Raw genomic sequence first — 55049 nt, 5'->3', positions numbered from 1 at the left:
CATCAAGGACATGTCCGGCGTGTGCCGGCCGCGCGCGGCGCGCGAGCTCGTCGCCGCGCTGAAGGCCGAAACCGGCCTGCCGGTGCACTTCCACACGCATGACACCAGCGGCGCCTCGGTGGCTTCGGTGCTGGCTGCGATCGAGGCCGGGGCCGACGCGGTCGACGGCGCGATGGATGCCATGAGCGGGCTCACCTCGCAGCCCAACCTGGGCGCGATCGTGGCGGCGCTCGAGGGCGGCGACCGCGATCCGGGCGTGGACCGCGAGTCGATGCAGGCGATCTCGCACTACTGGGAAGGCGTGCGCAGGCTCTACGCACCCTTCGAGTCGGACATCCGCGCCGGCACCTCGGACGTCTACCGGCACGAGATGCCCGGAGGCCAGTACACCAACCTGCGCGAGCAGGCTCGCGCGCTGGGCCTGGAGCACCGCTGGCCCGAGGTCGCGAAGGCCTATGCCGAAGTGAACCGGCTGTTCGGCGACATCGTCAAGGTCACGCCGACCTCGAAGGTGGTGGGCGACATGGCGCTCTTCATGGTGGCCAACGACCTGGCGCCGGCCGACGTGGCCGACCCTTCGCGCGAGATCGCCTTCCCCGAGAGCGTGGTGTCGCTGTTCAAGGGCGATCTGGGCTTTCCGCCCGACGGCTTCCCGGCGGCGCTGTCGCGCAAGGTGCTCAAGTGCGACAGCCCGAACCCGATCCTGGCCGAGCCGCCGCGCCCGTATCGCCCCGGCGACCGGCTGCCGGCGGCGAACCTGGAGGCCATTCGCGAGGAGGCCGCCAGGGCGGTGGGCCGCCAGGTCGGCGACGACGATCTCGCCTCGTGGCTGATGTACCCGAAGGTGTTCCGCGAGTATGCCGAGCACCGGCGGCACTACGGCGACGTGAGCGTGCTGCCGACGCAGACCTTCTTCTACGGCATGCGCGAGCGCGAGGAGGTGTCGATCGACATCGATCCGGGCAAGACGCTGGTGGTGCGGATGCAGGGCACCGGCCCCGCCGAGGAAGAGGGCGTGGTGCGCGTGTTCTTCGAACTCAACGGCCAGCCGCGCACGCTGCGGGTCGAGAAAGCCGGCGCGGTGCGCGCCGCCAGGCGCCGCCAGGCCGACCCGGCCGATCCCGCGCAGGTGCCGGCGCCGATGCCCGGCATGATCGTGACCGTGGCGGTCAAGGCCGGCCAGAAGGTGCGCGCCGGCGACCCGCTGGTTTCCATCGAGGCAATGAAGATGGAGACGCAGATCCGCGCCGAGCGCGACGGCACGGTCAAGGCGGTGCACGTGAAGCCTGGCGAGACGGTGGAGGCGCACGACCTGCTGGTGGAGGTCTGACCGGCGGGAGGGGAACAGGGAAAAGCGAGAAAGTGAAAAAGGGAGACGGGAATGACGAACGAGAGTCGGGTGGTGCGGCCGCTTCGCGAGGATGAGAAGGCCGCCTGGGAGCCGTTGTGGCGGGGGTACCAGGCGTTCTACGGGGTCGAGATCCCGCGCGAGGTCACTGACCTGACCTGGGCGCGGTTTCACGATCCGGCCGAGCCGATGTTCGTGCTGGGGGCCTTCGCTGCCGGCCCGGAGGCGGGCGCCGCCGATTCGCGCCTGCTCGGCATCGTCCACTACGTCCTGCACCGGTCCTGCTGGACGGCCGGCCCCTATTGCTATCTGCAGGACCTGTTCACCGTGCCCGAGTCGCGCGGGCAGGGCGTGGGGCGGGCGCTGATCGAGGCGGTTTACGCGAAGTCGGCCGAGGCGGGCGCGAGCCGGGTCTGGTGGCTCACGCAGGAGACCAATTACGCCGGCCGGATGCTCTACGACCGGGTCGCCGACCGGCCGGGCTTCATCCAGTACCGCAAGCTGCTGTGAAGCCGGCGGCCCCAGGTTCCTCCTCCTTTCGCCGCGTCGACTCGCCGCTCGGTCGGGTGCTGCTGGTCGCGGCGCGTGGCCGCCTGAGCGGGCTCTACTTCGAGGGTCAGTGGGACGAGCCCGACCTCGGCCAGGCGTCTGACGAGGACGAGCGCGTGCGCGCCGGGGACGCGGCGGTGCTCGACCGGGCGAGCGAGCAACTGCAGGCGTACTTCGGGGGGCGCCGCCGGCGCTTCGACCTGCCGCTGGAACTCGTCGGGACGGCGTTCCAGCGAGAGGTCTGGCAGGCCCTGCTCGCCATTCCCTACGGCGCCACGAGCACCTACGGCGAGGTCGCCGCGCGAATCGGGCGGCCGCGGGCGGTCCGGGCGGTCGGTGGCGCCATCGGGCGCAACCCGGTGTCCATCGTCGTGCCCTGCCATCGGGTCGTGGGCAGCGACGGTTCGCTCACGGGCTTCGGCGGCGGCTTGCCGCGCAAGCGCGCGCTTCTGGGCATCGAAGGCGCGTTGCCGCCGTCGCTGCTCTGATCGGGTCGCAAGATCCGGGGTTCCGGCAGGTCGGTCCGGCTGTAGAGTGCGCTGCTTCGGGCCCTCGTTGGCCGGAGCGCCGGAAGGAATGATGAGCACTCAGGAAGAATCGCCTGCCACCGCGGACGGATCCCCGCATGGCGCTTCGGCGATGCGAGGCAGGGATCTCGCCGACCTGTTCCTGCTCGCTGCCCTGTGGGGCGGCTCCTTCCTGTTCATACGGGTGGCCGGACCGCAGTTCGGCGCGGTGCCGATGATGGCCATGCGCGCGACCATCGGCGCGCTTTCCCTGCTGCCCGTGCTGTGGCTGGCCGGGCAGTGGGGGGCGCTGCGAGCGCACGCGCCGCACATTGCGGTCATGGGCCTGGTCAACTCCGCGGTGCCTTTCGTGCTGTTCGGGTACGCGCTGGTCCACCTGAGCGCCGGAATGGGTGCAGTCCTGAACGCGACTGCACCGTTCTGGGCTGCGCTCGTGGCCTTCTTCTGGTTCGGCGAGCGACTCGGCGCCTCGCGGCTGCTCGGGCTCGGCGTGGGATTCGCCGGCGTCTTCATGCTGGTCGGCGACCGCTTCTCGTTCGGGTCGGGCGGCGCCGCGCTGCCAGTGCTCGCCACGCTGGCGGCGACGCTGTCTTACGGCTACTCGGCCAACTATGCGCGCCGATTCATGCAGGGGGTCGGGCCGATCGCCAGCGCGGCGGGAAGCCAGGTGTCGGCCGCGCTGATGCTCGCCCCCTTCGCCTTCTTCAGTTGGCCGGCGCGCGCGCCCGACGCGCTCGCGTGGGGCAGCGTCGCGCTGCTCGGCCTGCTGAGCACCGGGCTGGGCTACGTGCTGTTCTTCAGGTTGCTCGCCCGGGTCGGGCCCGCGCGGGCGATCACGGTCACCTTCCTCGTGCCGGTCTTCGGAATGCTGTGGGGCGCCCTGTTCCTCGACGAGGCCATCACGGCGAACATGGTCGCAGGCGCCGTCACGATCCTGGCGGGCACCGCACTGACGACCGGGCTCGTCGCCCCGCTGCGCCGGTTCGAGCGTCCGCGAGCGTCCTGAGCATCCGCGCGAAGTCCTCGTGGTACCGGCACACGAGCGCGGTCGGTAAATCAGGGCAGGGGTCGGTAATCCTTTCCGTCGGATCGGGGCCGTCGTCGCGCGCGGCGCGCGGGGTCGCGTCCGGTCCCGCCGGTCGTCGAACCTCCGCCCCGGGCACGCGGATTGCGCGGAGTACGGTGCGAGCGCATCGCCGCCTCCCGGCCGCGCCGCGCATCGCACGTCCAGCCATTCCTCAATCGAACAAGGAGCTCGTCATGAACTGGAACATCATCGAAGGAAACTGGCAGCAGCTGAAAGGAAAGATCAAGGAGCAGTGGGGCGACCTGACCGACGACCAGCTCGATGTCATCGCCGGCAAGCGCGATCAGCTGCTCGGACGCATCCAGGAGGCCTACGGCGTCAGCCAGGAAGAGGCCGAGCGCCAGGTCCGCGAATTCGAGACGGGCTTCGACAAGGCGCGGAGACATTGACCCGGCCTCAATCGACTTCGATGGGCGCGCGGATGCCCCGATGCTCTGTCGTCTTCTTCGTCCTGGCGATCGTCGCACTGACCGCGGGTTTCGGCGGCATCCTCGCCGGCGCGGCCAGCGTCGCAAGGCCGATGTTCTTCCTGTTCCTCTTCTTCGCTGTCGTCAGCCTGATCCTGGCTCGTCCGGTGGGGCGGACGACCGGCGTGGAACGCTACGGGAAGGCACGAAACGACTGATTGCCGGCTCGGGCGCGCGGCGCTCGTCGCCCCGCCCGGCCGGTGGCCGAAATGGAGGACAAGACCATGAGAATTCGACATACCTTGGCAGCGATGGCCTTGCCGCTGGCGCTCGCTGCCTGCGACCGTCAGCCGGAGGCTACGCCGCCCGAACCGCAAGGCACTGCGTCTTCGAACGATTCGGGCGCCGCCCCCATCGCGAAATCGGGTGACCAGCCGGTGCCTGGCCCGACCGGCACCGTCTATCCGGTGCCGCCCGCGAGTGCAGCCGGCCAGGCTCCGGCGCCTGCGGACGCGGGCGAGGATTCCCCTGCGACGCAGCCGGCGTCGACGCTCTCGGAGGCCGAGGAGGAGAGCAAGATGCCGCTGGCCGGGCACGGCAACAACCACTCGAGCGACTCCCTGAAGGCCGGCGCGACGAGATGACCGCGATGCCGTTGAACCGCGACGCCCTTGAAAGTCCCCCTCGCTTCGGGTGACCATCCATCGTTCGGGTGATCTTTCGCGGGGGTACCGTAACGGAGGACGGCGATGAACGCACCGCAAGCGCTGACGCAGCTCGAGATCGACCTGCGCGTCTTCGATCTCTACGACGAGTACTGCCACGGCGGCATTGACCGACGCACCTTCCTGGCGAGGTCGGCTGCGGTCACGGTGGGCGGGCTCGCCATGGCGCAGGCTCTGCTGCCAGACTACGCGGCGGCGCAGACGATCTCGTTCACCGACGCGCGGATCAAGGCACGGTACGTGAGCTACCCGTCGCCCGGCGGCAACGGGGAGAACATGCGTGGCTACCTGGTCCAGCCGGCGGGGCAGGGGTCGTTTCCGGCCGTGCTGGTGATCCACGAGAACCGCGGGCTCAATCCCTACATCGAGGACGTCGCCCGCCGCCTGGCGGTCGAGGGCTTCCTCGCGCTCGCGCCCGACGGCCTGTCTTCGCTCGGCGGCTACCCGGGCAACGACGACGACGGCCGTGCGATGCAGGCGAAGCTCGACCAGCAGAAGCTGCGCACCGACATGCTGAACGGCGCCCGCTTCGTGAAGGCGCACGCGCTTTCGAGCGGCAGGCTGGCCGTGACCGGATTCTGCTGGGGCGGCGGCACGACGAACTGGCTGGCCACGGTCATGGGCGCCGACATGCAGGCCGGCGCGCCCTACTACGGGGCGGCCGCCGAAACCGCGAGCGTGCCGAAGATCAAGGCGCCGCTCCTGATCCACTACGCCGATAAGGACGAGCGGATCAACGCGATGCGGCCGGCCTTCGAGGCCGCCCTGCAGGACGCCGGCGTGCCCTTCGAGGCGCATGTGTACGCCGGCACCCAGCACGGCTTCCACAACGACTCCACGCCGCGCCACGACGAGGCGGCGGCGAAGCTGTCCTGGGAGCGGACCCTGGGCTTCTTCCGCCAGCGCCTGACGTAGGAACGCGCGTTCCCCGGGGCCTGCGCCGGGGAACGCGTGGTCGGCCCTGGCTCAATGGATCTCGGGTTCGGGGTTGCGCCCCGGCTTGGCCAGGAAGTCGAAGTCGCAGCCCAGGTCGGCCTGCTGCACGTGCTGCGAGAACAGCTCGCCGTAGCCGCGCTCGAAGCGGCGCTCCGGGCGTTTCCAGGCCGAGCGCCGGCGCTCGAGTTCAGCCTCGTCGACCTCGAGGCGCAGCACCCGGTTCGGCACGTCGAGCGTGATCATGTCGCCCTCGCGCACCAGCGCCAGCGGGCCGCCGACGTACGACTCCGGCGCCACGTGCAGCACCACGGTGCCGTAGCTGGTGCCGCTCATCCGCGCGTCGGAGAGGCGGATCATGTCGCGCACGCCCTTCTGCAGCAGTTTCCTGGGCAGCGGCATCATGCCCCACTCCGGCATGCCCGGGCCGCCCTGCGGGCCCGAATTGCGCAGCACCAGGATGCAGGTCTCGTCGACGTCGAGCGCCGGATCGTCGAGGCGGCGTTCGAGCGCGTTGTAGTCGTCGAACACGATCGCCCGGCCGGTGTGCTGGAGCAGCGCCGGCGTGGCCGCAGAGGTCTTGATCACCGCGCCGTCGGGCGCCAGGTTGCCGCGCAGGATGGCCACGCCGCCTTCGGGTTCGAGCGGGGCGTCGCGGGTCAGGATCACGTCGGGGAGGTGGATCGGCGCGCCGGCGATCTCTTCGCCCAGCGTGCGGCCGGTGCAGGCGGGCGTGTCGCGGTGGAGCAGGTCGCCGAGCGCCTCGAAAAAGGCGCGCGAGCCGCCCGCGTAGAACATGTCCTCCATCAGGTACTTGCCCGAGGGCCGCAGGTTCAGCGTGACCGGCGTGGTCCTGGACAGGCGGTCGAAGTCGTCGAGGCCGATGTCGATGCCGGCGCGCCGTGCCATGGCCACGATGTGCACCACCGCGTTGGTCGAGCCGCCGCCGGCCATCATCACCGTGATCGCGTTCTCGAAGCTCTTGCGGCTCAGGATGTCCGAGGGCTTGAGGTCTTCCCAGACCATCTCCACGATGCGCCGGCCCGAGTTCGAGGCCAGCCGCGGGTGGTTGGAGTCGGCCGACGGGATCGTGGCGCCGCCGGGCAGGATGAAGCCCAGCACCTCGGCGATCGTGGCCATCGTGGAGGCGGTGCCGAAGGTCATGCAGGTGCCGAAGGAGCGCGCGATGCCTTCCTCGATCTCGTGCCAGTCATCCTGCGTGATGTTGCCGGCGCGCAGCTCGGAGTGGTACTTCCAGACGTCGCTGCCCGAGCCCAGCTGCTGGCCGCGCCAGTTGCCGCGCAGCATCGGGCCCGCCGGCATGAAGATCGTGGGCAGATCCATGCTGATCGCGCCCATCAGCAGCGCGGGCACCGTCTTGTCGCAGCCGCCCAGCAGCACGCAGCCGTCGGCCGGGTAGGAGCGCAGGATCTCCTCGGTCTCCATGGCCAGCAGGTTGCGATACATCATCGTGGTCGGCTTCTGGAAGTTCTCCGACAACGTGAGGGCCGGGATCTCCACGGGAAAGCCGCCCGCCTGCCAGATCCCCCGCTTGACCTCCTCGGCGCGGGTGCGGAAGTGCGCGTGGCAGGGATTGATGTCGCTCCAGGTGTTCACGATCGCGATCACCGGCTTGCCGGCGAACTCGCGCCGGTCGTAGCCGATCTGCAGCGTGCGCGAACGATGGCCGAAGGCGCGCAGCGTGTCGACGCCGTACCAGCGGTGGCTGCGGAGGTCTTCGGGTTTTCGGCGGGGGCGGTCGGCCATCGGGGAATCCTTTCTCGTCGGTTCTCTTGGGAGTCGCCGCGCCGCCGTGTCACTCCTTGACTGCGCCGGTCATGCCGGAGACGTAATACTCGACGAAGAAGGAGTAGATCACCGCCACCGGCAGCGACCCGAGCAGTGCGCCGGCCATCAGCGAGCCCCAATGGTAAACGTCACCCTCGACCAGTTCCGTGATCACGCCCACCGGCACCGTCTTGACCTCCGACGAGGACACGAAGGTCAGCGCATAGATGAACTCGTTCCAGGACAGGGTGAAGGCGAAGATGCCGGCCGAGATCAGGCCCGGCACCGCCAGCGGCAGGATGATCTTGACGAGGATCTCCCAGCGGGTCGCGCCGTCGATCAGCGCGCATTCCTCGAGCTCGTAGGGGATGGAGCGGAAGTAGCCCATCAGCAGCCAGGTGCAGAACGGGATCAGGAAGGTCGGGTAGGTGAGGATCAGCGCCCAGCGCGTGTCGAACAGGCCCAGGTTGAACACGATGGCCGCCAGCGGGATGAACAGGATGCTGGGCGGCACGAGGTAGGCGAAGAAGATCGCCAGGCCCGCAGGCCGGGCGCCCTGGAAGCGCAGGCGCTCGATCGCGTAGGCCGCGAGCACCGAGGCGAACAGCGAGAAGAAGGTGGACACCACCGACACGATCATCGTGTTGAGCAGCCACTCGGGGTAGGGCGTCTCGAACAGCAGCTTGCGGAAGTGATCCAGCGTGGGGCTGGACAGCCAGAACGGGTTGCCGTCGCGATCAAGCAATTCGGCGTTCGGCTTGAACGAGGTCATCCCCATCCAGTAGAAGGGGAAGAGCAGCACGAAGACGAAGATGCCGAGCGGCATGTAGACGGTGACCCAGCGACGGGGCATCGACTGCAGGAAATCCATTCCGACGCTTTCCTTCTGTTCCGCCATGTGAGCTCTCTGCGCGTTTCGTTGGTTCTGGTGGTCGACGGTGTCGGCTCAGCGGTCGGTGCCGCCCTGCTGCCAGGCGCGGCGCTGCAGGCCGAAGTAGCTGAACAGGATCGCCGCGAGGAGGAAGGGCACCATCGAGATCGCCAGCGCCGCGCCCTCGCCCAGCGCGCCGCCCGGGATGGCGCGCTGGAAGGACAGCGTGGCCATCAGGTGCGTGGCGTTGAGCGGGCCGCCGCGGGTGAGCACGTAGATCAGCTGGAAGTCGGTGAAGGTGAACAGTACCGAGAAGGTCATCACGACCGCGATGATCGGCGTGAGCATCGGGAGCGTGATGCTGCGGAACTGCTGCCAGGGTGTGGCGCCATCGATGGCGGCGGCCTCGTACAGGCTCGGCGAGATCGTCTGCAGGCCGGCCAGCAGCGAGATCGCCACGAAGGGAATGCCGCGCCAGACGTTTGCCGCGATCGTGGAGAAGCGCGCCGCCCACGGGTCGCCGAGGAAGTTGACGTACTCGTCGATCAGCCCGAGGCGCGTCAGCACCCAGCTGATCACCGAGAACTGCGAGTCGTAGATCCACCAGAAGGCGATGGCCGACAGTGCGGTGGGCACGATCCAGGGCAGCAGGATCACCGCCCGGAAGAAACTCTTGAAGGGCAGGTGCTTGTTCAGCAGCAGGGCCAGCCACAGGCCCAGCACGAACTTCAGGATGCTGGCGACGATCGTGTAGAAGAGCGTGTTGAACAGCGAGAGCCGCGCCACGCTGTCGCCGAACAGGAACGCGTAGTTCTCGAGCCCGATGAATTCTCCGCCCCGGCCGATCTTCGTGTCGGTGAAGCCCAGCCAGACGCCGAGCCCCAGCGGATAGGTGAGAAAGACGAGCAGCAGCAGGGCAGCCGGCACCATGAACAGGATGCCCAGCGCGTTGCGATTGTTCTGGATCCTGGCAAGCACGACGATCCGCCCGGTAGGTTTGAAGAGAATTGACGGTCGCGGCACCCCCCTCGAAGGGGCGGCGCCGCGACCGGGGTCAGCTCGGCCCGATCAGACCTTGTAGTAGCGCTCGGCGCGCTTCTGGGCGCGCTCGGCGGCTTCCTTGGGCGAACGCTGGCCCGACGCGGCCTCGGCCATCATGTTGACCACGATGAAGTCGGCCATCGCGCCTGCCGACGCGTAGCCGAGCTTGCCCGGCCAGCCGCCCGGCCGCATGATCTTGACCGCGTCGCGGTAGGGCGTGTGCTTGGCGTCGACCGTCCAGATCGGGTTCTTCGAGTACGCGTCGAGCGGGTGCGACACGTAGCCGATCGCCGCCTGCATCCACGGGCCGTACTGCTCTTCTTCCATCATGAACCGGATGAACTCCTTCGCGGCGTTCGGGAACTTCGTGTGCTTGAAGATCATCTGGTTGAAGAAGAGGTTGAACTCGGTGGGCTGGCCCGCCGGTCCGATCGGCATGTTGGCGTGGTTGATGTCGGCCGCCATCTCCTTGAGCTTCGGATCGTTCGAGGTCTTGGCCGCGTAGTAGACCGAGATGCCGTTGCAGGTCAGGCTGATCTGGCCGTCGAGGAAGGCCTTGTTGTTGTTCGGGTCGAGCCAGGCCAGGGTTCCCGGGGCGAAGGTGGGGTACAGCTCGCGGATGTATTCCAGCGCCTTGATCGTCTCGGGGCTGTTGATGACGACCTTGTTGTCCTTGTCGACCAGGCTGCCGCCGAAGGCCCACAGGAGCCAATGGCACCAGGTGTTGCCGTCGCCGGTGGCGTTGCCCAGCGCGAAGCCGGCAGGCGTGCCCTTGTCCTTGAGCGCCTTGCACAGCTTCAGGAAGCCGTCCGTGTCCTTCGGGAAGCTGTCGAAGCCGGCCGCCTTCATGTGGCTGGTGCGATAGACCATGCAGTTGCCTGCCGCGCCCAGCGGGATGCCGATCCAGTTCCTGCCGTCGGGGCGCAGGTACTGCTCGCAGACCGGGTACCAGCCGCCGTACTTCTTGCCGAGGTAATCGGCCAGGTCGGTCACGTCGACCAGCTTCTCGGGGTAGAGGTTGGCGTCGTCGTTGGTCGACAGGATGATGTCGGGGCCGGCGCCGGTGTTCGCGGCCACCGCCGCCTTGGGGCGGACGTCTTCCCAGCCCTCGTTGTCCACGCGGACTTCGACGCCGGTCTGCTCGGTGAATTTCTTGACGTTCGCCATGTACTGGTCGATGTCGCCCTGCACGAAGCGGCTCCAGCGCAGCACGCGCAGTTTGGCGCCCGGCTCGGGCTTGCCGGCCCATTGCGCATGGGCGCTGGGGATCCAGAGCGCGGGCGCGGCAACCGCCGTGCCTGCGGCAACCCCGGCGGTGGTTTTCAGGAAGTCGCGGCGTTGTGTCATGGTGTCTCCTCCGTCTGTTGCGGGTGGGTGTCGGCTGCGATCCGCGGACCAGTCCGCTAGAGCCGCTTGCCGCTTGCTGCGTCGAACACGTGAATCGCCTCGGGCGAGGGCTCGAGGAAGATCTTCGAACCCGGGTGGAAATCGTGACGCTCGCGGAACACCGCGGTGAGCTCGCCCGACGCGCACTTGGTGAACACCTGCGTATCGGCGCCGGTGGGCTCGATCACGACCACCTCGGTGGGGATGCCGGCGCCGCCGAGCGTCAGGTGCTCGGGGCGGATGCCGAACACGACCTTGCGGCCCGGGTCGGCCTTCAGCCCGGGCGTGGGCACGCGGGTGCCGCCGGCCAGCTCGACGCTCGCGCCGTCGGCGCCGATCGTGCCGCCGAGCATGTTCATGGCCGGCGAGCCGATGAAGGTGGCCACGAAGGTATTGGCCGGATGGTCGTAGAGCTCGAGCGGGGCGCCGAACTGCTCGACGATGCCGTCGTGCATGACGACGATCTTGTCGGCCATGGTCATGGCCTCGATCTGGTCGTGCGTGACGTAGATGGACGTGGTCTTGAGCCGCTGATGCAGCTCCTTGATCTCGGTGCGCATCTGCACCCGCAGCTTGGCGTCGAGGTTCGACAGCGGCTCGTCGAACAGGAACACCTGGGGCTTGCGGACGATGGCCCGGCCCATGGCCACCCGTTGGCGCTGGCCGCCGGAGAGCTGGCGCGGGTAGCGGTCGAGGTACGGGGTGAGGCCCAGGATGCCCGCGGCCTCGTTGACCCGCTGGTCGATCTCGGCCTGCGGGCGCTTGGCCAGCTTGAGCGAGAAGGCCATGTTGTCGCGGACCTTCATGTGCGGGTAGAGCGCGTAGTTCTGGAACACCATCGCGATGTCGCGCTCTTTGGGCTGGACGTTGTTGACCACCCGGTCGCCGATCCGGATCTGGCCGGCGGAGATTTCCTCGAGTCCCGCGATCATGCGCAGCAGCGTGGACTTGCCGCAGCCGGAGGGCCCCACCAGCACGCAGAACTCACTGTCGGAGATGGAGATGTCGACGCCGTGGATGACCTTGGTGGCGCCGAATGATTTCTGCACGCCTTCGATGCTGACGGATGCCAAGCAGAGTCTCCTGATGAACCGTTCTCGTTATGCCCCGAGCGGATCGATGCCGGCCGGAGTCTTGCGGATTGTTTTCGGACTTTACAGCATCGTAGCCGCGACGTGCAGATGTGGAAACCGCTTGACGCGGGTCAACGGGTCGCCGCGCACTGGCGTGCACAGTCGGAATGCCCAGGCTTTTCCTCGTTCGTTCCTCGATGAAACCCGTTCCCAGCGCATCGAACGCCCTCGCGAGCGCGCTCGAGCAGCGCCAGCGTGCCGCGGCGCGCTGGCGGGCGCTCGCGCTCGACTCGGGGCGGATCGACAGCAGCCTCGCGGCCACGCTCGCGCGGGTCAACGCCAGCGAACAGCAGCACGCCGAGCAGCTCGCCCGCGAGTTGCCGATGATCGAGGGCGAGGAGCTGCTCCGGATCGTCGATGCCGGCGCGGAGTCCGACGAGCCGGGATCCGACGCAGCCGGGCCTGCCGGCGCCGCCGCGCGTCAGGCGGGCAGGGTCGCGCGCGCGCTCGAGGACGCGCTCAGGCAGGAGCGCCGGTTGCGGGCGGCCTTCGAGCAGCTGGCCGCGCGAGCGCCCGACGACGCGGTGAAGGTCCGCGCGCTGGCGCTCGCGCTGGCGGAAACCCGGCACCTGAGGGTGCTGGAGGAGGCCGTCGCCTCGCTGCGATGTAAGCTCTAGGGATGGCGGGCCGGCCGCAGTCCGCGCGATCGAACGCCAGACTTCACCAAGGAAGAAGCCCGACGATGAAAATTCCGCTTCAGATCAGCTTTCACGACATGCCCGTTTCCCCCGCGCTCGAGACCCTGATCCGGGAGAAGGCCGCCAAGCTCGAGCAGTTCCATCCGAACATGACCGGATGCCGGGTCGTGGTCGACAAGCCGCACAACCACAGCCAGCAGGGCGAGCAGTTCGCGGTGACGGTGGACGTCTCGGTCCCCGGCGCGAACCTGGTCGTGAATCACGTCCGCAACGAGGACGCCAACGTCGCGGTTCGCGACGCCTTCCTGGCGGCGCGTCGCCAGGTCGAGGATCACGTGAGGCGCAAGCAGGCCGAGGTCCGCCACCCGGGCCAGGCCCCGATGGCCGAAGCCCCCGAAGCGCCGGAAGTCTGAGGCAGGCTCAGGCCAGTCCTGCCGCGCGCGCCGTGCTGGCGCGCGCCACCCCCACTTTCTCGCCGGCCACCAGGATCTCCTCCCAGGTGGTGCCGTCGACCGGAATGCCCTCGGCCAGGCGCTTCGCGCGGGTCTCGCGCTCGGGCTCGCCGGCGATCCGGACCTTGTCCACGCCGGGCGAGGGCGGCGATTGCCGCAGGGATTCCACGAAGGCCAGGCTCTCGCTGGTGAACGACTCGCCGCCGCCGCCGGCCCGGGACGGGTCGATCAGGATGGTCAGCATGCCGTTGTAAACGCGGCGGCTGCCGTCGTGCGGCGTGTGCCAGGTGCCGCCGCCGGTCAGCGCGCCGCCCAGCAGTTCGCAGACCACCGCGAGCCCGGAGCCCTTGTGCTCGCCGAAGGGCAGCAGCGCGCCCCAGGGCGGGATCACGACGTAGCGCGGGTCGTCGGTCGGCTGGCCCTTGTCGTCGATCAGCCGGCCGGGCGGGACCTTCTCGCCCTTGTTGTGCGCCACGCGCATCTTGCCCTGCGCGACCGCACTGGTGGCGAAATCGAGGATCATCGGCGGCTGGCCGTCGAGCGGCACGCCGATGCAGCAGGGGTTCGTGCCGAAACGCGCATCGGAGCCGCCGAAGGGCGCCACGCTCGGGCGGGTCATCACGTTGACGAAATGCAGGGACACCAGCCCCTCGGCGGTGGCCTGCTCGGCCCACTGACCGATCCGGCCCAGGTGATGGGCGTTGGCCAGGGTCATGATGCAGGCGCCGTGCTGGCGCGCGCGCGCGATGCCCATGGCCATCGCGGCCTTTCCGATCGTCTGGCCATAGCCGCGCTCGCCGTCGAGCGCGAGCAGCACGCCCGAGTCCATCTTCACGCTGGGCTGGCGGTCGACCAGCAGGCCGCCCTCGAGGAGCGACTCGACGTAGCGCGGGATCATGCCCACGCCGTGCGAGTCGTGGCCGGTCAGGTTGGCGCCGACCAGGCTCTCGGCGACCTGTTGCGCCTCCCCACCCGAGCTGCCGCCGGCCGACACGATGGCGGCGATGGCGCGCGTGAGGGCCTGCGATTCGATCGTGATGTATTCCGCCATGCCTGTCGTCTCCTTCCGGCCACCGTGGCCAATGGGTCTGCAGTTTACTGCGCGGTGGCCGGGCCCCGAGGGCGGCTCGGTACAATCGAGCGCGATCCCGGAACGAACCGGTACGGATCGGCGCCGGAACCAGAACCAGAACCAGAACCAGAACGAAAGGAGCCCCGATTGGAACTGCCCGTGAACGCCTTCAAGCACGCGATCGCCGCCGGCCGGCCGCAGATCGGCCTGTGGTCCAGCATCCCGTCGAACTACACGGTGGAGGTGATCGCGGGGGCAGGTTTCGACTGGATCCTGCTCGACACCGAGCACTCGCCCAACGACCTCGAGTCGGTGTTCTCGCAGCTGCAGGCGGCAGCGGGCTATCCGCAGACCTCGGCGATCGTGCGCGTGCCCTGGAGCGACCAGGTCATCCTGAAGCGCTACCTCGACGCCGGCGTGCAGACGGTGCTGATCCCCTTCGTGTCCACCGCCGAGGAGGCGCGCGCGGCGGTCTCCTACACCCGTTATCCGCCCAAGGGGGTTCGCGGCGTGGGCGGCACCACCCGGGCCACGCGCTTCGGCCGGGTGCGCGACTACACGAAGCACGTCGAGCGCGAGCTCTGCGTGCTGGTGCAGGTGGAAACGAAGCGGGGCCTCGACGAGATCGAGGCGATCTGCGCGGTCGACGGCGTGGACGGCGTGTTCATCGGGCCGGCCGACCTGCACGCCTCGCTGGGCTACACCGGCGAGACCGGCAATCCGGATGTCCTGCCCCTCATCGACGACGCGATCCGCCGGATTCGCGCCGCCGGCAAGGCGCCTGGCGTGCTCACGCCGGTCGAGTCGCTGGCCCGGCGCTGGCTCGACTGCGGCGCGCTGTTCGTGGCGGTGGGCGCCGACGTGGGCGTGCTGGCGCGCGGCGCCGAGGCGCTGGCCCAGCGCTTCAAGGCCTGACGGCGAGCGGATCCGGGCCATGCAACTCGAGCTCGACAAGCGCGTCGTCGTCGTGACCGGCGCCAGCAAGGGGATCGGCTTCGCCTGCGCGAAGGCCTTCGCCCGCGAGGGCGCCACCGTCGTGGGCGTGTCCCGCTCGGCCGAAGCGCTCGAGCGGGCGCGCGAGCGGCTGGCCGCCGAGGGGCTGGCCATGGCGGTGGTGGCGGCCGACCTGCGCGACGCCGATGCCGCGCTCGCGGCGGTGGGCGAGATCGAGGCCACGATCGGCCCGATCGAAGTGCTGGTCAACTCGGCCGGCGCGGCGCGGCGCTACGGCCCCGACGAGCTCGATGCCGCCGCCTTCAGGCAGGCGATGGACGCCAAGTACTTCACCACGGTCCACATGATGGAGCCGGTCGCGAAGCGGATGGCCGCGCGCGGCCGCGGCGCGATCGTGAACATCGTCGGCCAGGGCGGCCGGCAGGCCAGCACGATGCACATCGCCGGCGGATCGGCCAACGCGGCGCTGATGCTGGCCACGGTCGGCATGGCCCAGGCCTGGGCGGCCAAGGGCGTGCGGGTCAACGCGATCAACCCCGGCCTCACCCGGACTTCGCGGGTCGAGGAGGGTCTGGAGGCCGAGTCGCGCGCCACCGGTGCGAGCCGCGATGCGCTGCTGGCGAAGTCGATCGCGAAGATCCCGCTCGGCCGCATGGCCGAGCCCGAGGAGATCGCGGACGTGGCGCTGTTCCTGGCCTCGCCGCGCGCCTCGTACGTATCGGGTGCGATCGTGCCGATGGACGGCTGCGCGGCCTCGGTGATCTGAGCGCGGCGCACCGCGATGCACGAGTCGGGCATTCCCCACCTGCGCGAGGCGCTGCTGTTCCTCGCGCTGGCCGGGATCCTGATCCCGCTGCTGCAGCGCTTCCGGATCAGCAACGTTCTCGGCTTCCTGGTCGTGGGCCTGGTCGTCGGGCCCTTCGGGCTGGGCCGCTTCGCGGCCGACCTGCCCTGGCTCTCCTGGCTCTCGTTCTCGGGCGGGCCGGGCGTGGCGGCGCTGGCCGAGATCGGCGTGATGTTCCTGATGTTCTCGATCGGCCTGGAACTCTCCACCGAGCGCCTGTGGGCGATGCGTCGCTGGGTCTTCGGCGCGGGCACGCTGCAGATCGTGGTGACCGCGGTCGTGGTCGGTCTGATCGCGGCCCGCTTCGGCCACGCGGCCGACACCGCGCTGCTGATCGGGCTCATCCTGGCCTTTTCCTCCACCGCGGTGGTGATGCAGTTGCTCAGCAGCCGGCACGAGCTCGGCACGCCGACCGGGCGCTCGGTGTTCTCGATCCTGCTGATGCAGGACCTGGCCGTGGTGCCGGTGCTGATCCTGGTCGGGACCCTGGGCAGTCCGGGCGGGGGCGGCGTGACGCTGTCGGTGGCCATCGCGCTGCTGAAGGCAGCCGCGGCGATCGCGTTCATCTACCTGCTCGGCCGGCGGGTGATCCGGCCGCTGTTCCGCTGGTTCGCCGCCTCCCGGCAGGCCGACACCTTCATGGCGCTGACGCTGCTCAGCTCGCTGGGCATCGCGTCGCTGACCTTCGCCGCCGGACTGTCGATGGCGCTGGGCGCCTTTCTCGCCGGGCTCTTGCTGGCGGAGACCGAGTTCCGGCACGAGGTCGAGGTCACGATCGAGCCTTTCCGCGGGCTGCTGATGGGGCTCTTCTTCATGTCGGTGGGCATGGGCATCGACCCGGCCGCCATCCTGCGCAGCCCGGGCTGGCTGCTGGCGGCGCTGGTTGGCCTGTTCGCACTGAAGTCGCTGGTGGTCGCGGCGCTGGCCCGCGCGTTCGGGCTGGCCACCGGCCGCAGCGTCGAGGCCGGGCTGCTGCTGGGACAGGGCGGCGAGTTCGCCTTCATCGTGATCGGCGCGGCGCTGGCCTCGAAGCTGCTCGATGCGCAGCTCGCGGCCTCGCTGATGCTGCTGATCGGCCTGTCGCTGTTCGTCACGCCGCTGTTCGCGGCGCTGGGCCGGGCGCTGGGCGAGCAGATCGAGCGGGCCCGGACGACGCCTGCGGCCGGCGAGATCGAGTTGCCGCGCGGGCTGGAAGGTCACGTCGTGATCGCCGGCTATGGCCGGGTCGGACAGCTGATGTCGGGGCTGCTCGACGCGCAGGGCATCGCCTGGGTGGCGATCGACGACCGGCCAGCCACGGCGGCGCGCTTCCACTCGAAAGGCCTGCCGGTTTTCGTGGGCGATGCCGGCCGTGCGGAACTGCTGCGCAGGCTCGGCATGGAATCCGCGCGCGTGGTGGTCCTCACGATGGACCAGCCGGCCGCGGCGCTGCACGCGCTGGCCGCGCTGCGGCAGGAGTGGCCGGCCCTGCCGGTGCTGGCGCGGGCCCGCGACGAGGTGCACGCTGCCGAGCTGCGCCGGGCGGGCGCGTCCGTCGTGGTGCCCGAGACGCTGGAGTCGGCGTTGCAGCTCGGGGCCCGGGTCCTCGACACGGCCGGCCTGCCCGAGGAGGCGGTCGCGCGGCTGGTCGAGCTGGAGCGCGGGCGTCGCCAAGCCTCGTGGAGCGCCGGCGGCGCGCGCCGCGAGGCGGACTGAACCGGGGCTTGGTCGCGGGCGCTCGTGGGGCGGCCTCAGCGCGGCGGTTTCGCCGGCCTGCTCCGACGCGCCGCTTCGCGCGCGCCGACGTCGGCGATCCAGGCCTGCGCGGTGACCAGGTCGCCGTAGCAGGCCACCTGATCGGTGACGGTGCGCGCGGCGCGCTCGAGCAGCTGGATGTCGGCCTCGTGCTGGCGCGCCACGTGCGGATCTTCCAGGAACAGCACCCGCTGGCAGGCGCCGTCGAGCAGCAGCTCGGCGATCTGCGCGTCGCCGCCCAGCGGCCCGCTCTTCAGCGCGCGGACCCAGTCGCCCTGTCGTTCCGGGCGCAGTTCCCGGGCCAGGGCATTCAGCAGCCCTCCGGTGGTCCCGGTGGCCACCCGCATCGCGAATCGGTCGAAGAAGTCGAAGTGCGCGCGGACCAGCTCGATCATCTCGGCCTTGCGCGCGTCGTGGGCCACCAGCGCGATCGCCTGCGAGCCGAAGTCGAAGACCGGGTCGAGCGCCGGGTTGGGCGCGGCGCCGGCGGCCACCGCGCGCAGTTCGAACCACTCGCGCGCACCGAGCAGCGTCGACAGGAAGGGCCGGGCGTGGATGATGCACTGGCGCTTGAGCGCGACCGCCTCGGGGAAGGTCGACGACGGATCGACCGGGTCGATCAGGTAGATCGCCGCGTGGATCGCGCCGGCGGGATCGGGATCGACGACCCGCGACACCAGCCGCATCAGTCCGCCCGCGCGGCCGTAGGGGTAGCGGACCAGACCCTGGTAGCCCTCGAGCAGGCCTTCGCGGCGGATCGCGTCATGGGTGCGGCCGACTGCGAGCAGGGTGGGCCGAAGCGGGCCGCGGACTGCCGGTTCGATCTCGCGGATCAGCCGGAAAAGCGCGGCGTCGGGCGCGTCGTGGTGCAGGCGGTTGGCGGCGAGGCCGATGCGCAGGCAAGGGGCATCGGAACGGGAAGGGAGACGGGAGCAGGGCGAGGGAGTGGGCGGAGGGGATGACATGGGGCGGATCGCTTAAGCTTGTGGCGGTCGATATCGAATGATGCCTGCGTGACGATGACGAAGCACAGCCTGCCCCAACCCCGTTTCGACGAGTTTCCGCGCCACGAAGAGCTGGGGCGGCTGCTGCGCGGTTATGCGCAGGCGCGTCCGGACCTGTTCGAGCTGCGCGAGCTGGGGCGCAGCTGGGAAGGGCGCGAGATCTGGCTGCTGGTGGCGACCCATCGCGCCACCGGGCCGGACACCGACAAGCCGGCCTTCTGGGTGGACGGCAACATCCATGCGGCCGAGCTGACCGCCTGCACCGCGGTGCTGTACTGGCTTCACCAGCTGGCCACCGGCTACGGCAGCGACCCGAAGATCACCGCGCTGCTCGATACCCGCTGCGTCTATCTGTGCCCGCGGCTCAACCCGGACGGCGCCGAGCTGGCGCTGGCCGATCGGCCGCGGCACATCCGGTCCTCGACACGGCCGTATCCCTTCGACGAGGCGCCGGTCGAAGGCCTCGCCGTCGAGGACGTCGACGGCGACGGCCGCGTCCTCACGATGCGGATCGAGGATCCGCACGGCGGCTGGAAACGGCACCCCGAGGAGCCGCGCCTGCTCGTGCCGCGCGAGCCCGGCGATCTGCAGGGGCCCTTCTACCGGGTGATTCCGGAGGGCCTGCTGACGAACTGGGACGGCGTGTCGGTCAACGTCAACCGCGACCGCGAAGGCCTGGACCTGAACCGCAACTTCCCGCCCAACTGGCGGCAGGAGTTCGAGCAGGTCGGGGCGGGGCCCTTCCCGACCAGCGAGCCCGAGGTCCGGGCCATGGTGCAGTTCGTGGTCGATCACCCGAACATCGGCGCGGCGGTCAGCTTCCACACGCACAGCGGCGTGATCCTTCGGCCGATGGGCGGCGAGTCCGACGAGCAGATGATTCCCGAGGACCTGTGGACGATCAAGCGGCTGTCGAAGCTCGGCGAGACGCTGACCGGCTACCCGTCCGTGAGCATCTTCCACGATTTCAAGTACCACCCGAACGAGGTGATCAGCGGCACGCAGGACTGGTTCTACGAGCACCTGGGCGCGCTGTTCTGGACCGTGGAGCTGTGGGCGCCGAACCGCGAGGCCGGCATCACCGGCTACGACTGGATCGGCTGGTACCGCGAGCATCCGCCCGAGGACGACCTGAAGCTGCTGGCCTGGAGCGACGCGCAGTGCGGCGGCAAGGCGCATGTCGACTGGTACCCGTTCGAGCATCCGCAGCTGGGCCGGGTCGAGCTGGGCGGCTGGGACCGGATGAACTACTGGCGCAATCCGCCGCCCGAGCTGCGCGAGCGTGAAGTGGCCCGCTTCCCGGACTGGCTGGCCGCGCTGGCGCTGTCGCTGCCCCGGCTCGAGCTGATCTCCGCCGAGGCCGTGCCGCTCGGGCACGACGCCGGGGCCGATGGCGAGCAGCCCTGGCGCGTGCGGCTGGTCGTCGGCAACGCCGGCTACCTGCCGCAGTACGTGACGAAGCGCGCACAGGCGCGCAAGACGGTGCGCGGCGTGGTGATGTCGATCGACCTGCCCGAGGGCGCCGAACTGGTATCCGGCAAGCATCGGGAAGAAGCGGCGCAGCTGGAAGGCCATGCGCCTGCGACGTCCTTGCAGGCCTTCCTGCCCGCGCGCAGCGTGACCGGCGACCGAACGCACCGCGACTGGATCGTGCGGGCGCCGGCCGGCGCGACGCTCGTGCTCGCGGCCGACGGCGGGCGTGCCGGCAAGCTTCGCGTGGCGCTGACACTTGGGCCTTGATGCCCGGGTTCGCTGCGCTCGGCTCGCGCCGCGCCGCGGACCGGGGCGGCGGCCACGCCGGGGCGGTGGCGGCGACCGTACCGGCGCCGGGGCCTGACACTGCCGCCGGCGGGCGGCCCGGCCGGACCGGGACGGCCGCGCCCGGCGGGTATAGGCTGTGAGCATCGACGGCCCGCGCTCGCCTGGCAGGCGAGGCCGGGCAATCCGCGACGAGGCGCCACGATGAACGACCGAACCGACCTTCCCGAAGACCTGCTCGCGCGCCGCGTGGCCACGATGCGCAGCTCCGCGGTGCGCGACCTGCTGCACGACGCGCGTCGGCCCGGCATGTTGTCGCTCGCGGGCGGGCTGCCGGCGCCGGACCTCTTCGACGTCGAAGGTCTTCGCGCCGCGGCGGACGCAGCGCTCGCCCAGGCCCCTCGCGAAGCGCTCCAGTACGGCACGACCGAGGGCGACACGGCGCTGCGCGCGCTGCTCGCGGCGGGCCTTCGCGCGCGCGGCGCCGCGGTGCCCGACGACGCGCCGCTGGTCACCACCGGCTCGCAGCAGGCGCTGGACCTGGTCGCTCGCGCGCTGCTCGAACCGGGCGACGGCGTGGTCGTGGAGCGGCCGGGTTACCTCGCGGCGCTGCAGGTCTTCGCGCTGACCGAGGCCCGCTGCGTGGGCGTGGGCGGCGACGCGCAGGGCCTGTGCGTCGACGACCTGCCCGAGCGCCTTGCCCAGGGTCGGCAAGCGCCGGCCGGCCGGCAAGACCGTGCGAGCGCATCGCGCGCCGACGGCCGCCTGAAGCTGGCTTACGTGGTGACGAACTTCGCCAACCCCACCGGCGCCACGCTGAGCCTGGCTCGGCGCATCGCCCTGCTCGAGTGGGCGGTGCGCAATCGGGTGTTCGTGCTCGAGGACGATCCCTACGGTGGCCTGCGCGTCGAGGGCGAGCACCTGCCGCCGCTCCTCGCGCTGGCCGAGCGCGTGCCCGGCGCGGCCGACTGGTGCGGCTACGTGTCGTCGCTGTCCAAGATCCTGGCGCCCGGCCTGCGGATCGGCTACGCGGTGCTGCCCGAGTGGCTGCGCGGACCGGTGGTGCGCACCAAGCAGGCGTTGGACCTGCACACTTCGACACTGACCCAGGCGATCGCCGCCCGCTACCTGGCCGGCGGCCGTCTCGACGCACGGATGCCCGCGATGCGCGAGGCCTACCGCGAGCGCCGCGATGCGCTGTGCGAAGCGCTGGCTGCCGCCTTCGGCGACACGCTGCGAGTATCCAGGCCCGACGGCGGCATGTTCGTCTGGGCGCGCTTCACCGACGGCACGGACACCACCCGCCTGCTGCCGGTGGCGCGCGATGCCGGGATGATCTTCGTGCCGGGCGAGGCCTTCTACGACGCGGCGCCGGACCGCGCCACGCTGCGGCTCAGCTTCGCGACCGCCACGCCGGCCCAGCTCGCCGAGGCGGTGTCTCGGCTGGTTTCGGCGCATCGCGCGCTGCGCGAGCGCGCGCCGGCGCCCGACGGGGCTTCTGCGGCGAGCGAGCAGGGCGATGCTTCGCCGCCCGACAATCCGACGGCCCGCGTCCCGGAGGCCAACGCTTCGGCGGCCCGTCAAGCGGGCGCATCCGCGCCGGCCAGCGCCGCCGCGATTCGTGACGCCTGCGTCGAAACCGCGCTCGAGGCCTGGGAAGACGCCGGCATGCGCGGCCTGTGCGCCGAAGGCCGCTGGGAAGTCGCGATCGGCGCGATCCGCTCGCTGGACCTCCACGCGATCGCGCCGCGGGACTGACGGCGCGCGGGCCGGCAGGGTACGGCCACGGGCCGCAGGCGTCCGGCCCGCATGGCACGCCATCCAGGGTCGGCGCGCTGCCCGCTGTCGCCGGGCATTGTGCAAGCCGAGCGCCACCGAAAGAAATCTCGCGGGACCCGATCGTAGGGGCGAAGCCCCTTACGAGGCGGGTGCGAGATTTCGAGGTGGGCGAGGGCAGCCCCGCGCAGCGGGGCCGCAGCACTTGCCCGGCGACAGCGGGCAGCGCGCCGACCCGGGCGAATGCCAGCGAGCCGGATCCCGGCGCCCCGGCGACCTGCTCAGCTGGCGAGCCGCCCGAGCAGCAGGTACTCCATCAGCGCCTTCTGCGCGTGCAGCCGGTTCTCCGCCTCGTCCCACACCACCGACTGCGGCCCGTCGATCACCTCGGCGGTGACCTCCTCGCCGCGGTGCGCCGGCAGGCAGTGCATGAACACGGCGTCGGGCGCGGCCACCGACATCATTTCGGCGTCGACGCGCCAGTCGGCGAAGGCCTTGCGGCGCTCGTCGTTCTCGGCCTCGAAGCCCATGCTGGTCCACACGTCGGTGGTGACCAGGTGCGCGCCGCGGCAGGCCTGCATCGGGTCGGAGAACTGCTCGAAGTGGTCGGTGCCGAACAGGCCTGCGCGCTCGGGTTCGACCTCGTAGCCCGGCGGCGTGGACACGTGCACGTTGAAGTCGAGCAGCTCGGCCGCCTGCAGCCAGGTGTTGCAGACGTTGTTCGAGTCGCCGATCCACGCGACGGTCTTGCCGGTGATCGGGCCGCGATGCTCGATGAAGGTGAAGATGTCGGCCAGGATCTGGCAGGGGTGGTACTCGTTGGTGAGCCCGTTGATGACCGGCACCCGCGAGTTCGCCGCGAAGCGCTCGACGATCTCCTGTTCGAAGGTGCGGATCATGACCAGGTCGCACATCCTCGAGATGACCTGGCCGGCGTCTTCCACCGGCTCGCCGCGGCCGAGCTGCGAGTCGCGGGTGTTCAGGTAGATGGCCGCGCCGCCCAGCTGGTGCATGCCGGCCTCGAAGGAGAGCCGGGTGCGGGTGCTGGCCTTCTCGAAGATCATGACCAGCGTGCGGTCGGCCAGCGGGTGGTAGGTCTCGTAGCGCTTGAAGCGCTCCTTGATGATCCGCGCGCGCAGGAACAGGTACTCGATCTCCTCGCGGGTCAGGTCCTTGAACTGCAGGAAGTGCTTGATGGTCATGATGGGCATCCGGACGTCAGGCCGCCTGGGCCTGGGGCCGTTCCAGGAAAGCGCGAACCAGCGGCGCCAGCCTGTCGACCAGTCGCTGGGCATGCTCGCGCGTGAAGATCAGCGGCGGCAGCAGCCGGATCACGCGATCGGCGGTCACGTTCAGCACCAGTCCGGCGTCGAGCGCCGACTTGACCAGCTCGCCGCAGGGTCGGTCGAGCTCGATGCCGATCATCAGGCCCTGGCCGCGCACTTCGGCCACGCCGGGAAGCCCGCCGAGCTCGCGCCGGAAAGTCTCGATCAGCCAGCCGCCCACGTCGGCCGCGTTCTGCAGCAGGCCGTCTTCCTCCATCGTGGAGATGGTCACCAGGCCGGCGCGCATGGCGAGGGGGTTGCCGCCGAAGGTGGTGCCGTGGTTGCCCGGCTGGAAGACTTCGGCGGCGGCGCCGCGCGCGACCACCGCACCGATCGGCACGCCCGAGCCCAGGCCCTTGGCCAACGGCATCACGTCGGCCTCGATGCCCGCCCACTGGTGGGCGAACCACTTGCCGGTGCGGCCGGTGCCGCACTGGACCTCGTCGATCATCAGCAGCCAGCCCTTCTGGTCGCAGATCCGGCGGGCCTCGCGCAGGAACTCGATGCCGGCGGGCTGGATGCCTCCTTCGCCCTGGATGGCCTCGAGGAAGACCGCGACCACGTTGGACCGCTCGTCGGCCACCTTTTGCAGGGCCGCCGCGTCGTTGAGCGGAATCCGCACGAAGCCCTCGACCAGCGGCTCGAAGCCCTTCTGCACCTTGGCATTGCCGGTGGCCGACAGGGTGGCCAGCGAGCGGCCGTGGAAGGCCTTGTCGAAGACGACGATCTCGGGCATGGCCACGCCCTTTTCGTGGCCGTACTTCCGGGCGATCTTGATCGCCGCCTCGTTGGCCTCGAGCCCGCTGTTGCAGAAGAACACGTTGGTCATGCCCGAAAGCTCGACGAGCTTCGCGCCGAGCTGGGTCTGCAGCGGCACCTCGAACAGGTTCGAGCTGTGGATGATGCGGGCCACCTGCTCGCGCAGCGCCGCGACCAGTTTCGGGTGGTTGTGGCCCAGCGTGTTGACCGCGATGCCCGACAGGCAGTCGAGGTAGCGCTTGCCATCGGTGTCGAAGAGCCAGGCGCCGTCGCCGTGGCTGAAGGCCACCGGAAGCCGGCCATAGGTGTTCATCAGCGGAGAGGTCGCTGCCATCGCGGAATCCTTGTTCTGTTTGCGCGGCGCCGGGGGAGTCCGGGGCCGCAGCGGACCGGGGGGCCGCGCCGGAGCGCGAGCCGCATTCCCGATTGTAGGGGAAGCCCCCCGCCTGGCCAACGACGGTGGAGCCGGCCGCTATAATCGCGTGCTTGCGCTCGTGCGCTGCCCATGATGCCCGACACCCCCGCCGTCCAATCCTTCGTCATCCTCGGCGTGACCGGGAGCGGGCGACCTTTCCGGCCCAGCGACTGGGCCGACCGGCTGTGCGGCGTGATGTCCGGCTTCAGGCCGACCGGCAGCGTGGCCGACGCCCGCCTCAGCTACTCCCCCTACGTCATGCCCGGCTTTCACGACGGCATCCGCTGCGTGACGGTCGACGCCCGGCTTCACGGCATCGAGCCGATGGCCTACGATTTCCTGCGCCGCTTCGCGGCCGACAACGACCTGAAGGTCGTCGTGTGACCCGATCCCGGGTCGGCGGGGCCTTGCGCCGGCGCAGCGTTACAATCGCCCGACCGGGTCGGGTCTCCGATCCGCAACAATTCCCAACGTGGAGGATTCCGGAGATGGATCGTCGTTCCCTGCTCAAGGCCGGCGCAGCCGGCTCGGCCGCGCTCGCCGCGCCTTTCGTCGTGACCCGCGCCGCGCACGCGCAGAACTACAAGGCCGAATACCGGCTGTCCACCGTCGTGGGCACCGCATTTCCCTGGGGCAAGGGCGCCGACATCTGGATCAACCTGGTGCGCGAGCGCACCCAGGGCCGGATCAACATGAAGCTCTACCCCGGCGTGTCGCTGATCAACGGCGACCAGACCCGCGAGTTCTCGGCCATCCGCCAGGGCGTGATCGACATGGCCGTCGGTTCCACGATCAACTGGTCGCCGCAGGTCAAGGAGTTGAACCTGTTCTCGATGCCCTTCCTGGCACAGGACCACGCGGGCCTCGACGCCATCGTGCGCGGCGAGGTCGGCGACCGGGTGATGAAGATCGTCGAGAAGGCCGGCGTGGTGCCGCTGGCCTGGGGCGAGAACGGCTTCCGCGAGCTCACCAACTCCAAGCGCGAGATCCGCACGCCGGCCGACATGAAGGGCCTGAAGTTCCGGATCGTGGGTTCGCCGATCTTCACCGAGACCTTCACCGCGCTGGGCGCCAACCCCACGCAGATGAGCTGGGCCGACGCGCAACCCGCGCTGGCCTCGGGTGCGGTCGAGGGCCAGGAAAACCCGATGCACATCTTCACTGCCGCCAAGCTGCACACGCTGGCGCAGAAGTTCGTGACGATGTGGGACTACGTCGCCGATCCGCTGATCTTCGTCGTGAACCGCGACATCTGGAATTCGTGGTCGCCGGCCGATCGCGACATCGTCCGCCAGGCCGCCGTCGAGGCCGGCAACCAGGAAATCGCGATCGCGCGCAAGGGCCTGACCAAGGGCGACATGTCGATGGTCAAGGAGGTCGAGGCGCTGGGCGTCAAGGTGACCCAGCTCACCGCCGACGAGAAGGCCCAGTTCCAGAAGGTGCTCGAGCCGGTCTACAAGAAGTGGGCCAAGCAGATCGGTCCGGACCTGGTCAAGAAAGCCGAGGCCGCCGTGGCCGCCAGTCGCAAGGCCTGACGCCCTTCTCGGGGCCCGAGGGCTGGCCCGGGCGCGGCATGCCGCGCGCCGGACCGAAGGCCGGGGTGGAAACGCCTCGGCCTTTTTCCATCGGTTCCCGTGCTGTCGCTTCCCGCACACCTTCCACTCGATGACCGGCCCGCCGCGTGCGCGACACGTCGGCGGTCCCCCAAGCCAAGATGCCCGATCCGGACAAGTTCGCAGCACCCGCCCCTGACCTGCCTGCCGACCCGGCTGCCGCGACCCGGGCCGGGCGGCCGCGCCGTCTTCCCGAGGACTGGGTGGGCGCGCTGGCCATGGCGCTGCTCACGCTGATCACCTTCGCGAACGTGCTGGTGCGCTACCTCACCAACGAGTCCTTCGCCTGGACGGAGGAGATCTCGGTCTGGCTGATGGTGGTGGTGACGATGGTGGCCTCGGGTGCCGCGGTCGTCCGCGACCGGCACATCCGGATCGAGATCTTCTTCCTGGGCGGCTCGGCGGCCCGGCGGCAACGCCTGGCCACGCTGTCCTCGCTCGCCACGGTCGTGGCCTTCCTGCTGCTCTTCGGCCTGGGGCTGCGCCTCTTCTGGGACGACTACCGTTACGAGGTCACCTCGCCGGGCATTGGCGTGCCGCAGTGGTGGTACACGATCTGGCTGCCGCTGCTGGCGCTGGCGATCTCCGCCCGCGCGCTTCACAGGCTCCTGAAGGGGGCGCGCGCATGATCGGGTTCGCGATCTTTGCCGCCTTCATCGTGCTGATGCTGGCGGGGGTGCCGATCGGCGTGGCGCTGACGCTCGCCGGTTCGGTCGGTATCGGGCTGGCCGACCTGGGCTGGCTGTCGATTCCCAACAATTTCTATGCGGGCATCGCCAAGTACCCGCTTCTGGCGTTGCCGATGTTCGTGCTGGTGGGCGCGGTGTTCGAGCGCTCCGGCGTCGCCAAGCGCCTGGTCGATTTCGCGGTGGCGCTGGTCGGGCGCGGGCCCGGCATGCTGCCGCTGGTGGCGATCGGCGTGGCGATGTTCATGGGCGGCATCTCCGGGTCCGGCCCGGCCACCGCGGCGGCGGTCGGCGGCGTGATGCTGGGGGCGATGGCGCGCGCCGGTTATCCGCGCGACTACTCGGCCACGGTGATCGGTTCGGCCGCGGCGGTCGACATCCTGATCCCGCCCTCGGTGGCCTTCATCGTCTATTCGGTGATGGTGCCGGGCGCTTCGGTGCCGGCGTTGTTCGCGGCGGGCGTCGTGCCCGGGATCCTGGCCGGGCTCTCGCTGATGGTTCCCGCGGTATGGCTGGCGCGCCGGCATGGCTTCGGCGCGAACGAGGCCGCCGAGCCGCGCCCGCCGTTCTGGCGCGCGCTGCGCGAGGCTAGCTGGGGTCTGTTCGCACCGGTGCTGATCCTGGGCGGGATGCGGATGGGCTGGTTCACGCCGACCGAGGCCGCGGTCGTGGCGGCAGTCTATGGCGTGTTCGTGGGCATGGTGGTCTACCGGACGATCGGGTTGCGGGAACTCTTCGACACCCTGGTCGAGGCGGCCGAGACTTCCGGAATCATCATGATCGTGGTGGCGCTGGCCAGCATCTTCGCCTACACGGTCAGCACCCTGGGCATCGTGGACCCGATCGCCAGGATCGCCCAGGACGGCATCCTGAACTCCTGGGCGGCGCTGGCCGTGGTGGTGGTGGTGCTGCTGCTGGTGGGCATGGTGCTCGACGGCATCTCGATCTTCCTGATCTTCGTGCCGCTGCTGGTGCCGCTGATGCGGGCCTACGACTGGGACCCGGTCTGGTTCGGCGTGCTGCTCACCTACATGGTGGCGATCGGGCAGTTCACCCCGCCGATGGCGGTCAACCTGATGGTGGCGGCACGGATGGCGGGCGTGGCGATCGAGCAGACCGCCCGCTGGGCGGTGTGGTTCGTGTTCGCGATGATGACGGCGCTGATCGCGCTGATCGCGGTGCCGGATCTGGTGTTGTGGCTGCCGAACGCGCTGGGCTATTGAGTGTGTTCAGGTCGTTTCTCGGAAGCCGCCCGCAAGTCCCTGTGCGGAATGTGTATTTTTTTCCGCATCGGCAGTTGCGCCGGGCGGGGGAGGCAGGGTTAGAATTCGCTCGGTTCCCACCGCACGCCGGGGTTCTCCGAACATGAACGAACAGCAGCCCACGCGCGACGAACGGCCGGAGTTCAAGATCGCGGTCTTCGGACTCGCGACCCGCTTCCGGAAGCTGCTCGATATCGTCCTGCGCCATGCGCACCACAACCGCTATCGCTACTCGATCGCCACTTCGCGCGGTCCGGGCCAGTTCGATGTCGCGCTGGTCGACATGACCGCAACTGGCGCGCCCAACCTGTTCGAGAAGCTGACCAAGGTCGTCGACCGCGATACGGTGGTGCGGGTCGGACGGCGCTGCGACCCGTCGCGCCAGCAGGACGACCTGCTGGTGCAGAGCTTCGTGGCGCAGGTGCTGTTCACGCTGAACCGGGTGGTGGATCGGCAGCTGTCGCGCAAGCGCGAGCTCGAGGCGTCGGCGGGGTCCCGTCCGGGCCTGGTGGTGTCGGACTTCGGCGTGCTGCGCCGGCCGCGGGTGCTCGTGGTCGACGACAGCCCCACCGTGAGGCGCCAGCTGGGCACCGCGCTGCACCAGATGGGCATCGACTGCGAGGCGGTGGCCAGCGCCGGCGAGGCGCTCGAGCAACTGGGCATGCGCCGCTACGAGCTGGTGCTCGCCGACGTGGTGATGCCCGACATGGACGGCTACCGGATGACCCGGCTGATCAAGAAGAACCGGTCGCTGCGCGGGATGCCGGTGGTGATCCTGACCAGCCGGTCCTCGCCCTTCGACCTGGCGCGCGGTGCGCTGGCCGGCTGCAACAGCTACCTGGTGAAGCCGGTCACGCTGCAATCGCTGCGCGAGACGCTGAACCGGCACCTGCGCCGCGCGGTGCGGCGCGAGGGCGGCGGCGAGCCGCTGCTCGCCTGATTCAGGCTTACTTGACGCGCGAGCGGTACTCGGCGGTCCGGGTGTCGATCTCGATCCTGTCGCCGATCTCCACGAAGGCCGGCACCGGCAGCTCGAAACCGGTGGGCTTGATGCGGGCCGGCTTCATGACCTTGCCCGAAGTGTCGCCCTTGACGGCCGGCTCGGTGTACTCGACCTCGCGGACCAGCGTGGTGGGCAGCTCGACCGAGATGGCGCGGCCTTCGTAGAAGGTGACCTCGCACTGCATGCCTTCCTCGACGTAGTTCAGCGCGTCGCCCATGCTGTCGGCCTCGACCTCGTACTGGTTGTACTCGGCGTCCATGAACACGTACATCGGGTCGGCGAAGTACGAGTAGGTGACTTCCTTCTTGTCGAGGATGACGACGTCGAACTTCTCGTCGGCCTTGCAGACCGTCTCGGTGCCCGAGTTGTTGAGAAGGTTCTTCAGCTTCATCTTCACGACGGCCGCGTTGCGGCCCGACTTGTTGTACTCGGCCCTGATGACCACCATCGGGTCCTTGCCGATCATGACGACGTTGCCGGTGCGGAGTTCCTGAGCGATTTTCATCGGATGCGGTCCCGGGCCTTTCTTGGCCGATGCTGGTAAACCCGAAATTATAGCCTGTCGCGAACGAAGCCGGCCAGTTGCGCGGCCAGGTCCGGCTGCCGGGCCAGGGTCTCGGCCCAGTGCCGGAAGACGCCCTCGATCGCCTCGTCCTGGCCGGCGAGCGCCTGCCAGGCCAGGTCCGCATCGCCGAGCCCCGACCAGGCGCGCATCGTCGCTTCGACTGCGCCGATCGCGGCGGGGGGATCCCCGGCCGCGGCCGCCGCGGCCCGCAGCCGGCCCAGGAAGGCCTCGAGCTTGTCGTGGTGGGTGTCTTCGTCCTGTCGGTAGGGCTGCCAGACGAAGGGCCGGCGCGCCCAGTGGGCGCGGATCCAGGAGTCCTCGCCGCGCACGAAGTTCAGGTCGGCCAGGCGCAGCAGCGCGTCGTAGTCGTCCTGGGGCAGGAAGCGGATCCGCGCGATCCTGAGCCTGCCCCGGCGCGCGGCCGGCCCGCCGGGCGGCAGGCCGCAGCCCGCGAACGCCTCGGGCTCGTCGGGTGCGACGCCTTCGGGCACCAGCAGCAGGGTGGGGCGCACGCCGCGGGCCAGCGCCGGCAGCAGCGCATCGAGCGGCGAATCCGGATAGCAGAACAGGGTGATCACCCGTTCGCCGGGCTCGGGCGACTGGCCGCACAGCCGCTCGAGCGCCGCGGCGCGCGCGGCCTCGGCAGGCCGTTCGGCGGGCGCGAGCGCGTCGCGCTCGCGCAGCAGCCCGCCGCTGGCGGGCGTGAAGCCCGGGTAATAGAAGTGCTCGACCGCGCCGTCGGGCTTGACCGAGGACAGGCCGTGGCAGCCGTCGACCCAGGGCTCGGCGCTCAGGTACTCGAGGTGGATCCAGAGCGGGCGCCGCGGTCCGCCTGCGAGCATCGACCGGATCCAGCCGGGCGGCTCGCAGCCGAAGGCGCAGAGCACGACCTCGGGTTGCGCATCGACGGGCGATGCAGGCCACGGCTCCACCCGGACGCCGGCCAGCCGGGCTTGCGGCCCGCCGGCCAGCCGTGGGGGCGCCGTGCCCGCGAGCCGTGCGATCAGCTCGGGCCGGTCGATGAACAGCGTGACCTCGGCGTCGTGCTCGCGGACCAGCTGCCGCGCAAGGCGCCAGCACACGCCGGCATCGCCGAAGTTGTCGACGACGCGGCACAGGATCCACCAGCGGGTGCCGGCGGGCAGGGGACTGGCTGCTTGCATGGTGGCCGAAAAGGGAACGTTCGCCGGGCCCTGGACTGGGGCGGGAGTCCGGGAAACGGGTATCCTGATGATCGCATTTCCGGCGCCGGCCACCACCCGGCGCTCTCGCCGGCCGCGTCCGGCGTCGAGGCCGGCCCGCCCTGCTGTCGCGGGCCGCCCTTCGAGACCCTCGATCGTCCGGAACCCAGATGAATCCTTCCTCTCACGCGCAGGCCGGCGCGTGGTCGCGCGTCGTGCTGATCGGCGCCCTGATCCTGCTGCTGTCGATGGGCGTGCGCGCCACCGCCGGCATCTTCATGCCGCCGATGCTGGTCACTCACGGCTGGAGCCGAGAGTTCTTCTCGAACACCTTCGCGATCCAGAACCTCGCCTGGGGCGCCGGCGCGGTGCTGATGGGCATGCTGGCCGACCGCATCGGCGCGGCGCGCGCGATCGCGCTGGCCGGTCTGGTCTACGCGGTCGGCCTGGCCGGCACGCTGTGGGTCGACTCGCAATTCGGCCTGGTGATCTTCTTCGGGCTGATGGTCGGGATCGGGCAGGGCGGCACCACTTCCGCGCTGGTCATGCCGGCGATCGGCCGGGCCACCTCGCCGCTGGCGCGCAGCGCCGCGCTGGGCGTGGCCAACGCGGGCGGTTCGCTCGGCCAGTTCCTGGTCGTGCCCGCCGGCCATCTGCTGATCGAACTGTTCGACTGGCACGCGGCCCTGCTGATCATGTCGATGGCGGCGGCGCTGATCGCGCCGCTGGCCTTCGTCATGCACGGACGGGGCGCGTTGCCCGAGTCCGGGCAGGGCGGGCCGGCGGCCGGCCAGGGCGCGGCGGCAGCCGCCGAAGGCGCAGCGGCGCACCCTGGCGACACCGGGCATTCGCTGTGGGTGGCGGTGCGCGACGCCTTCCGCCGCAAGCCCTTCGCCTTGCTGGCCGGCAGCTATTTCGTCTGCGGCTTCCAGCTCGCCTTCATCACGCTGCACCTGCCGGCCTACGTCGTCGACAACGGTCTGGCGGCGAAGCACGGCGCGATGGCGATCGCCACGATCGGGCTCTTCAACGTGATCGGCTCCTTCGCGGTGGGCTGGCTGGGCGGGCGGCACAGCAAGACGATGTTGCTGGGCTGGGTCTACGCGCTGCGCGCGGTCTTCGTGGGCCTGCTGCTGGTGCTGCCGATCTCGGTCGGCTCGCTGTACCTGTTCGCCGCGGGCATGGGCCTGCTGTGGCTGAGCACGGTGCCGCTCACGATGGGGCTGGTCGGGCAGATCTTCGGCCTGCGCTACGCGGCCACGCTGGGCGGCTTCGTGTTCCTGAGCCACCAGATCGGCAGCGCGACCGGGGTCTGGATCGCCGGGCGCAGCTACGCCGCCAGCGGTTCCTACGACGTGATGTGGTTCGCCTCGATCGCGCTGGCGCTGGCCGCCGCGGCGCTGGCCTGGATGATCGACGAGCGGCCCGGCGCCGGCGCGACCCCGGCCGGTCGCGGCGATCAGTCGCTGGCCGGGCCCGGCCCGAAGAGCGAGTCGAGCTTCGCGCGGGCGGCGCTGTCGCCCGCCGTTCGACCGGCGTCGAAGGCGTACTCCTCCTCGATCCGGTCGGCGTAGAAGCTCGCCGGGTTCGGCGAGGCCACGAAGCGGCGCCAGACCTCGGCCGGCACCGCCTTGAAGGCCTTCAGCGAACCGTCGACGAACTCGATCTCGAGCCGCTGCTCGCCCGCGTCGTAGCCGGCCGACTCGAGCCGGCCGCCGCCGATCCTGCGCGTTTCCATCATCGCCCTCCCGTGCCGGCGGCGGCCACCGCGCCCTCGCGTCGCGGGTCGACCGCCCCGGTGAGCCTGCAGGCGCGATCCTGCCCTAGACGGGGTCGGCAGTCCAGCGCGATCGCGTGCAGGCCGCTGGTCATGTCCACGAACTCGACCCGATGGCCGCGCCTGCGCAGCGCTTCGGCGAGCGAGGCCGGAACGCGGCCGCGCTCGAGCTCGGTGACGCCGTTGCGGTTGCCGAGGTTGGGCAGCGACACCGCCCGCTGCGGGTCCACGCCCTCGTCGAGGATCGCGATCAGGCTGCGTGCCACGTACTGGATGATCTGCGGACCGCCGGGCGAGCCGATGACCAGCGCGGGCGCACCGGTGGCGCGGTCGAAGACGATGGCGGGCGCCATCGAGCTGCGCGGCCGCTTGCCCGGCTCGACGCGGTTGGCGATCGGCTCGCCGTCGCGGCTCGGCGCGAACGAGAAGTCGGTCAGCTGGTTGTTGAGCAGGAAGCCGCGAACCATGATCCGGGCGCCGAAGGCGCTCTCGATCGACGAGGTCATCGACACGAGGTTGCCCTGCCGGTCGACGATCGACAGGTGGGTGGTCGAGGGCAGTTCGGGCGATGGCGCCGCGGCCAGCGGCCGGCCCGACAGCGCGGCCGGATGCCCCGCGGCGACCGGCGTGGGCAATGCCAGTTCGCCGATCGCGGCGGCGCGGCGCGCGAGGTAGCGGTCGTCGAGCAGCGCCGATACGAGCATCGCGTCGCCGGACGAGCCTTGCCCGGGGGCCGTGAAATCGGGGTCCGCCAGGTAGCGGTCGCGGTCGGCGAAGGCGAGCTTGCCGACCTCGGCGAAGCGATGCGCGCCGTCCGGGTCGAGGCCGTCGCCCCCCCGCGTGGTGAGCTGGGCGGGCGCTGCGCGCCAGAGCTTCAGCATCTGCGCCACCGTCACCCCGCCGGACGAAGGCGGCGGCATCCCGCAGACGCGGTGCGCGCGGTGGTCGAAGCAGACGGCTTCGCGCACCGCCGGCCGGTAGAAGGCGAGGTCGTGCTCGCCGAGCAGCCCCGGATTGCTCGGGTGGCTGCGCACCTTGTCGACGATCGCGCGCGCGATGGGCCCTGCGTGCAGCGCCAGGCTGCCGCGCCGCGCGACCTGGGCCAGCGTGTCGGCCAGCGCCGGGTTGCGCAGCAGGTACCCCACCGGCCGCGCCTTGCCGGCCTCGTCGTAGTACAGGGCGGCGGCCTCGGGGTCGTCGCGCAGGGCGGGATCGCGCGCCAGCAGCGCATGCAGCCGCGGGCTCACCGGAAAGCCGTCGCGGGCCAGCGCGATCGCCGGCTCGAACAGCCGGCCCCAGGGCAAACGGCCGTGACGGGCGTGGGCCCGCTCGAGCATCCGCACCAGGCCGGGCACGCCCACCGCGCGACCGCCGACCACCGCCTCGAAGAAAGGGCGCGGCTGGCCCCGAGCGTCGAGCCAGAGCCTCTCGTCGGCCGCCGCCGGCGCCGTCTCGCGCCCGTCCCAGGCTTCGAGGCGCCGGTCGCGCGCGCGGTAGTGCAGCAGGAAGGCGCCGCCGCCGATGCCGGAGGACTGCGGCTCGACCAGTCCCAGCACCATCTGTGCGGCGATCGCCGCGTCGAGCGCGCTGCCGCCCGCGGCGAGGATCGCGCCGGCGGCGTCGCTGGCGTGGCGGTTGGCGGTGACCGCCATCCAGCCGCGGCCGTGGACCGCGTCGCGCGGGGCGAAGCCGGTCGCGGCCTCGGGTCGGGCGGCCGCGGCTGCGGCGGCCGGGATCGGGCCGCCCGCCGATGGCGTCGCGTCGCGGGCGAGCGCGGACGGCGAGAGCGCGAGGCTGGCTGCGGCGAACGCCGAGGCGAGCGTCGTGCGCGCAACGAAACGTCGGAGTCGTGGCAGGCCGGTCACCGGCCCATAATAGCGGCTGGAAAAACCGGAGCCCGCCCTCGATGAGCCAGATCGCCGAAACCGTTGCCGCCATTGCCGCGCAATCCCTCACTGCCCAGTCGCTGATCGAGCAGGCCCGCGAGCGGGCGCGGCGCGCGTCCGACCTGAACCCGATCGCCCACGCGGACTGGGACGCCGCCCTGGCGGAGGCGCGCGCGCGCGACGCGCAGGCGAAGGCCGGCGCGCGGCTCGGTCCGCTGCACGGCGTGCCAGTCTCGATCAAGGACCTGTTCAACGTGCGCGGGATGCCGACCCAGGGCGGCACCCGCGCCCCGCTGCACGAGCTTTCCGACGCCGAGGCCGGCCTGGTCACGCGGCTGCGCGAGGCCGGCGCGGTGATCTTCGCCAAGACCAACATGCACGAGATCGCGCTCGGCGCCACCGGCGAGAACCGCTGGACCGGCGACGTGAAGAACCCCTTCGATCCTGCCCGCCAGGCGGGAGGGTCGTCGAGCGGCGCCGGCGTCAGCGTGGCCACCGGGATCGGCCTGGCGGGCATCGGCAGCGACACCGGCGGCTCGGTCCGCATTCCCGCGGCCTTCTGCGGCGTGGCCGGCTTCAAGCCGACCTTCGGCGCGATCCCGCTCGACGGCGCGCTCTACCTGTCCTGGACCTGCGATCACGCCGGCCCGCTCGCCCGCTCGGTCGACGACTGCGCGCGGCTCTTCGAGGTCATGGCCCGGCGCAGCGTGGCGCACGGCGCGGTGGCGCGCAAGCCGCGCTTCGCGGTGCCGGCCGACTGGCTGCGCGGGCGATTGCAGCCGGCGGTGCGCGAGCACTTCGAGCGCGCCTGCGCGAGCCTGCGCGCGGCCGGCGCCGAGATCGTCGACGTGGCCACGCCGCTGTTGCCCACCGCAACCGACTGCTACACGCCGATCGTGCGGGCCGAGGCCGCCTGGGTGCACCGCCGCGCGCTCGAGGCGGGCGGCGAGGGTTTCTCCGAGCTGGTGCTGCCGCCGCTCGAGGCCGGCCGCAAGCTCTCCGCGCTCGACTACATCGACGCCATGAAGCGGCGCGACCGGATCCGCGCCGAGCTCGACGCGATCGCGACCGGCTGCGACGCCATGCTGATGCCCAGCTCCGGCGCGCTGCCGCCGCTGCGCGGACAGGCCGATGTCGAGGTCGAGGGCGGGCGGATCTCGGTGCGCGAGGCGGTGCTGGGCCAGACGCTGCCTTTCTCGATGTGCGGGCTGCCGGCGCTGAGCATCCCGGCGGGGTTGGTGGCCGACGGCTATGGCGCCGGCACGCCGCCGCTGCCGGCGGGCCTGCAACTGGTCGGCCGCTTCGACGGCGATGCCTCCCTGCTGGCCCTGGGTCGCTGGGTCGAGGGGCTGGTGGGATCGGCGCCGATGCCCGCGGGCTTCTGATTGCGCCGGGACCCGGCGGCGGCGCGCCGCCAGGGTGCCCGTCGCCGTCACCGCCAGGCGAAAGCCGGCTGGTCGAAGTGGGCCACCCGCGTGGCGCGGCCGGCGATGCACACTTCGCGGAACTGGTAGAGCACCGCGGCGGTGGGGGCGGCAATCCAGTTGTCGCCGACCGGCATCCGCAAGACCGGGTGCTCGCCGCCCGCGACACGATCCAGCAGCGGGGCGTCCTTCCGCATGAACTCGGCGACCGGTATCCGGTGAACGCTGGCGACCTCGTCCGGATTGGGCGCCAGCCGGCGCGCTTCGCCGGCCCACACCACCACCGGGCTGATCGCGTAGCCCGAGCGCGTCACGTAGTCGTCGAGCCGGCCCAGGATCGCGCCTGCGTCGAGCGCGAGACCCACCTCCTCGTGAAGCTCGCGCAGCGCCGCCTGCTCGGCGCTCTCGCCTTCGTCGAGCCGCCCGCCGGGCAGCGCCCACTGGCCGGCATGGCTGCGCAGCCGCAAGGAGCGCCGCGTGAGCAGCAGCGCGGCGCGATTGCTCCAGCGCGGGTGCGACGGCATGCCGGGCAGGTCGGCGCCGTGCCCTTCCTCGACGATCGCGACCGCGACCGCGGCGCGGCGAAGCGGATGTGGATGCGGATGCGGCTGCGGCTGCGGCTGCGGCTGCGGCTGCCCTGCCGGAGCGGCCGGCCCGAGCAGCGGGAAGGACGCGAGCTGCGCGGCGATCCGGCGGCGCAGCGAAGCCTCGCAGGCGATGTCGGCGGTCATGATGTCGACGGGGCCGGGCATGGCCTCAGCGCGCTGCCGCGCCCGCCTGTGAGCGCGAGGCGACGGCCGCCGCCTCGCGCGACCGGTCACGGGCGAGCAGCGTGTAGGCGGCCGGCACGACGAACAGCGTCAGCACCGTGCCCAGGCTCATGCCACCGACGATGACCCAGCCGATTTCCTGGCGGCTGGCCGCGCCGGCGCCTTGCGCGAGCGCCAGCGGGATCGCGCCGGCCACCATCGCGCCGGTGGTCATCAGGATCGGCCGCAGCCGCAACACCGCGGCGTCGATGACCGCCTCGAGCTTGCCGCGCCCGGAGTCCTGCAGCGCGTTGGCGAACTGCACGATCAGGATCCCGTGCTTGCTGATCAGGCCGATCAGCGTGATCAGGCCGATCTGGCTGTAGATGTTCAGCGTGCCGCCGGTCAGGTGCAGCGCGGCCAGCGCGCCGGCCATCGACAGCGGCACGGTCAGCAGGATGATCAGCGGGTCGACGAAGCTCTCGAACTGTGCCGCCAGCACCAGGTAGATGAAGACCAGCGCGAGCACGAACACGAACAGCAGGCTGGAGCCCGCCTCGCGGAACTCGCGCGACTGGCCGGCGTAGTCGTAGCGCACCGTGGGAGGCAGGATCCGCTCGACCGTCTGCTCGAGGAAGGCGAGGCCCTCGCCGAGCGAGTAGCCGGGGGCCAGGTTCGCGGTGATGGTCGCCGAGCGGAACTGGTTGAAGCGGTTGAGCTCCTTCGGCGCGACGCCCTCTTCGAGGCGGACCAGGTTCGACAGCTGGATCATCGACCCGTTCCGGCTGCGCACGTAGATGTCCTCGATCGCGCCGGGCGTGCGGCGCTCGTCGGGTGCCACCTGCACGATCACGTCGTATTGCTCGCCGTTCTGGTTGAATCGGGTGACCTGGCGTCCGCCGAGCAGCGTTTCCAGCGTGCGGCCGACGGCCAGCACGCTCGCGCCGGTGTCGGCGACCCGCTCGCGGTCGACTTCGACCTGGACCTGGGGCTTGTTGAGCCTCAGGTCGCTGTCGACGTTGACCAGGCCCGGCCAGGCCGCGGCTTCGGCCAGCACCTGCGACACGTATTGGTCGAGCTTCTCGTAGCTGTCGGAAGTCTGGATCACGAACTCGATCGGCCGGTTGCGCGCGCTCTGCCCGAAGGAGCCGGGGTTGTTCGCCGACGTCCGCACGCCCGCGATGCGCGACAGGCCGCCACGGATCGACTCGACGATGTCCATCTGCGTGCGTTCGCGCTCTTCCCATGGAACGAGCCGCGAGAACGAGATCAGCTCGGTGACCGCGCGCGAGCCCACGATCACGAAGGAGTTCGCCACTTCCGGAACGCGGTCCAGCAGGTCTTCGAGCTGGCCGATGTAGCGGCTGGTGAAATCGATCGTGGAGCCTTCCGGCGCATTGCCCGAGGTGAAGATCACGCCGCGGTCCTCGAGCGGCGCGAGCTCGGACTTCAGCGTGGAGAACAGCAGCCCGCTCGCGCCGGCGGCGAGCAGCGCCACGAGCGCGACCGCCGGGCGCATCCGCAGGCTGGTCGCCAGCACCCTGCGGTACGCGGCGGTGATGCCGACCAGCAGCCGCTCCAGCGCGTTGTAGAGGCGCCCGTGCGTCTCGTGCTCCTTCAGCAGCCGCGAGCACATCATCGGCGACAGGGTCAGCGCGACGAAGCCCGACACCACGACCGCCCCGGCCAGCGTGAGCGCGAACTCGGCGAACAGCCCGCCGGTGCGGCCCGGCGCGAAGGCGACCGGCGCGTAGACCGCGGCGAGCGTCAGCGTCATCGCGACGACCGCGCCGGAGATCTCCCGGATGCCGGTGATCGCCGCCTTCATCGGCTTCATGCCTTCCTCGATGTGCCGATGAATGTTCTCGAGCACCACGATCGCGTCGTCGACCACCAGGCCGATGGCCAGCACCATCGAAAGCAGCGTGAGCGTGTTGATCGAGAAACCGAGCATCTGCATCAGCGCGAAGGCGCCGATCAGCGAGACCGGGATCGTGACCAGCGGGATGATCGTCGCGCGAACCGTGCGCAGGAACAGGAAGATCACCAGCACCACCAGCACGACCGCCTCGGCGATCGTGGTGTACACCGCCGCGATCGAGCGGTCGATGAACACCGAGCTGTCGTAGGCGATCGCCACGTTCATGCCCGGTGGCAGGTCGCGCTCGAGCTGCGGCAGGACCGCGCGCATCTCGTTCGAGATGTCCAGCGGGTTGGCGGTCGCCTGCTTGACGATGCCCAGGATCACCGACTGCTGGCCGTTGTAGCGGGTGATCCGGCGCTCGTCCTGCGGCCCGAGCTCCACCGAGGCGACGTCGCCCAGGCGCACCGCGAAGCCCTTCGCGTCCTTCACCACGATCTCGCGGAACTGCGCGGGCGTCGCCAGGCCGGTGCGCGAGAGCACGGTGAACTCGGTGTCGGGGCCTTCGATCCGGCCCGAGGGCACCTCGGCGTTCTGCTGGCGCAGCGCGTCCTCGATGTCCTGCACCGTCAGCTCGTAGGCGGCCAGCCGGGCGCGATCGAGCCAGATCCGCATCGCGTAGCGTCGCTCGCCGAAGATGCGGACCTCGGCCACTCCGGGCAGGGTCTGGAGCCGGTCGCGCACGTAGCGATCGGCATAGTCGGAGATCTCGACCGTGGGCGCGCGGTCGCTGGTCAGCGCGATGTAGATGATCGCCTGCGCGTCGGCTTCCACCTTCGCGATGACCGGCTCCTCGATCTCGTCGGGCAGGCGGCCGCGCACCCGAGACACGCGGTCGCGCACGTCGCTCGCCGCGACGTCGGGGTCGGTGCCCAGCCGGAAGCGCACCGTGATCCGGCTCAGCTCGGCCTCGCTGCTCGAGGTCAGCGCCTCGATCCCCTCGATGCCGGCGATCGAGCCCTCGAGCACCTGGGAGACCTGGGTCTCGATGATCTCGGCGCTGGCGCCGAGGTAGTTGGTGCGCACCGAGACGATCGGCTGGTCGATGTTCGGATACTCGCGCACGGTGAGCCGCGTGTAGGACACCAGCCCGACCAGCACGATCACCAGGCTGAGCACCGTCGAGAAGACCCGCCGCTTGATGAAGAACTCGAACAGGTTCACTTCAGGCCCCGGCGCGGGGCGCGGCCACGTCGACCGGCGCCTGATCGCGCAGTTGCTGATGGCCGGCCGTCACCACCGTGTCGCCTTCCGACAGGCCAGCCAGCACCTCGACGCGCCCCGGGCGTCGCACGCCCAGTCCGATCTCGGTCAGCCGCGCCTTGCCGTCGACGACCCGGTACACGTAGCGCTTGTCGCCTCGGGCGAACACCGCCGAGTCGGGGATCAGGACCGCCCGCTCGCGCCGGTCCACGACGATCTCCACGCGCGCGAACAGCCCGGGCGCGAGCTCGCCCTTCGGGTTCGGAATCCGCGCCCGCAGCCGGATCGCGCGGCCGCCGACTTCCACGATGGGGTCGATGGCGTAGACCGTGCCCTCGAAGCGCCGGCCGGGCAGGGCGTCGATCGTCACGTTGACCTGCTGGCCGTTGCGCAGCGCCGGCAGCGCGAGTTCCGGCACCCGGAAATCGAGCTTCATCGGGTCGGTGTCGGCGAGCTCGACGATCGCCTCGCCGGGCTCCACGTAGGCGCCGGCGCTGACCGATCGAAGGCCCACGACACCGGACAGCGGCGCGCGGATCGTGGTCTTCGCCAGCCGGGCTTCGGCGAGCGCGATGCCTGCCTCGGCGGCCTGCAATGCGGCCAGGGCCTCGTCGCGCGAGCGGGGCGAGGCCATGCCCTCGCGGGCCAGCTTGGCGAAGCGCTCGTTGTTGGCGCGCGAGAGCGTGAGCTCGGAGCGGCTGCGGGCCAGCTCGGCCTTCAGGACCGACGCGTCGAGCTGCACCAGCAGATCGCCCGCGGCGACGCGCTGCCCCTCGCGGAATGCGATCCGCTCGATGCGGCCCGCGATCTCGGTGGTGACGGTGACGGCCTCGTCGGGCAGCAGGCTGCCGACCGCGCGGATCGACTCGACCAGCGGCTGGACCTGCACGCGGGCGGTTTCGACGGTGACCGGCGCGAGCGGGGCCGGCGGCTTGCCGTCGGCGCGCTCGCCGGCGGGCGCACCGGCGGGTGCCGCCTGGCCGCGCAGCCCGAGCAGCTTGCGGATCTCGCGAAGGTCGACGTCCGGGTACATCAGCGACGCCGCCACGGCGGCGGCCGACAGCGTGGCGAGGACCAGCCAGAAGCGCCACTTCGTGCGCGGGCGGCGGTCGGTCGGGGAAGCTGTCATCGGGCTCAACGCGCGAGCTTGAGGTCGACCGTTCGGCCGCCGCCGGTGGTGACCCGCTGCATCAGCGAGCCGCCGGCGCGGCGCTCGCCCTCCTGCCAGCGGACCACCGCGGTCAGGAAGAAGGTGCCGCTGGCGACACGATCGAAGCGGAACCTGCCGTTGGCATCGCACTGGGCCTGCCTGACCAGCTTCGCGTACTCGGGCGGGTCCGGATCGAAGCGGTAGCTGCGGCCGTCCAGGCTCGCGCCGCGCTCGTCGCTGCCGTACAGCGCGCGTACGCGGATCCGGGCGTAGTCGGTGGCGGGCACCAGGAATACCGGCTGGCCGGCGCAGGTGACCACCGTGCCGTTGCGCTGGCGGACCGACGCGCTGCCGGTGACGGTGTTCGGGCCGTTGGCGAGCAGGCGGGCCGCCAGCGTGTCGTCGTAGGGCGTGTCGATCCGGTAGACCGTGCCGCCCGGCGCGGGTTCGGACGGTCCGAACGGCCCGAGGGGCGGCAGGGCGCAGCCGGCGAGCGCGGCGGCCAGCGCGAGGGCCGACAGGGTGCGGGCCTTCCCGAACGATCGGACGTTCCGGCGCGGACGAGCGTGCCGGACCGGGCGAGTCTCCGGGAGCGTGCGTGCTTTCATGGCGTAGGGGCCTCCTTTCGTGCTGGCGGGCGGCGGGTCGAACGCGGTCTAGTCGGCGTAGCCGGGCAGCTCGCGGTCGAGCACCCGCATCATCGCCTCGAAGAACAGGCGCTCGCGTTCCGCCAGCGAGTGCGTATTGTCGGGATTCGGCGCCTGCACGCGGGCGACGACCTCGGGCGGCAGCACCTGCAATCGCTGGCCCGAGCCCATCGCGAGCAGCTGTGCGCGGCAGACGCGTTCGAGCCGGTACAGACGACGGTAGGCCTGAGCGACCGTGTCGCCGACGACCAGCACGCCGTGGTTCTTCATGAACACGGTGTGCTTGTCGGCGCCGAGCAGCCCGGCCAGGCGCTCGCCCTCCGCGAGCGTGTCGGCGAGCCCGTTGTAGCCGTCGTCGTAGACGATGCGGCCGTCGAAGAAGGCCGCCGTCTGGCTGGTCGGCAGCAGCCTGTTGTCCTGCAGCATGTTCAGCGCCAGCGCCCAGGTCTGGTGGGTGTGCAGCACGACGTTCGCGCCGCAGAGGCGGTGGATCGGCGCGTGGATGCAGCGTGCCGAAAGTTCCACCACGCCCTGGCCTTCGATCGTGCGGCCCGCTTCGTCGAACACGGCCAGGTCGCTGGCGCGCGCCTCGGACCAGTGCAGGCCGAAGGGCAGGATCAGGTAGCGGTCCTCCTGGCCCGGCACGGCGACGGTGAAGTGATTGTCGATGCCCTCGTCGAGCTCGTGCAGGACGGCGAGACGCAGCGCCGCCGCCAGATGGAGCCTGGCCAGTTGCACGGGATCCGCGATGCGCGCGGCGGCGAGGGAATGGACGGACATCGGTGTTGCTCCTCGAAAGGGGATGGCGAGCCCCGAGTATAGGGGCGTGGTCCGTCGCTGCCGCCCTGGGTTAGTCTCTCGATCGGAACGAGGTTCGAACGATGGAGGAGACGGTGCCCGCAGGCTACGAGAACCTGAAGCTGGAAGTGGCCGATCGCTGCGCCGTGGTCACGCTCGACCGGCCGGCCGCGCGCAATGCGCTCTCCAGCCGGCTGATGCGCGAGTTGATCGCAGTTGCGCGCGAGCTCGCCGAACGCGACGACGTGGACGCGGTGATCCTGACCGGCGCCGCGCGTTTCTTTTCGGCGGGCGCCGACCTGGATGACGCGCGGACCTGGGCCGACGCCTCGCTGTCGATCTCGGAGCGGCGCCGCATCACCGCGACCGGCTACCGGCTGTGCCGGGCCTGGGAGGAGATCCCGCAGATCACGATCGCCGCGATCGAGGGCTATGCGGTCGGCGGCGGGCTGGCGCTCGCGCTGGCCTGCGACTGGCGCGTTGCGGGGGAAGACGCCTTCGTGTCGTTGCCCGAGATCTCGCTCGGCATTCCGCTGACCTGGGGCACCATCCCGCGGCTGGTCAACCTGCTCGGCCCGGCGAAGGCCAAGCGGCTGACCATCCTCTGCGAGCGCTTCGCGGCGCCGCAGGCGCTGGCGCTCGGCCTGCTCGACTACACGGCGCCCAGCGGCGGCGCGCTCGCGCTGGCGCGCGAGGTGGCGGCGCGCGCGCTGTCGATGCCGCCGGCCGTCGTGCGGATGAGCAAGGAGTCGGTCAACGCGGCGGCCACGGTCCTTAACCACGCGGCCGGCTACATGGCGCACGACCAGATCGCGCTGGCCGCGGCCAGCGAGGAGTCGCGGGCGGCGCGCCAGGCCGCCTTGCGGCGCAGCCGGCCCGGAGCGCGCGCCGAGGGCCGGAGCGTGTGACGAATCCTCAGGCCGCCGCCTGCGCTGCCTGGGCCAGCGCCCGTTCCAGGTGCGCGACCGTGCGATCGATGTTGCCGAGCTTGTCCAGCCCGAACAATCCGATCCGGAAGGTGCGAAAATCGGCCGGCTCGTCGCACTGCAGCGGCACGCCGGCGGCGGTCTGCAGGCCCAGGCCCAGGAAGCGCTTGCCCGAGTGGATTTCCGGATCGTCGGTGTAGCCGACGACCACGCCGGGCGCTTCGAAGCCCGCCGCGGCCACGCTCGGGAAGCCGCGGTCGGCGAGCAGTGCCCGCACCCGGCTGCCCAGTTCGAGCTGGTCGGCGCGCGCCTTGTCGAAGCCGTAGCGCCGGGTCTCGAGCATCGCGTCGCGCACGCTGGCCAGGGCGTCGGTGGGCATCGTGGCGTGGTAGGCGTGGCCGCCCTTCTCGTAGGCCTCCATGATCTGCAGCCACTTGCGCAGGTCGCAGGCGTAGCTGGTGCTGGCGGTGGCCTCGATGCGCTCTCGCGCGGTTTCGCCGAGCATCACGAAGGCGCAGCAGGGCGAGCCGCTCCAGCCCTTCTGCGGGGCGCTGATCAGCACGTCGACGCCGGTGGCCTTCATGTCCACCCACACCGCGCCGGAGGCGATGCAGTCGAGCACGAACATGCCGCCCACCGCGTGCACCGCGTCGGCCACGCGCTTCAGGTAGTCGTCGGGCAGCATCATGCCGGCCGAGGTCTCCACGTGCGGCGCGAACACCAGGTCGGGCTTCTCGCGGGCGATGGTGGCGACGACCTCGTCGATCGGCGGCGGCGCGAAGGCGGCCTTGCGGCCGGGGGCGACCGGGCGCGCCTTGAGCACGATGGCCTCGGACGGGATCCCGCCCATCTCGAAGATCTGCGACCAGCGGTAGCTGAACCAGCCGGTGCGGATCACCAGGCATTTCTTGCCGGTGGCGAACTGCCTGGCGACCGCCTCCATGCCGAAGGTGCCGCTGCCCGGCACCACCACCGCCGAATGCGCGCGGTAGACCGCCTTCAGCACCCCCGAGATGTCGCGCATGACGCCCTGGAAGCGTTGCGACATGTGGTTGAGCGCGCGGTCGGTGAACACGACCGAGTATTCGAGCAGGCCGTCGGGATCGACGTCGGGACGCAGGCCGGGCATGGCGACTCCTCGATGGGTTGTCCGTCGTTGTTGGCCGGAGCATACCCCCAAAGAAAAAGCCGGGCCATCGGCCCGGCTATGGACGAGGGCGCGCGGCGCGCCGCCCCGCGGCGGGCTCAGCGCGGCGCCATGCGGATCGCGCCGTCGAGCCGGATGGTCTCGCCGTTCAGCATCACGTTGGCGAAGATGTGCTCGACCATCGCCGCATACTCGCTCGGCCGTCCGAGCCGCGAGGGGAAGGGCACCTGCTTGCCGAGCGACTCCTGGGCTTCCTTCGGCAGGCTCTGCAGCAGCGGCGTGAGGAAGAGCCCCGGCGCGATCGTGACCACGCGCACGCCGTCGCGGGCCAGGTCGCGGGCGACGGGCAGCGTCATGCCCACGATTCCGCCCTTCGAGGCCGCGTAGGCGGCCTGGCCGATCTGGCCGTCGTAGGCCGCCACCGACGCGGTGTTCACGATCACGCCGCGCTCGCCTTCGGCGTTCGGCGTGTTCTTCACCATGGCCGCGGCGGCGAGCCGCAGCATGTTGAAGCTGCCGATCAGGTTGATCTGGACGACCTTCGCGAACAGGTCGAGCGGGTGCGGGCCGTCCTTGCCGACCGTCTTGCACGGCGGCCCGATGCCGGCGCAGTTGACCAGCCCGATCAGCTCGCCCATCTCGAGGGCGGCAGCCACCGCCGCCTGCGCGTCGGCCTCGGCGGTGACGTCGCAGCGCTCGAAGCGCGCGGCCGCGCCGAGCTGCCCCGCGAACTCCGCGCCCAGCTTGTCGTTGACGTCGGCGATCAGCACCTTGCCGCCCAGCTCGACGATCCGCTGGGCGGTTGCGCCGCCGAGCCCCGATGCGCCGCCGGTGACGATGACGACCTTGCCCTTCACATGCATTGCCTCAGCCTCCGTGCAGCACGCCCATCAGCGGCACCAGCAGCAGCGCCACGATGTTGATGATCTTGATCAGCGGGTTCACGGCCGGGCCTGCAGTGTCCTTGTAGGGGTCGCCGACCGTGTCGCCGGTGACCGCGGCCTTGTGCGCCTCGGAGCCCTTGCCCCCATGGTTGCCTTCCTCGATGTACTTCTTGGCGTTGTCCCAGGCGCCGCCACCGGTGCACATCGAGATCGCGACGAACAGGCCGGTCACGATCGTGCCCATCAGCACGCCGCCGAGCGCCTCGGGGCCGAGGAACACGGCAACCAGGATCGGCACCACGACCGGCAGCAGCGAGGGGATCATCATCTCCTTGATGGCCGCTCCGGTGAGCAGGCCCACCGCCTTCGAGTAGTCGGGCTTGGCCGTGCCTTCCATGATGCCCTTGATCTCGCGGAACTGGCGGCGCACTTCCTCGACCACCGCGCCGGCCGCGCGGCCCACCGCTTCCATCGCCATCGCGCCGAACAGGTAGGGGACCAGGCCGCCAATGAACAGGCCGATGATCACCATGTGGTTCGACAGGTCGAAGGACACCTTCATGCCCTGGGACTCGAGCGCGTGCGTGTAGTCGGCGAACAGCACCAGCGCCGCCAGGCCCGCGGAGCCGATCGCGTAGCCCTTGGTGACCGCCTTGGTGGTGTTGCCCACCGCGTCGAGCGGGTCGGTGATGTCGCGCACCGACGAGGGCAGCTCGGCCATTTCGGCAATGCCGCCGGCGTTGTCGGTGATCGGGCCGTAGGCATCGAGCGCCACGACGATGCCGGCCATCGACAGCATGGACGTGGCGGCGATCGCGATGCCGTACAGGTTGCCCAGCCAGTACGAGGCCATGATTGCCGCGCAGACCAGGATCACCGGCCAGGCGGTGGATTTCATCGACACGGCCAGGCCGGCGATGATGTTGGTGCCATGGCCGGTAGTGGAGGCCTGTGCCACGTAGCGCACCGGCTTGAACTGCGTGCCGGTGTAGTACTCGGTGACCCAGACGATCAGGCCGGTCAGGATCATGCCCACGACCACGCACAGCCACAGGTTCATCACCGAGGTCCCGGCGCGCGAGAGATCGACATCGCCGAAGATCCAGCGGGTGATCGGCCAGGCGGCGATCGTGGCGATCAGGCCGGCCCAGATCAGGCCCTTGTAGAGCGCGCCCATGATGTTGGTCGTGCCCGGCTTGGCCTTGACGAACATCGCGCCGATGATCGACGCGATGATCGACATGCCGCCCAGCGCCAGCGGGTAGACCACCGCCTGCAGCTCGGCGCCGCTGACCATCAGCGAGCCCAGCAGCATCGTGGCGATCAGCGTGACCGCGTAGGTCTCGAACAGGTCGGCCGCCATGCCGGCGCAGTCGCCGACGTTGTCGCCCACGTTGTCGGCGATCACCGCCGGGTTGCGCGGGTCGTCCTCGGGGATGCCGGCCTCGACCTTGCCCACCAGGTCGGCGCCCACGTCGGCGCCCTTGGTGAAGATGCCGCCGCCCAGCCGCGCGAAGATCGAGATCAGCGAGGAGCCGAAGGCCAGGCCGATCAGCGGCTTGAGCACATCGTGCAGCGAGCCGACCTTGTCCAGGCCGTGCGGCGCGCTGCCCATCAGCACGCCGTAGTAGCCGGCCACGCCCAGCAGGCCCAGGCCGACCACCAGCATGCCGGTTATCGCGCCGCCGCGGAAGGCCACGTCGAGGGCCGGTCCGAGGCCCTGGGTGGCGGCCTGCGCGGTGCGCACGTTGGCGCGCACCGACACGTTCATGCCGATGTAGCCGGCCGCGCCGGACAGGATCGCGCCGATCGCGAAGCCGATCGCGGTGGCCATGCCCAGCCCGGGAAGCGCCCAGATCGCGACGAAGAGCACGATGCCCACCAGGCCGATCGTGCGGTACTGCTTGTTCAGGTAGGCGCGCGCGCCCTGCTGGATCGCGCTGGCGATCTCCTGCATCCGCGCGTTGCCGGCGTCGAGGCCGAGGATCCATCGGCTCGACACGATCCCGTAGATCACCGCGGCCAGGCCGCAGACGAGAGCGAACCAGAGGCTCGCTGAAGTCGCTGTCATGTTGTCACCCCCAAGAAGTCGTTTTGATATCGGAACAGCAGCAACGGAAATCGTGTCGGCGCGGTTCGGGCGCCTTCCCGGGGACGGGGAGTCTCCGGCCCCGGGAATCCGACGAGAGTCTACGCGAGCGCGGCCAGCGCGCGCGCGGTGATCGCTTCGACCGAACCCTGGCCCGAGATGCGGCGGTACTGCGGCGCGGCCGGGTCGCCGGTCTTCGCCCAGCCGCCGTAGTAGTCGATCAGCGGGCGGGTCTGCGCCCGGTAGACCTCGAGGCGCTTGCGTACGGTTTCCTCGCGGTCATCGTCGCGCTGGATCAGGTCTTCGCCGGTGACGTCGTCCTTGCCGGCGACCTTGGGCGGGTTGAAGCGCACGTGGTAGGTGCGCCCGCTGGCCGCGTGGACCCGGCGCCCGCTCATCCGCTCGATGATGTCTTCTTCGGGGACGTCGATCTCGAGCACGTAGTCGAGCCGCACGCCGGCGTTCTTCATCGCCTCGGCCTGCGGGATCGTGCGCGGGAAGCCGTCGAACAGGTAGCCGGCCTGGCAGTCGGGCTGCTGCAGTCGGTCCTTGACCAGGCCGATGATGATGTCGTCGGACACCAGCCCGCCGGCGTCCATCACTTTCCTGGCTTCCAGCCCCAGCGGGGTGCCCGCCTTGACCGCGGCGCGCAGCATGTCGCCGGTCGAGATCTGGGGGATGCCGAATTTCTTCGTGATGAAGGCAGCTTGCGTGCCTTTGCCGGCGCCGGGCGGGCCGAGGAGGATCAGACGCATGAAGTGACCTGGTGTAGGACCTGGTGTTGGACGGCGCGAGAAGGCCCGTGGCGCGCCGCTGCGCGGGCCGGGTCGCGAAAGCCCGGGAAGCGTACCGTCAAAGGCGACGGACGGTCAATTTGGGTGTCCGCCCGACACGATGCGGCGGACGCGATCCAGGTCGGCGGGCGTGTCCACGCCCGGTGGCGGCTGCTCGTCGGTGACCTCGACGACGATCCGGTAGCCGTGCCAGAGCGCGCGCAGTTGCTCGAGGGATTCCAGCGCCTCGATCGGCGCGCGCTCGAGCGCGGGATAGGCGAGCAGGAAGCCGACCCGGTAGGCGTACAGGCCGATGTGCCGCAGCGCGCAGGCCGGCACCGGCGCGCTGCCGTCGCGATCGAAGGGGATGGCGGCGCGCGAGAACAGCAGGGCGCGGCCCTCGCGGTCGAGCACCGCCTTGACCACGTTCGGGTTGCGCCAGTCCTCGGGATCGTGGATCGGGTGGGCGGCGGTGGCGATGGCTGCGTCGGGCGAGGCCGCCAGCCGCGCGGCCACCGAGCGGACCAGCGGCGGCGGGATCAGCGGCTCGTCGCCCTGCACGTTCACGACGATCGTGTCGGCTGCCAGGCCGAGCAGGCGGGCGGCCTCGGCCAGCCGGTCGGTGCCCGAAGGATGGTCGGCGGCGGTCATGACCGCCTCGTGGCCGGCCGCGCGCACCGCCTCGGCGATGCGCTGGCTGTCGGTGGCGATCGCCACCCGTTGCGCGCCGGCTGCGCGGGCGCGCTCGGCCACCCGCACCACCATCGGCTGTCCGCCGATGTCGGCGAGCGGCTTGTCGGGCAGGCGGGTCGAGGCCAGGCGCGCCGGGATCAGCGCGACGAAGTCAGGCTGCGCGCGGCGCGGACGACCGGAAGCGCTGTCGCCGGGGGCGAGCGCGGCACCCATCAATCGGCCTGTTCGATGCGGCGGGCCTCGTCGACCAGCATCACCGGGATGCCGTCGCGGATCGGGAAGGCGAGCCGGTCGGGCTTGCAGACCAGTTCGCCGTCGAGCGGCGCGACGTCAGGCGCCGTGCCGCCCCGTTCGAGTTTGAGCGGGCCCTTGCAGATCGGGCACACCAGGATGTCGAGCAGGCGTGCGTCCAAGTTTCGTCTCGCGCAGTGCGTTGTCGAGCCAGTCGACGAATGCCGGATCGAGCCGCGCGGACGCCTGCAGCGCCCAACAGCGGTCGTCGGCCCAAGCCCGGCATTTTACGGCGTCCTTGGTGGTCATCACGACGAAGCGGGCATCGATCGCGCGCAGCGCCTCGCGGGTGAGCGGTCGGTGGTCGCCGGGCGTGTGCGACAGCGCGGGCGGCAGGCCGAGCGAGGCGAGCGACGCGAAGAAGCGTTCCGGGGCGCCGATCCCGGCCACCGCGGCCAGGCAGCCGGGCGCGTCGGCCGCGCCGCAGGCAGCCTCGACTCGCGCGCGAAAGCCCGCCGGGTCGAGCTGTTCGTCCTCGTTGCCCACCCGCACGAAGCGTTCCGGCAGCACGTCGAAGCGAAACGCGCGCGGCGGGGGCGAACCTGCCTGCCCGGCAACCGGGCCACCAGCCAGCCCGTCGCCGGCCAGGGCGGACGCACCGTTGATCGCGATCGCGTGCATCCCGCCGAGATGCGACAGCGGCTCGCGCAGCGGGCCCGCCGGCAGCAGGCGGCGGTTGCCGGCGCCGCGCGCGTCGAAGACCGCGACTTCGACGCTGCGCGGGAGCGCCGCGTGCTGCAGACCGTCGTCGCTGACCACGACATCGACCTCCGGATGCGCCGCGAGCAGGGCGGCGAGCGCCTCGGCGCGCCGTCGCCCTGCGGCGACCGGGCGGCCGGTGAGTTGCGCGAGCAGAAGGGGCTCGTCGCCCGCGCTCTCGGGATCGTCGTCGGGGGCGACCAGCCGGGCGTCCGCGCGCCGCGCGCCGTGGCCGCGCGCCAGGATGCCCGGATGCCAGCCGCGTGCGGCCAGCGCCTCGACGATGGCGGCCACCAGCGGCGTCTTGCCCGCGCCGCCCACCACCAGGTTGCCCACGACCAGCACCGGCACCGGCGGCGCGGGGAGCGCGACGATCGCGCGCCGCTGGCGCGCGGCGGCCAGGGCGGTGAGCGGCGTGAGGAGGGCGAGCAGCAAACCGGCCGCGCGCAGCGCAGCCGGCGGGGCAGGGTCGAACCAGAGCGCCCGGAGCGCGGCTTCGAGCCGCCCGCGGATCAACGCGCGCCGCCGCCCGTGGCGCCGCCCTGGGCGGCAAAGGTGACGCGCGCGATCCCGGCCTGGCGGGCCGCCTCGAGCACGGCCACGACCGACTGGTGGCGCGCGCCCGCGTCGGCATGAATGACCAGCACGGGCTCGCGCTGGCCGCGCGCCGCACGCACGAGCTCGGCGACCAGCGCCTCGGGCGCCAGCACCTGCGGCGTGCCGGCATCGAGCAGGTAGCGGCCGTCGGCCGCCACCGCGACCACGATCTCGGCCGGCCGCTCGGCAGCCTGGTCTGCGTTGGCGCTCGGCAGGTCGACCTGCAGCTCGGTGAACTTCGAGTAGGTCGTGGTGACCATCAGGAAGATCAGGATGACCAGCAGCAGGTCGATCAGCGGGATGAAGTTGATCTCCGGATCCTCCCGGCGGCGGCCCGGGTGGAAGCTCATCGCGCGGCGGCCGATCATGCGGTGGGGCTCGGCGCGGCGGGGCTCGTCTTGGCGCGCTCGGCGGCGGGACGGGGCGTCGCGCGGCGGACCGGCTTGCGGACCTCGGCGTCGGCCGGCGGCCCGCCTGCGCCGGGCGCTGGCTCGGCGGCCACCAGGTCGACCAGGCGAAGCGCCTGCTGCTCCATGTCCGTCAGGTAACCGTCGACCCGGGCGCGGAAATGCCGGTAGGCGATCAGCGCCGGGATCGCGATCAGGATGCCGAAGGCGGTGTTGTAGAGCGCCACCGAGATGCCGTGGGCGAGCTGCTGGGGGTTGGTGCCGCCGGGCGCCTGCGCGCCGAAGATCTCGATCATTCCCACCACGGTGCCGAACAAGCCCAGGAGCGGCGCGACGGTGGCGATGGTGCCCAGCCCCGACAGGTATTTCTCGAGGTCATGGGCGACGGCGCGGCCGGCATCCTCCATGGCCTCCTTCATCCGCGCTCGGCCGCCGGCCTCGTGGCGGGCGCCGGCCGCCAGCACGCGGCCGAGCGGCGAGCTGGCTGACAGCCGCGAGAGCAGCTCCGGCGTGACCGGCACCGCGCCACGCAGTCCGGTCAGCTCCTCGAGCAGGCCGGCGGGCAGGATCTTGGCGCGGCGCAAGGCCAGGCCGCGCTCGATGATCAGCGCAACGGCCGCCACCGAGGTGACGATCAGGAACCAGATCGGCCAACCGGCCGCCTCGATCAGGGACAGCAATTCGATCTCCAGGTGCCGAGCGACGAGCGTCGGCGGGGGCTCAGGCCCGCAATTGTCCGCGTTTTCGAACCACGGCCGCAAGCGCCGTCGGTCGTGCCGGACCGACTGGCCGCCTTATCGACAGAAGCTGTGGACAACTCTGTGAAGAAAGCGCTGGATAATATGTGGGGATCGCGAATCTGCGCGGTTTCCGGCCGCTGCCCAAAAGGTTCGCACCGGAAAACGCCATGGCAATCAACAACTTATGGGCATTCGTTTAGCGCAATCCGTGTCGCCAGTCAAAACGCACGCAGCGACGCGGCTTTGTGGAAAGGTTCTGCCCGGGAAGCCGCATGAATACTGAAATCCGGAGCGAAAACCGCGCAACGGCGCGGGAAATCCTCACGGTTTCCGAGCTGAACCGCGCGGTTGCAGGCATTCTGGAGCAAAGTCTCCCGGTGGTGCGGGTCGAGGGCGAACTGTCGAACGTGGTCCGGGCGGCGAGCGGGCATTGGTACTTCTCGCTCAAGGACGCGTCGGCCCAGGTCCGCTGCGTGATGTTCCGCGGCCGGGCCCGCAACGTGGATTTCTCGCCGCGCGACGGCGACCGGGTCGAGGTGCTGGCACTGGCCACGCTTTACGAGGCCCGCGGGGAATTCCAGCTCAATGTCGAGGCGATGCGCCGGGCGGGGGCCGGCGACCTGTACCGGCGCTTCCTCGAGCTGAAGGACCGCCTGCAGCGCGAGGGCCTGTTCGAGGCGGCCCGCAAGCGGCCGCTGCCGGCCCATCCGGCGGCGATCGGGATCGTGACCTCGCCGCAGGCGGCGGCGCTGCGCGACGTGCTCACCACGCTGCGTCGGCGCGCGCCGGCCATCCCGGTGGTCGTCTACCCGACGCAGGTGCAGGGGGCCGAGGCGCCGGCCCAGATCGCGACGGCGATCGGCCGGGCGGGCAGCCGGCGCGATTGCGAGGTGTTGCTCCTGGTGCGCGGCGGCGGGTCGATCGAGGATCTCTGGTCCTTCAACGACGAGCGTGTCGCCCGCGCGATCGCCGCCTGTCCGTTGCCGGTGGTGGTCGGGGTCGGTCACGAGACCGACTTCACCATCGCCGACTTCGTGGCCGACCTGCGCGCCCCCACGCCGACCGCCGCGGCCGAGCTGGTGGCGCCCGACCGGCGCGAATTGGCGCGCGGCGCGCTCCGGCTGGCGCAGCGGCTGCAGATGGCCATGCGACGCAGGCTCGATCGCGCCGCCCAGCGACTGGACACCGGCACCCGGCTGTTGCGGCCGCCTTCGGCCCAGTGGCGCGACCGGGCCAGGCGGGTGGTGGCGCTGTCGCAGCGGCTGGCGGCGGCCGGCAATGCCCAGCGATTGCGCCGCGCCGGCGCGCTCGACCGGCTGGCGGCCAGGATGCGGGCCCCGCGCGCCGACCTCGCGCGTCAGCGGCTGGAGGCGCTCGAGCGCCGGCTGGCGAGCGCGGTCCGCGAGACACTGGCGCAGCGCGGGCGGCGAGTCGACGCGGCCGCGGCCGCGCTCGCGCTGGTCAGCCCGCAGGCGGTGCTCGACCGGGGCTACGCGATCGTGAGCAGCCCCGACGGTACCGTGCTGCGCGACGCCGCGCGGGCCAGGCCGGGCGATCCGTTGTCGGTGCGGCTCGCCAGCGGCCGGCTCGATGCCACGGTGACGGCCTCGCATCCGGAGGCGTAGCGGCAAGGGCGGAGGACAAGGGCGGAGGACAGGGAGGGGGAACCGCCTTCGCATCCGGCGCAATCCCCGCTTCGCTGGAGGGTCCCGGCCGTTCGGCCTAGAATGCCGGGTTCAATAACTAACGCACGAGGACAAGACATGGAACACCAGCTTCCCGCCCTTCCTTACGCTCCCGATGCCCTGGCCCCGCACATCTCGAAGGAGACCTTCGAGTACCACCACGGCAAGCACCATCAGGCCTATGTCACGAACCTGAACAACCTGATCAAGGGCACCGAGTTCGAGAACGCCAGCCTCGAGGACATCATCCGCAAGTCTCAGGGCGGCGTCTTCAACAACGCGGCCCAGGTCTGGAACCACACCTTCTTCTGGCACTGCATGAAGCCCAACGGCGGCGGCCAGCCTTCGGGCGCGCTGGCCGACGCGATCAAGGCCAAGTGGGGCTCATTCGACGCCTTCAAGGAAGCCTTCACCAAGAGCGCGGTCGGCAACTTCGGATCGGGCTGGACCTGGCTGGTCAAGAAGGCCGACGGCAGCGTCGACATCGTCAACACCAGCAACGCGGCCACGCCGCTCACCGGGGCGGACAAGCCGCTGTTGACCATCGACGTCTGGGAGCACGCTTATTACATCGACTATCGCAATGCCCGACCGAAGTTCGTGGAGACCTTCCTGAACCATCTGGCCAACTGGGACTTCGCGGCGAAGAACTTCGCCTGACGGGTTCGCGGCGCGAACGCGCTGCGCGGGCCGGACCGCGGGGGCCCGAGGGGCTCTCGTTGCAAAGGGGCCTTCGGGCCCCTTTCGCGTGGCTGCGCCCGGGGCCGTCATTCCGAGGGCCGGTGCGGAGGTCTGCGAGGCCTGAGCGCCCGGATCAGCCTCCGCAGGAGCCGCAGCAGCTGCTTCCGCCCAGTTTCCCGATGCGCACGCGCCACAGGTCCGGTCCCGTTTCCAGGTAGTCCCAGCTGAATCCGCCAGGCAGCAGAGCCAGGAACTGGTCGTGCAGCGGCACCGGGTCGTGGTCGTTCACCAGTTCGATGCTGCCGTCCACGGGAAGGTGCTGGAAGGTCGAGAAGATGCGGACGTGGCGTTCGCGCGGCGGAATGGTCCTGACATCGAGGGTCGCGGTGGCAGTGCTCATGCGGGGGTCCTTTAAAGATGCGTTATGAAAGCATCTATTGAAGCACCGAATGCGCGCCGCCACGAGAGGGTGAGGCGCCGGCGGCCGGATTCGGTTTGACGCAGCGCAAGCGAGCGGATCGTGTTTCAATGCGGAATCCGATCTCGAATGGAGGACGCTCGACATGAGCCTGATCTGGACTGCCATCATCGGACTCGCGATCGGCGCGGTCGCCAAGTTCATCATGCCCGGCTCGCAGGGCGGCGGCATCATCGTCACGATGCTGCTGGGCATCGTGGGCGCCTTCGTGGCCGGCTTCATCGGCCGGGCGGTCGGCTTCTACCCGCAGGGCTCGGGCGCGGGCTTCATCGCTTCGGTGCTCGGCGCGATCCTGGTGCTCTGGGCCTACGGCAAGTTCATCAAGAAGGGCTAGCGGCCCGGGAACTGGCGGCCCGGGGCGCGCGGCCGCCGGGCGCACCCGGCGGCGCTAGCGCTTGCCGAACACCTGCGGGGATGCCAGCTTCGCGCCGGCCGCCAGCCCGCGCTTGGCGAACCAGCCCTGGTCCATCTCCAGCGCGAACCGCACCGGCCGCTTCGGGCAGTGGCTGGCCTCGCTGCGCGGCGCCATGTCCTCGATGTTGACGATCGTGCCGTCGTCGTCCAGGAA

At 70.8% G+C, this 55049-nt stretch carries 54 protein-coding genes and 1 pseudogene (2 of these 55 only partly in view); 26 read left to right on the top strand and 29 right to left on the bottom strand.

Annotated features, from left to right (window positions below):
• The 8 genes and pseudogenes from FHP08_RS09510 to FHP08_RS09475 all read left to right on the top strand — a co-directional run.
• Positions 1–1330 carry the 3' portion of a pyruvate carboxylase gene (locus FHP08_RS09510; protein ID WP_147704205.1) on the top strand. It extends 2222 nt beyond the left edge of the window, so the window shows 1330 of its 3552 coding nt (coding positions 2223–3552); its start codon lies off the left edge, out of view; it ends in the stop codon at positions 1328–1330.
• Positions 1331–1402: 72 nt separating this feature from the next.
• Positions 1403–1858: pseudogene (locus FHP08_RS09505) on the top strand (GNAT family N-acetyltransferase); the annotation flags it as partial.
• The gene (locus FHP08_RS09500) at positions 1855–2385 is read left to right on the top strand and encodes a methylated-DNA--[protein]-cysteine S-methyltransferase (protein WP_147704203.1); all 531 of its coding nucleotides are present in this window, start codon (positions 1855–1857) and stop codon (positions 2383–2385) included. The pseudogene FHP08_RS09505 and the gene FHP08_RS09500, both read left to right, overlap by 4 nt.
• 91 nt (positions 2386–2476) lie before the next feature.
• Positions 2477–3430 carry a DMT family transporter gene (locus FHP08_RS09495; RefSeq protein WP_225879085.1) on the top strand — a complete coding sequence of 318 codons (954 nt, stop codon included), beginning with the start codon at positions 2477–2479 and terminating at the stop codon, positions 3428–3430.
• Between the two features lie 254 nt (positions 3431–3684).
• Complete coding sequence (locus tag FHP08_RS09490) at positions 3685–3900, top strand: CsbD family protein (RefSeq protein WP_147704202.1); 216 nt, start codon at positions 3685–3687, stop codon at positions 3898–3900.
• Positions 3901–3932: 32 nt separating this feature from the next.
• Positions 3933–4136, top strand: coding sequence for a DUF1328 domain-containing protein (locus FHP08_RS09485; RefSeq protein WP_147704201.1), 204 nt, complete (start codon positions 3933–3935; stop codon positions 4134–4136).
• Between the two features lie 51 nt (positions 4137–4187).
• Entirely contained in the window at positions 4188–4562 is a 375-nt protein-coding gene (locus FHP08_RS09480; protein ID WP_147704200.1) for a hypothetical protein, read from the top strand.
• A gap of 105 nt (positions 4563–4667) precedes the next feature.
• A complete protein-coding gene (locus tag FHP08_RS09475; protein WP_147704199.1) occupies positions 4668–5558 on the top strand; it encodes a dienelactone hydrolase family protein in 891 nt (296 codons plus the stop codon).
• 51 nt (positions 5559–5609) lie between these two features.
• On the opposite strand, the gene araD is transcribed toward FHP08_RS09475, so the two are convergent.
• From araD to FHP08_RS09450, 5 genes are all read right to left on the bottom strand, one after another.
• Positions 5610–7343: an L-arabinonate dehydratase gene (araD, locus tag FHP08_RS09470; protein ID WP_147704198.1), complete on the bottom strand. Its 1734-nt coding sequence runs from the start codon at positions 7341–7343 to the stop codon at positions 5610–5612.
• Between the two features lie 49 nt (positions 7344–7392).
• Entirely contained in the window at positions 7393–8235 is an 843-nt protein-coding gene (locus FHP08_RS09465; protein WP_407704005.1) for a carbohydrate ABC transporter permease, read from the bottom strand.
• Positions 8236–8310: 75 nt separating this feature from the next.
• The gene (locus tag FHP08_RS09460; protein WP_187272239.1) at positions 8311–9213 is read right to left on the bottom strand and encodes a carbohydrate ABC transporter permease; all 903 of its coding nucleotides are present in this window, start codon (positions 9211–9213) and stop codon (positions 8311–8313) included.
• 90 nt (positions 9214–9303) lie between these two features.
• Positions 9304–10623, bottom strand: coding sequence for an ABC transporter substrate-binding protein (locus tag FHP08_RS09455; RefSeq protein ID WP_147704196.1), 1320 nt, complete (start codon positions 10621–10623; stop codon positions 9304–9306).
• A 56-nt stretch (positions 10624–10679) separates the two neighbouring features.
• Entirely contained in the window at positions 10680–11711 is a 1032-nt protein-coding gene (locus tag FHP08_RS09450; protein ID WP_407704013.1) for an ABC transporter ATP-binding protein, read from the bottom strand.
• Between the two features lie 221 nt (positions 11712–11932).
• On the opposite strand from FHP08_RS09450, the gene FHP08_RS09445 reads away from it, so the two are divergent.
• Entirely contained in the window at positions 11933–12412 is a 480-nt protein-coding gene (locus FHP08_RS09445; protein WP_147704194.1) for a ferritin family protein, read from the top strand.
• Between the two features lie 65 nt (positions 12413–12477).
• A complete protein-coding gene (locus FHP08_RS09440; protein WP_147704193.1) occupies positions 12478–12846 on the top strand; it encodes an HPF/RaiA family ribosome-associated protein in 369 nt (122 codons plus the stop codon).
• A 7-nt stretch (positions 12847–12853) separates the two neighbouring features.
• Here FHP08_RS09440 and FHP08_RS09435 read toward each other — a convergent pair whose 3' ends face one another.
• A complete protein-coding gene (locus tag FHP08_RS09435; protein WP_147704192.1) occupies positions 12854–13936 on the bottom strand; it encodes a malate/lactate/ureidoglycolate dehydrogenase in 1083 nt (360 codons plus the stop codon).
• 168 nt (positions 13937–14104) lie between these two features.
• On the opposite strand from FHP08_RS09435, the gene FHP08_RS09430 reads away from it, so the two are divergent.
• From FHP08_RS09430 to FHP08_RS09420, 3 genes are read left to right on the top strand one after another with little or no spacing between them, the layout of a single operon-like run.
• Positions 14105–14872: an HpcH/HpaI aldolase family protein gene (locus tag FHP08_RS09430; RefSeq protein WP_147704191.1), complete on the top strand. Its 768-nt coding sequence runs from the start codon at positions 14105–14107 to the stop codon at positions 14870–14872.
• Between the two features lie 19 nt (positions 14873–14891).
• Entirely contained in the window at positions 14892–15677 is a 786-nt protein-coding gene (locus tag FHP08_RS09425) for an SDR family NAD(P)-dependent oxidoreductase (protein WP_147704190.1), read from the top strand.
• A 15-nt stretch (positions 15678–15692) separates the two neighbouring features.
• The gene (locus FHP08_RS09420; RefSeq protein ID WP_147704189.1) at positions 15693–17450 is read left to right on the top strand and encodes a cation:proton antiporter domain-containing protein; all 1758 of its coding nucleotides are present in this window, start codon (positions 15693–15695) and stop codon (positions 17448–17450) included.
• A 35-nt stretch (positions 17451–17485) separates the two neighbouring features.
• Here FHP08_RS09420 and FHP08_RS09415 read toward each other — a convergent pair whose 3' ends face one another.
• Entirely contained in the window at positions 17486–18454 is a 969-nt protein-coding gene (locus tag FHP08_RS09415; RefSeq protein ID WP_147704188.1) for a methylglyoxal synthase, read from the bottom strand.
• 54 nt (positions 18455–18508) lie between these two features.
• On the opposite strand from FHP08_RS09415, the gene FHP08_RS09410 reads away from it, so the two are divergent.
• Together FHP08_RS09410 and FHP08_RS09405 are read left to right on the top strand one after the other, a co-directional pair.
• The gene (locus tag FHP08_RS09410) at positions 18509–20233 is read left to right on the top strand and encodes a M14 family metallopeptidase (protein WP_147704187.1); all 1725 of its coding nucleotides are present in this window, start codon (positions 18509–18511) and stop codon (positions 20231–20233) included.
• A 222-nt stretch (positions 20234–20455) separates the two neighbouring features.
• A complete protein-coding gene (locus FHP08_RS09405) occupies positions 20456–22009 on the top strand; it encodes an aminotransferase-like domain-containing protein (RefSeq protein WP_147704186.1) in 1554 nt (517 codons plus the stop codon).
• Between the two features lie 299 nt (positions 22010–22308).
• Here FHP08_RS09405 and argF read toward each other — a convergent pair whose 3' ends face one another.
• Both argF and FHP08_RS09395 read right to left on the bottom strand, forming a co-directional pair.
• Positions 22309–23229 (bottom strand): ornithine carbamoyltransferase, encoded by a 921-nt coding sequence (gene argF, locus FHP08_RS09400; protein WP_147704185.1) that lies wholly within the window; start codon positions 23227–23229, stop codon positions 22309–22311.
• A gap of 16 nt (positions 23230–23245) precedes the next feature.
• Positions 23246–24445, bottom strand: coding sequence for an aspartate aminotransferase family protein (locus FHP08_RS09395; protein ID WP_147704184.1), 1200 nt, complete (start codon positions 24443–24445; stop codon positions 23246–23248).
• Positions 24446–24619: 174 nt separating this feature from the next.
• Between FHP08_RS09395 and FHP08_RS09390 the strand changes: the two genes are divergently transcribed.
• The 5 genes from FHP08_RS09390 (at position 24620) to FHP08_RS09370 (ending at position 29027) form a co-directional block, all read left to right on the top strand.
• A complete protein-coding gene (locus tag FHP08_RS09390) occupies positions 24620–24910 on the top strand; it encodes a DUF3579 domain-containing protein (RefSeq protein ID WP_147704183.1) in 291 nt (96 codons plus the stop codon).
• A 104-nt stretch (positions 24911–25014) separates the two neighbouring features.
• Positions 25015–26061, top strand: coding sequence for a DctP family TRAP transporter solute-binding subunit (locus FHP08_RS09385; protein WP_147704182.1), 1047 nt, complete (start codon positions 25015–25017; stop codon positions 26059–26061).
• A gap of 179 nt (positions 26062–26240) precedes the next feature.
• Positions 26241–26768 carry a TRAP transporter small permease gene (locus FHP08_RS09380; protein ID WP_147704181.1) on the top strand — a complete coding sequence of 176 codons (528 nt, stop codon included), beginning with the start codon at positions 26241–26243 and terminating at the stop codon, positions 26766–26768.
• Positions 26765–28048 (top strand): TRAP transporter large permease, encoded by a 1284-nt coding sequence (locus FHP08_RS09375; protein ID WP_147704180.1) that lies wholly within the window; start codon positions 26765–26767, stop codon positions 28046–28048. Before FHP08_RS09380 ends, FHP08_RS09375 begins: the two co-directional genes overlap by 4 nt.
• 142 nt (positions 28049–28190) lie before the next feature.
• Entirely contained in the window at positions 28191–29027 is an 837-nt protein-coding gene (locus FHP08_RS09370) for a response regulator (RefSeq protein WP_147704179.1), read from the top strand.
• A 7-nt stretch (positions 29028–29034) separates the two neighbouring features.
• On the opposite strand, the gene efp is transcribed toward FHP08_RS09370, so the two are convergent.
• Positions 29035–29595: an elongation factor P gene (efp, locus tag FHP08_RS09365; protein ID WP_147704178.1), complete on the bottom strand. Its 561-nt coding sequence runs from the start codon at positions 29593–29595 to the stop codon at positions 29035–29037.
• Positions 29596–29642: 47 nt separating this feature from the next.
• The gene (gene earP / locus FHP08_RS09360; protein WP_147704177.1) at positions 29643–30818 is read right to left on the bottom strand and encodes an elongation factor P maturation arginine rhamnosyltransferase EarP; all 1176 of its coding nucleotides are present in this window, start codon (positions 30816–30818) and stop codon (positions 29643–29645) included.
• Between the two features lie 188 nt (positions 30819–31006).
• Here earP and FHP08_RS09355 point away from each other — a divergent pair, with 188 nt between their 5' ends.
• Positions 31007–32410: an MFS transporter gene (locus tag FHP08_RS09355; protein ID WP_147704176.1), complete on the top strand. Its 1404-nt coding sequence runs from the start codon at positions 31007–31009 to the stop codon at positions 32408–32410.
• On the opposite strand, the gene FHP08_RS09350 is transcribed toward FHP08_RS09355, so the two are convergent.
• Positions 32296–32574 (bottom strand): KTSC domain-containing protein, encoded by a 279-nt coding sequence (locus tag FHP08_RS09350; protein ID WP_187272238.1) that lies wholly within the window; start codon positions 32572–32574, stop codon positions 32296–32298. The genes FHP08_RS09355 and FHP08_RS09350 overlap by 115 nt on opposite strands.
• A complete protein-coding gene (locus FHP08_RS09345) occupies positions 32574–34478 on the bottom strand; it encodes a gamma-glutamyltransferase family protein (RefSeq protein WP_147704174.1) in 1905 nt (634 codons plus the stop codon). The genes FHP08_RS09350 and FHP08_RS09345 overlap by 1 nt, the downstream gene beginning before the upstream one ends.
• Positions 34479–34519: 41 nt before the next feature.
• Between FHP08_RS09345 and FHP08_RS09340 the strand changes: the two genes are divergently transcribed.
• The gene (locus FHP08_RS09340; RefSeq protein WP_147704173.1) at positions 34520–35884 is read left to right on the top strand and encodes an amidase; all 1365 of its coding nucleotides are present in this window, start codon (positions 34520–34522) and stop codon (positions 35882–35884) included.
• Between the two features lie 47 nt (positions 35885–35931).
• Here the strand turns inward: FHP08_RS09340 and FHP08_RS09335 are convergent, their stop codons facing one another.
• The 5 genes from FHP08_RS09335 to FHP08_RS09315 are packed head-to-tail and all read right to left on the bottom strand — an operon-like array spanning position 35932 to position 42373.
• Entirely contained in the window at positions 35932–36675 is a 744-nt protein-coding gene (locus tag FHP08_RS09335) for an NUDIX hydrolase (protein ID WP_225879084.1), read from the bottom strand.
• A gap of 4 nt (positions 36676–36679) precedes the next feature.
• The gene (locus FHP08_RS09330; protein WP_147704172.1) at positions 36680–39757 is read right to left on the bottom strand and encodes an efflux RND transporter permease subunit; all 3078 of its coding nucleotides are present in this window, start codon (positions 39755–39757) and stop codon (positions 36680–36682) included.
• Between the two features lies 1 nt (position 39758).
• The gene (locus tag FHP08_RS09325; RefSeq protein ID WP_147704171.1) at positions 39759–40925 is read right to left on the bottom strand and encodes an efflux RND transporter periplasmic adaptor subunit; all 1167 of its coding nucleotides are present in this window, start codon (positions 40923–40925) and stop codon (positions 39759–39761) included.
• A gap of 5 nt (positions 40926–40930) precedes the next feature.
• Complete coding sequence (locus tag FHP08_RS09320; RefSeq protein WP_147704170.1) at positions 40931–41554, bottom strand: peptidase associated/transthyretin-like domain-containing protein; 624 nt, start codon at positions 41552–41554, stop codon at positions 40931–40933.
• 48 nt (positions 41555–41602) lie between these two features.
• A complete protein-coding gene (locus FHP08_RS09315; protein WP_147704169.1) occupies positions 41603–42373 on the bottom strand; it encodes a class II aldolase/adducin family protein in 771 nt (256 codons plus the stop codon).
• Between the two features lie 101 nt (positions 42374–42474).
• Between FHP08_RS09315 and FHP08_RS09310 the strand changes: the two genes are divergently transcribed.
• The gene (locus FHP08_RS09310) at positions 42475–43299 is read left to right on the top strand and encodes an enoyl-CoA hydratase/isomerase family protein (RefSeq protein WP_147704168.1); all 825 of its coding nucleotides are present in this window, start codon (positions 42475–42477) and stop codon (positions 43297–43299) included.
• A 7-nt stretch (positions 43300–43306) separates the two neighbouring features.
• On the opposite strand, the gene FHP08_RS09305 is transcribed toward FHP08_RS09310, so the two are convergent.
• From FHP08_RS09305 to FHP08_RS09265, 9 genes are all read right to left on the bottom strand, one after another.
• The gene (locus FHP08_RS09305; RefSeq protein WP_147704167.1) at positions 43307–44446 is read right to left on the bottom strand and encodes an aminotransferase class V-fold PLP-dependent enzyme; all 1140 of its coding nucleotides are present in this window, start codon (positions 44444–44446) and stop codon (positions 43307–43309) included.
• Positions 44447–44562: 116 nt separating this feature from the next.
• Positions 44563–45327, bottom strand: coding sequence for a 3-hydroxyacyl-CoA dehydrogenase (locus FHP08_RS09300; RefSeq protein WP_147704166.1), 765 nt, complete (start codon positions 45325–45327; stop codon positions 44563–44565).
• Between the two features lie 4 nt (positions 45328–45331).
• Positions 45332–47419 carry a sodium-translocating pyrophosphatase gene (locus FHP08_RS09295; RefSeq protein ID WP_147704165.1) on the bottom strand — a complete coding sequence of 696 codons (2088 nt, stop codon included), beginning with the start codon at positions 47417–47419 and terminating at the stop codon, positions 45332–45334.
• A 119-nt stretch (positions 47420–47538) separates the two neighbouring features.
• Positions 47539–48192, bottom strand: a complete 654-nt coding sequence (gene adk, locus FHP08_RS09290; protein ID WP_147704164.1) for an adenylate kinase — start codon at positions 48190–48192, stop codon at positions 47539–47541.
• A gap of 114 nt (positions 48193–48306) precedes the next feature.
• The gene (gene kdsB, locus FHP08_RS09285) at positions 48307–49116 is read right to left on the bottom strand and encodes a 3-deoxy-manno-octulosonate cytidylyltransferase (RefSeq protein ID WP_147704163.1); all 810 of its coding nucleotides are present in this window, start codon (positions 49114–49116) and stop codon (positions 48307–48309) included.
• A complete protein-coding gene (locus FHP08_RS09280; RefSeq protein WP_147704162.1) occupies positions 49116–49316 on the bottom strand; it encodes a Trm112 family protein in 201 nt (66 codons plus the stop codon). Before FHP08_RS09280 ends, kdsB begins: the two co-directional genes overlap by 1 nt.
• Positions 49234–50409: a tetraacyldisaccharide 4'-kinase gene (gene lpxK, locus FHP08_RS09275; RefSeq protein WP_147704161.1), complete on the bottom strand. Its 1176-nt coding sequence runs from the start codon at positions 50407–50409 to the stop codon at positions 49234–49236. Before lpxK ends, FHP08_RS09280 begins: the two co-directional genes overlap by 83 nt.
• On the bottom strand, positions 50406–50840 hold the full coding sequence (locus FHP08_RS09270; protein WP_147704364.1) for an ExbD/TolR family protein: 435 nt from the start codon (positions 50838–50840) through the stop codon (positions 50406–50408). The genes lpxK and FHP08_RS09270 overlap by 4 nt, the downstream gene beginning before the upstream one ends.
• A gap of 14 nt (positions 50841–50854) precedes the next feature.
• Complete coding sequence (locus tag FHP08_RS09265) at positions 50855–51577, bottom strand: MotA/TolQ/ExbB proton channel family protein (protein WP_147704160.1); 723 nt, start codon at positions 51575–51577, stop codon at positions 50855–50857.
• 332 nt (positions 51578–51909) lie between these two features.
• On the opposite strand from FHP08_RS09265, the gene xseA reads away from it, so the two are divergent.
• Positions 51910–53262: an exodeoxyribonuclease VII large subunit gene (gene xseA, locus FHP08_RS09260; protein WP_147704159.1), complete on the top strand. Its 1353-nt coding sequence runs from the start codon at positions 51910–51912 to the stop codon at positions 53260–53262.
• Positions 53263–53400: 138 nt separating this feature from the next.
• Entirely contained in the window at positions 53401–53982 is a 582-nt protein-coding gene (gene sodB, locus FHP08_RS09255; protein ID WP_147704158.1) for a superoxide dismutase [Fe], read from the top strand.
• Between the two features lie 154 nt (positions 53983–54136).
• Here the strand turns inward: sodB and FHP08_RS09250 are convergent, their stop codons facing one another.
• On the bottom strand, positions 54137–54403 hold the full coding sequence (locus FHP08_RS09250; RefSeq protein ID WP_147704157.1) for a DUF2249 domain-containing protein: 267 nt from the start codon (positions 54401–54403) through the stop codon (positions 54137–54139).
• A gap of 163 nt (positions 54404–54566) precedes the next feature.
• Between FHP08_RS09250 and FHP08_RS09245 the strand changes: the two genes are divergently transcribed.
• Entirely contained in the window at positions 54567–54815 is a 249-nt protein-coding gene (locus tag FHP08_RS09245) for a GlsB/YeaQ/YmgE family stress response membrane protein (protein WP_147704156.1), read from the top strand.
• Between the two features lie 54 nt (positions 54816–54869).
• Here the strand turns inward: FHP08_RS09245 and FHP08_RS09240 are convergent, their stop codons facing one another.
• A protein-coding gene (locus tag FHP08_RS09240) for a DUF192 domain-containing protein (RefSeq protein WP_147704155.1) crosses the window boundary here: on the bottom strand, positions 54870–55049 show its final stretch. The gene runs 306 nt beyond the window's last position; 180 of the gene's 486 nt are visible here — the last part of the coding sequence; its start codon lies beyond the right edge, outside the window; its stop codon occupies positions 54870–54872.

Origin of the sequence: Zeimonas arvi, assembly GCF_008039575.1 — a bacterium.
In the GTDB taxonomy this organism is placed as follows: Bacteria; Pseudomonadota; Gammaproteobacteria; order Burkholderiales; family Burkholderiaceae_E; genus Zeimonas; species Zeimonas arvi.
Note: the sequence above shows the minus strand (reverse complement) of the source record. Positions and strands in the feature narration are given on the sequence as shown.

What these genes read in the sequence shown, in the direction of transcription:
- FHP08_RS09495 (WP_225879085.1), top strand. Translation starts at nt 2,477, where the DNA reads ATGAGCACTCAGGAAGAATCGCCTGCCACCGCGGACGGATCCCCGCAT.
- FHP08_RS09490 (WP_147704202.1), top strand. Translation starts at nt 3,685, where the DNA reads ATGAACTGGAACATCATCGAAGGAAACTGGCAGCAGCTGAAAGGAAAG.
- FHP08_RS09485 (WP_147704201.1), top strand. Translation starts at nt 3,933, where the DNA reads ATGCCCCGATGCTCTGTCGTCTTCTTCGTCCTGGCGATCGTCGCACTG.
- FHP08_RS09480 (WP_147704200.1), top strand. Translation starts at nt 4,188, where the DNA reads ATGGAGGACAAGACCATGAGAATTCGACATACCTTGGCAGCGATGGCC.
- FHP08_RS09475 (WP_147704199.1), top strand. Translation starts at nt 4,668, where the DNA reads ATGAACGCACCGCAAGCGCTGACGCAGCTCGAGATCGACCTGCGCGTC.
- araD (WP_147704198.1), bottom strand. Translation starts at nt 7,343, where the DNA reads ATGGCCGACCGCCCCCGCCGAAAACCCGAAGACCTCCGCAGCCACCGC.
- FHP08_RS09465 (WP_407704005.1), bottom strand. Translation starts at nt 8,235, where the DNA reads ATGGATTTCCTGCAGTCGATGCCCCGTCGCTGGGTCACCGTCTACATG.
- FHP08_RS09455 (WP_147704196.1), bottom strand. Translation starts at nt 10,623, where the DNA reads ATGACACAACGCCGCGACTTCCTGAAAACCACCGCCGGGGTTGCCGCA.
- FHP08_RS09445 (WP_147704194.1), top strand. Translation starts at nt 11,933, where the DNA reads ATGAAACCCGTTCCCAGCGCATCGAACGCCCTCGCGAGCGCGCTCGAG.
- FHP08_RS09440 (WP_147704193.1), top strand. Translation starts at nt 12,478, where the DNA reads ATGAAAATTCCGCTTCAGATCAGCTTTCACGACATGCCCGTTTCCCCC.
- FHP08_RS09435 (WP_147704192.1), bottom strand. Translation starts at nt 13,936, where the DNA reads ATGGCGGAATACATCACGATCGAATCGCAGGCCCTCACGCGCGCCATC.
- FHP08_RS09425 (WP_147704190.1), top strand. Translation starts at nt 14,892, where the DNA reads ATGCAACTCGAGCTCGACAAGCGCGTCGTCGTCGTGACCGGCGCCAGC.
- FHP08_RS09420 (WP_147704189.1), top strand. Translation starts at nt 15,693, where the DNA reads ATGCACGAGTCGGGCATTCCCCACCTGCGCGAGGCGCTGCTGTTCCTC.
- FHP08_RS09415 (WP_147704188.1), bottom strand. Translation starts at nt 18,454, where the DNA reads ATGTCATCCCCTCCGCCCACTCCCTCGCCCTGCTCCCGTCTCCCTTCC.
- FHP08_RS09410 (WP_147704187.1), top strand. Translation starts at nt 18,509, where the DNA reads ATGACGAAGCACAGCCTGCCCCAACCCCGTTTCGACGAGTTTCCGCGC.
- FHP08_RS09405 (WP_147704186.1), top strand. Translation starts at nt 20,456, where the DNA reads ATGAACGACCGAACCGACCTTCCCGAAGACCTGCTCGCGCGCCGCGTG.
- argF (WP_147704185.1), bottom strand. Translation starts at nt 23,229, where the DNA reads ATGACCATCAAGCACTTCCTGCAGTTCAAGGACCTGACCCGCGAGGAG.
- FHP08_RS09395 (WP_147704184.1), bottom strand. Translation starts at nt 24,445, where the DNA reads ATGGCAGCGACCTCTCCGCTGATGAACACCTATGGCCGGCTTCCGGTG.
- FHP08_RS09390 (WP_147704183.1), top strand. Translation starts at nt 24,620, where the DNA reads ATGCCCGACACCCCCGCCGTCCAATCCTTCGTCATCCTCGGCGTGACC.
- FHP08_RS09385 (WP_147704182.1), top strand. Translation starts at nt 25,015, where the DNA reads ATGGATCGTCGTTCCCTGCTCAAGGCCGGCGCAGCCGGCTCGGCCGCG.
- FHP08_RS09380 (WP_147704181.1), top strand. Translation starts at nt 26,241, where the DNA reads ATGCCCGATCCGGACAAGTTCGCAGCACCCGCCCCTGACCTGCCTGCC.
- FHP08_RS09375 (WP_147704180.1), top strand. Translation starts at nt 26,765, where the DNA reads ATGATCGGGTTCGCGATCTTTGCCGCCTTCATCGTGCTGATGCTGGCG.
- FHP08_RS09370 (WP_147704179.1), top strand. Translation starts at nt 28,191, where the DNA reads ATGAACGAACAGCAGCCCACGCGCGACGAACGGCCGGAGTTCAAGATC.
- efp (WP_147704178.1), bottom strand. Translation starts at nt 29,595, where the DNA reads ATGAAAATCGCTCAGGAACTCCGCACCGGCAACGTCGTCATGATCGGC.
- earP (WP_147704177.1), bottom strand. Translation starts at nt 30,818, where the DNA reads ATGCAAGCAGCCAGTCCCCTGCCCGCCGGCACCCGCTGGTGGATCCTG.
- FHP08_RS09355 (WP_147704176.1), top strand. Translation starts at nt 31,007, where the DNA reads ATGAATCCTTCCTCTCACGCGCAGGCCGGCGCGTGGTCGCGCGTCGTG.
- FHP08_RS09350 (WP_187272238.1), bottom strand. Translation starts at nt 32,574, where the DNA reads ATGGAAACGCGCAGGATCGGCGGCGGCCGGCTCGAGTCGGCCGGCTAC.
- FHP08_RS09340 (WP_147704173.1), top strand. Translation starts at nt 34,520, where the DNA reads ATGAGCCAGATCGCCGAAACCGTTGCCGCCATTGCCGCGCAATCCCTC.
- FHP08_RS09335 (WP_225879084.1), bottom strand. Translation starts at nt 36,675, where the DNA reads ATGCCCGGCCCCGTCGACATCATGACCGCCGACATCGCCTGCGAGGCT.
- FHP08_RS09325 (WP_147704171.1), bottom strand. Translation starts at nt 40,925, where the DNA reads ATGACAGCTTCCCCGACCGACCGCCGCCCGCGCACGAAGTGGCGCTTC.
- FHP08_RS09320 (WP_147704170.1), bottom strand. Translation starts at nt 41,554, where the DNA reads ATGAAAGCACGCACGCTCCCGGAGACTCGCCCGGTCCGGCACGCTCGT.
- FHP08_RS09315 (WP_147704169.1), bottom strand. Translation starts at nt 42,373, where the DNA reads ATGTCCGTCCATTCCCTCGCCGCCGCGCGCATCGCGGATCCCGTGCAA.
- FHP08_RS09310 (WP_147704168.1), top strand. Translation starts at nt 42,475, where the DNA reads ATGGAGGAGACGGTGCCCGCAGGCTACGAGAACCTGAAGCTGGAAGTG.
- FHP08_RS09305 (WP_147704167.1), bottom strand. Translation starts at nt 44,446, where the DNA reads ATGCCCGGCCTGCGTCCCGACGTCGATCCCGACGGCCTGCTCGAATAC.
- FHP08_RS09300 (WP_147704166.1), bottom strand. Translation starts at nt 45,327, where the DNA reads ATGCATGTGAAGGGCAAGGTCGTCATCGTCACCGGCGGCGCATCGGGG.
- FHP08_RS09295 (WP_147704165.1), bottom strand. Translation starts at nt 47,419, where the DNA reads ATGACAGCGACTTCAGCGAGCCTCTGGTTCGCTCTCGTCTGCGGCCTG.
- adk (WP_147704164.1), bottom strand. Translation starts at nt 48,192, where the DNA reads ATGCGTCTGATCCTCCTCGGCCCGCCCGGCGCCGGCAAAGGCACGCAA.
- kdsB (WP_147704163.1), bottom strand. Translation starts at nt 49,116, where the DNA reads ATGGGTGCCGCGCTCGCCCCCGGCGACAGCGCTTCCGGTCGTCCGCGC.
- FHP08_RS09270 (WP_147704364.1), bottom strand. Translation starts at nt 50,840, where the DNA reads ATGAGCTTCCACCCGGGCCGCCGCCGGGAGGATCCGGAGATCAACTTC.
- xseA (WP_147704159.1), top strand. Translation starts at nt 51,910, where the DNA reads ATGAATACTGAAATCCGGAGCGAAAACCGCGCAACGGCGCGGGAAATC.
- sodB (WP_147704158.1), top strand. Translation starts at nt 53,401, where the DNA reads ATGGAACACCAGCTTCCCGCCCTTCCTTACGCTCCCGATGCCCTGGCC.
- FHP08_RS09250 (WP_147704157.1), bottom strand. Translation starts at nt 54,403, where the DNA reads ATGAGCACTGCCACCGCGACCCTCGATGTCAGGACCATTCCGCCGCGC.
- FHP08_RS09245 (WP_147704156.1), top strand. Translation starts at nt 54,567, where the DNA reads ATGAGCCTGATCTGGACTGCCATCATCGGACTCGCGATCGGCGCGGTC.